52 protein-coding genes and 1 tRNA gene (2 of these 53 only partly in view) are annotated in these 56,294 nt (G+C 66.3%); 24 read left to right on the top strand and 29 right to left on the bottom strand.

Annotated features, from left to right (window positions below; genetic code table 11):
- Positions 1-112: the 3' portion of an EscE/YscE/SsaE family type III secretion system needle protein co-chaperone gene (locus AAID08_RS03380; RefSeq protein WP_054503454.1), read on the top strand. The gene continues 161 nt to the left of window position 1, outside the view; only the last 112 of its 273 coding nucleotides appear in the window; its start codon lies beyond the left edge, outside the window; its stop codon occupies positions 110-112.
- Positions 113-122: 10 nt separating this feature from the next.
- The gene (locus AAID08_RS03375; protein WP_054432779.1) at positions 123-389 is read left to right on the top strand and encodes an EscF/YscF/HrpA family type III secretion system needle major subunit; all 267 of its coding nucleotides are present in this window, start codon (positions 123-125) and stop codon (positions 387-389) included.
- A gap of 27 nt (positions 390-416) precedes the next feature.
- Here AAID08_RS03375 and AAID08_RS03370 read toward each other — a convergent pair whose 3' ends face one another.
- The gene (locus AAID08_RS03370) at positions 417-836 is read right to left on the bottom strand and encodes a CesT family type III secretion system chaperone (RefSeq protein ID WP_054503453.1); all 420 of its coding nucleotides are present in this window, start codon (positions 834-836) and stop codon (positions 417-419) included.
- Positions 837-1,014: 178 nt separating this feature from the next.
- Between AAID08_RS03370 and AAID08_RS03365 the strand changes: the two genes are divergently transcribed.
- A complete protein-coding gene (locus AAID08_RS03365) occupies positions 1,015-1,929 on the top strand; it encodes a hypothetical protein (protein ID WP_395757352.1) in 915 nt (304 codons plus the stop codon).
- Entirely contained in the window at positions 1,926-3,719 is a 1,794-nt protein-coding gene (locus tag AAID08_RS03360) for a patatin-like phospholipase family protein (protein WP_395757351.1), read from the top strand. The genes AAID08_RS03365 and AAID08_RS03360 overlap by 4 nt, the downstream gene beginning before the upstream one ends.
- A gap of 31 nt (positions 3,720-3,750) precedes the next feature.
- Here the strand turns inward: AAID08_RS03360 and AAID08_RS03355 are convergent, their stop codons facing one another.
- Positions 3,751-5,229 (bottom strand): glutamate-cysteine ligase family protein, encoded by a 1,479-nt coding sequence (locus AAID08_RS03355; protein ID WP_395757350.1) that lies wholly within the window; start codon positions 5,227-5,229, stop codon positions 3,751-3,753.
- A 158-nt stretch (positions 5,230-5,387) separates the two neighbouring features.
- Positions 5,388-6,293 carry a LysR substrate-binding domain-containing protein gene (locus tag AAID08_RS03350; RefSeq protein ID WP_054503449.1) on the bottom strand — a complete coding sequence of 302 codons (906 nt, stop codon included), beginning with the start codon at positions 6,291-6,293 and terminating at the stop codon, positions 5,388-5,390.
- A gap of 143 nt (positions 6,294-6,436) precedes the next feature.
- Between AAID08_RS03350 and AAID08_RS03345 the strand changes: the two genes are divergently transcribed.
- Positions 6,437-7,429 carry a Bug family tripartite tricarboxylate transporter substrate binding protein gene (locus AAID08_RS03345; protein WP_395757349.1) on the top strand — a complete coding sequence of 331 codons (993 nt, stop codon included), beginning with the start codon at positions 6,437-6,439 and terminating at the stop codon, positions 7,427-7,429.
- Positions 7,430-7,457: 28 nt separating this feature from the next.
- The gene (locus AAID08_RS03340; protein ID WP_116791505.1) at positions 7,458-8,723 is read left to right on the top strand and encodes a hypothetical protein; all 1,266 of its coding nucleotides are present in this window, start codon (positions 7,458-7,460) and stop codon (positions 8,721-8,723) included.
- Between the two features lie 94 nt (positions 8,724-8,817).
- Here AAID08_RS03340 and AAID08_RS03335 read toward each other — a convergent pair whose 3' ends face one another.
- A complete protein-coding gene (locus AAID08_RS03335; RefSeq protein WP_116791504.1) occupies positions 8,818-9,468 on the bottom strand; it encodes a DsbA family oxidoreductase in 651 nt (216 codons plus the stop codon).
- A gap of 114 nt (positions 9,469-9,582) precedes the next feature.
- Complete coding sequence (locus AAID08_RS03330; protein ID WP_116791503.1) at positions 9,583-10,548, bottom strand: GlxA family transcriptional regulator; 966 nt, start codon at positions 10,546-10,548, stop codon at positions 9,583-9,585.
- Positions 10,549-10,682: 134 nt separating this feature from the next.
- Between AAID08_RS03330 and AAID08_RS03325 the strand changes: the two genes are divergently transcribed.
- Complete coding sequence (locus AAID08_RS03325) at positions 10,683-11,402, top strand: GNAT family N-acetyltransferase (protein ID WP_395757348.1); 720 nt, start codon at positions 10,683-10,685, stop codon at positions 11,400-11,402.
- Positions 11,403-11,415: 13 nt separating this feature from the next.
- Here the strand turns inward: AAID08_RS03325 and AAID08_RS03320 are convergent, their stop codons facing one another.
- Entirely contained in the window at positions 11,416-12,072 is a 657-nt protein-coding gene (locus AAID08_RS03320) for a putative nucleotide-diphospho-sugar transferase (RefSeq protein ID WP_116791501.1), read from the bottom strand.
- A 531-nt stretch (positions 12,073-12,603) separates the two neighbouring features.
- Here AAID08_RS03320 and AAID08_RS03315 point away from each other — a divergent pair.
- Positions 12,604-13,323 (top strand): hypothetical protein, encoded by a 720-nt coding sequence (locus AAID08_RS03315; RefSeq protein ID WP_162876597.1) that lies wholly within the window; start codon positions 12,604-12,606, stop codon positions 13,321-13,323.
- Here AAID08_RS03315 and AAID08_RS03310 read toward each other — a convergent pair.
- Complete coding sequence (locus AAID08_RS03310; RefSeq protein WP_395757347.1) at positions 13,309-14,388, bottom strand: helix-turn-helix transcriptional regulator; 1,080 nt, start codon at positions 14,386-14,388, stop codon at positions 13,309-13,311. The two genes, AAID08_RS03315 and AAID08_RS03310, sit on opposite strands and share 15 nt — an antisense overlap.
- A 274-nt stretch (positions 14,389-14,662) precedes the next feature.
- Between AAID08_RS03310 and AAID08_RS03305 the strand changes: the two genes are divergently transcribed.
- The 3 genes from AAID08_RS03305 to AAID08_RS03295 all read left to right on the top strand — a co-directional run bounded on the left by AAID08_RS03305 (position 14,663) and on the right by AAID08_RS03295 (position 17,734).
- Positions 14,663-15,757 carry a chemotaxis protein gene (locus AAID08_RS03305; protein ID WP_395757346.1) on the top strand — a complete coding sequence of 365 codons (1,095 nt, stop codon included), beginning with the start codon at positions 14,663-14,665 and terminating at the stop codon, positions 15,755-15,757.
- 76 nt (positions 15,758-15,833) lie between these two features.
- The gene (locus AAID08_RS03300; protein WP_116791497.1) at positions 15,834-17,459 is read left to right on the top strand and encodes a hypothetical protein; all 1,626 of its coding nucleotides are present in this window, start codon (positions 15,834-15,836) and stop codon (positions 17,457-17,459) included.
- Positions 17,435-17,734, top strand: a complete 300-nt coding sequence (locus AAID08_RS03295; RefSeq protein WP_338075933.1) for a YkgJ family cysteine cluster protein — start codon at positions 17,435-17,437, stop codon at positions 17,732-17,734. The genes AAID08_RS03300 and AAID08_RS03295 overlap by 25 nt, the downstream gene beginning before the upstream one ends.
- Positions 17,735-17,779: 45 nt before the next feature.
- Here the strand turns inward: AAID08_RS03295 and AAID08_RS03290 are convergent.
- The 4 genes from AAID08_RS03290 to AAID08_RS03275 form a co-directional block, all read right to left on the bottom strand.
- Positions 17,780-17,870: transfer RNA gene (locus tag AAID08_RS03290), tRNA-Ser, on the bottom strand.
- Positions 17,871-18,039: 169 nt separating this feature from the next.
- On the bottom strand, positions 18,040-19,590 hold the full coding sequence (locus tag AAID08_RS03285) for a SpoVR family protein (RefSeq protein ID WP_116791495.1): 1,551 nt from the start codon (positions 19,588-19,590) through the stop codon (positions 18,040-18,042).
- Entirely contained in the window at positions 19,587-20,846 is a 1,260-nt protein-coding gene (locus AAID08_RS03280; RefSeq protein WP_054503441.1) for a YeaH/YhbH family protein, read from the bottom strand. The genes AAID08_RS03285 and AAID08_RS03280 overlap by 4 nt, the downstream gene beginning before the upstream one ends.
- A 12-nt stretch (positions 20,847-20,858) precedes the next feature.
- Positions 20,859-22,775, bottom strand: a complete 1,917-nt coding sequence (locus tag AAID08_RS03275) for a PrkA family serine protein kinase (protein ID WP_372415586.1) — start codon at positions 22,773-22,775, stop codon at positions 20,859-20,861.
- 844 nt (positions 22,776-23,619) lie between these two features.
- Here AAID08_RS03275 and AAID08_RS03270 point away from each other — a divergent pair.
- Both AAID08_RS03270 and AAID08_RS03265 read left to right on the top strand, forming a co-directional pair.
- Positions 23,620-24,843, top strand: coding sequence for a DUF3142 domain-containing protein (locus AAID08_RS03270; RefSeq protein ID WP_240806487.1), 1,224 nt, complete (start codon positions 23,620-23,622; stop codon positions 24,841-24,843).
- The gene (locus AAID08_RS03265) at positions 24,830-27,325 is read left to right on the top strand and encodes a hypothetical protein (RefSeq protein WP_395757345.1); all 2,496 of its coding nucleotides are present in this window, start codon (positions 24,830-24,832) and stop codon (positions 27,323-27,325) included. Before AAID08_RS03270 ends, AAID08_RS03265 begins: the two co-directional genes overlap by 14 nt.
- 18 nt (positions 27,326-27,343) lie before the next feature.
- Here the strand turns inward: AAID08_RS03265 and ribD are convergent, their stop codons facing one another.
- Positions 27,344-28,459, bottom strand: a complete 1,116-nt coding sequence (gene ribD, locus AAID08_RS03260; protein ID WP_238909544.1) for a bifunctional diaminohydroxyphosphoribosylaminopyrimidine deaminase/5-amino-6-(5-phosphoribosylamino)uracil reductase RibD — start codon at positions 28,457-28,459, stop codon at positions 27,344-27,346.
- Positions 28,460-28,699: 240 nt separating this feature from the next.
- Between ribD and AAID08_RS03255 the strand changes: the two genes are divergently transcribed.
- Both AAID08_RS03255 and AAID08_RS03250 read left to right on the top strand, forming a co-directional pair.
- The gene (locus AAID08_RS03255) at positions 28,700-29,269 is read left to right on the top strand and encodes a cysteine hydrolase family protein (RefSeq protein ID WP_395757344.1); all 570 of its coding nucleotides are present in this window, start codon (positions 28,700-28,702) and stop codon (positions 29,267-29,269) included.
- A gap of 12 nt (positions 29,270-29,281) precedes the next feature.
- On the top strand, positions 29,282-30,241 hold the full coding sequence (locus AAID08_RS03250; RefSeq protein WP_395757796.1) for a GlxA family transcriptional regulator: 960 nt from the start codon (positions 29,282-29,284) through the stop codon (positions 30,239-30,241).
- Positions 30,242-30,383: 142 nt separating this feature from the next.
- Here AAID08_RS03250 and nrdR read toward each other — a convergent pair whose 3' ends face one another.
- Together nrdR and glyA are read right to left on the bottom strand one after the other, a co-directional pair.
- Positions 30,384-30,863, bottom strand: coding sequence for a transcriptional regulator NrdR (nrdR, locus tag AAID08_RS03245; RefSeq protein WP_006392798.1), 480 nt, complete (start codon positions 30,861-30,863; stop codon positions 30,384-30,386).
- Positions 30,864-31,069: 206 nt separating this feature from the next.
- Complete coding sequence (gene glyA, locus AAID08_RS03240) at positions 31,070-32,320, bottom strand: serine hydroxymethyltransferase (protein WP_049071180.1); 1,251 nt, start codon at positions 32,318-32,320, stop codon at positions 31,070-31,072.
- Between the two features lie 205 nt (positions 32,321-32,525).
- Between glyA and AAID08_RS03235 the strand changes: the two genes are divergently transcribed.
- Positions 32,526-33,164, top strand: a complete 639-nt coding sequence (locus tag AAID08_RS03235) for a LysE family translocator (protein WP_395757343.1) — start codon at positions 32,526-32,528, stop codon at positions 33,162-33,164.
- 78 nt (positions 33,165-33,242) lie between these two features.
- Here the strand turns inward: AAID08_RS03235 and AAID08_RS03230 are convergent, their stop codons facing one another.
- Together AAID08_RS03230 and tyrS are read right to left on the bottom strand one after the other, a co-directional pair.
- Positions 33,243-33,899, bottom strand: coding sequence for a YbhB/YbcL family Raf kinase inhibitor-like protein (locus tag AAID08_RS03230; RefSeq protein WP_054416409.1), 657 nt, complete (start codon positions 33,897-33,899; stop codon positions 33,243-33,245).
- Positions 33,900-33,971: 72 nt separating this feature from the next.
- Positions 33,972-35,201, bottom strand: a complete 1,230-nt coding sequence (gene tyrS, locus AAID08_RS03225; RefSeq protein WP_049071178.1) for a tyrosine--tRNA ligase — start codon at positions 35,199-35,201, stop codon at positions 33,972-33,974.
- A gap of 259 nt (positions 35,202-35,460) precedes the next feature.
- On the opposite strand from tyrS, the gene AAID08_RS03220 reads away from it, so the two are divergent.
- Positions 35,461-36,873, top strand: coding sequence for a peptidoglycan DD-metalloendopeptidase family protein (locus AAID08_RS03220; protein ID WP_064526250.1), 1,413 nt, complete (start codon positions 35,461-35,463; stop codon positions 36,871-36,873).
- 79 nt (positions 36,874-36,952) lie between these two features.
- Positions 36,953-38,062 (top strand): anhydro-N-acetylmuramic acid kinase, encoded by a 1,110-nt coding sequence (locus AAID08_RS03215; protein WP_054503436.1) that lies wholly within the window; start codon positions 36,953-36,955, stop codon positions 38,060-38,062.
- A 105-nt stretch (positions 38,063-38,167) separates the two neighbouring features.
- Here the strand turns inward: AAID08_RS03215 and erpA are convergent, their stop codons facing one another.
- The 12 genes from erpA to pmbA all read right to left on the bottom strand — a co-directional run bounded on the left by erpA (position 38,168) and on the right by pmbA (position 49,607).
- Positions 38,168-38,539, bottom strand: a complete 372-nt coding sequence (erpA, locus tag AAID08_RS03210) for an iron-sulfur cluster insertion protein ErpA (protein WP_006388644.1) — start codon at positions 38,537-38,539, stop codon at positions 38,168-38,170.
- Positions 38,540-38,624: 85 nt separating this feature from the next.
- On the bottom strand, positions 38,625-39,365 hold the full coding sequence (locus tag AAID08_RS03205; RefSeq protein ID WP_054503543.1) for a DUF6776 family protein: 741 nt from the start codon (positions 39,363-39,365) through the stop codon (positions 38,625-38,627).
- Between the two features lie 41 nt (positions 39,366-39,406).
- A complete protein-coding gene (gene argC, locus AAID08_RS03200) occupies positions 39,407-40,471 on the bottom strand; it encodes an N-acetyl-gamma-glutamyl-phosphate reductase (RefSeq protein ID WP_054503435.1) in 1,065 nt (354 codons plus the stop codon).
- A gap of 188 nt (positions 40,472-40,659) precedes the next feature.
- Positions 40,660-41,052 (bottom strand): 30S ribosomal protein S9, encoded by a 393-nt coding sequence (rpsI, locus tag AAID08_RS03195; RefSeq protein WP_006388641.1) that lies wholly within the window; start codon positions 41,050-41,052, stop codon positions 40,660-40,662.
- Positions 41,053-41,061: 9 nt separating this feature from the next.
- A complete protein-coding gene (gene rplM, locus AAID08_RS03190; RefSeq protein ID WP_006217309.1) occupies positions 41,062-41,490 on the bottom strand; it encodes a 50S ribosomal protein L13 in 429 nt (142 codons plus the stop codon).
- Positions 41,491-41,877: 387 nt separating this feature from the next.
- A complete protein-coding gene (locus tag AAID08_RS03185) occupies positions 41,878-42,591 on the bottom strand; it encodes an ABC transporter ATP-binding protein (protein WP_006388640.1) in 714 nt (237 codons plus the stop codon).
- Complete coding sequence (locus tag AAID08_RS03180) at positions 42,588-43,376, bottom strand: ABC transporter ATP-binding protein (RefSeq protein WP_049071173.1); 789 nt, start codon at positions 43,374-43,376, stop codon at positions 42,588-42,590. Before AAID08_RS03180 ends, AAID08_RS03185 begins: the two co-directional genes overlap by 4 nt.
- The gene (locus tag AAID08_RS03175; protein WP_006388638.1) at positions 43,369-44,235 is read right to left on the bottom strand and encodes a branched-chain amino acid ABC transporter permease; all 867 of its coding nucleotides are present in this window, start codon (positions 44,233-44,235) and stop codon (positions 43,369-43,371) included. The genes AAID08_RS03180 and AAID08_RS03175 overlap by 8 nt, the downstream gene beginning before the upstream one ends.
- A 2-nt stretch (positions 44,236-44,237) precedes the next feature.
- Positions 44,238-45,119, bottom strand: coding sequence for a branched-chain amino acid ABC transporter permease (locus AAID08_RS03170; RefSeq protein WP_006388637.1), 882 nt, complete (start codon positions 45,117-45,119; stop codon positions 44,238-44,240).
- Positions 45,120-45,370: 251 nt separating this feature from the next.
- Positions 45,371-46,525 (bottom strand): ABC transporter substrate-binding protein, encoded by a 1,155-nt coding sequence (locus AAID08_RS03165; protein WP_049071171.1) that lies wholly within the window; start codon positions 46,523-46,525, stop codon positions 45,371-45,373.
- Between the two features lie 257 nt (positions 46,526-46,782).
- Positions 46,783-48,078 carry a twin-arginine translocation signal domain-containing protein gene (locus AAID08_RS03160; protein ID WP_395757342.1) on the bottom strand — a complete coding sequence of 432 codons (1,296 nt, stop codon included), beginning with the start codon at positions 48,076-48,078 and terminating at the stop codon, positions 46,783-46,785.
- A 164-nt stretch (positions 48,079-48,242) separates the two neighbouring features.
- Complete coding sequence (gene pmbA, locus AAID08_RS03155) at positions 48,243-49,607, bottom strand: metalloprotease PmbA (RefSeq protein WP_006388634.1); 1,365 nt, start codon at positions 49,605-49,607, stop codon at positions 48,243-48,245.
- 58 nt (positions 49,608-49,665) lie between these two features.
- Here pmbA and yjgA point away from each other — a divergent pair, with 58 nt between their 5' ends.
- The 6 genes from yjgA (at position 49,666) to AAID08_RS03125 (ending at position 54,577) form a co-directional block, all read left to right on the top strand.
- The gene (gene yjgA / locus AAID08_RS03150; RefSeq protein WP_020925259.1) at positions 49,666-50,214 is read left to right on the top strand and encodes a ribosome biogenesis factor YjgA; all 549 of its coding nucleotides are present in this window, start codon (positions 49,666-49,668) and stop codon (positions 50,212-50,214) included.
- Between the two features lie 15 nt (positions 50,215-50,229).
- Complete coding sequence (locus AAID08_RS03145; RefSeq protein WP_049071166.1) at positions 50,230-50,907, top strand: alpha/beta hydrolase; 678 nt, start codon at positions 50,230-50,232, stop codon at positions 50,905-50,907.
- Between the two features lie 311 nt (positions 50,908-51,218).
- Complete coding sequence (locus AAID08_RS03140) at positions 51,219-52,223, top strand: ABC transporter substrate-binding protein (protein WP_395757341.1); 1,005 nt, start codon at positions 51,219-51,221, stop codon at positions 52,221-52,223.
- A complete protein-coding gene (locus AAID08_RS03135; RefSeq protein WP_006388630.1) occupies positions 52,223-53,035 on the top strand; it encodes an ABC transporter ATP-binding protein in 813 nt (270 codons plus the stop codon). Before AAID08_RS03140 ends, AAID08_RS03135 begins: the two co-directional genes overlap by 1 nt.
- 3 nt (positions 53,036-53,038) lie before the next feature.
- Positions 53,039-53,875, top strand: a complete 837-nt coding sequence (locus AAID08_RS03130) for an ABC transporter permease (RefSeq protein WP_064526257.1) — start codon at positions 53,039-53,041, stop codon at positions 53,873-53,875.
- Positions 53,876-53,884: 9 nt separating this feature from the next.
- The gene (locus AAID08_RS03125; protein ID WP_395757340.1) at positions 53,885-54,577 is read left to right on the top strand and encodes an isochorismatase family protein; all 693 of its coding nucleotides are present in this window, start codon (positions 53,885-53,887) and stop codon (positions 54,575-54,577) included.
- Positions 54,578-54,624: 47 nt separating this feature from the next.
- On the opposite strand, the gene AAID08_RS03120 is transcribed toward AAID08_RS03125, so the two are convergent.
- Positions 54,625-56,294, bottom strand: partial view of a GNAT family N-acetyltransferase gene (locus AAID08_RS03120; RefSeq protein ID WP_395757339.1) — the 3' portion only. It continues 772 nt past the right edge of the window; 1,670 of the gene's 2,442 nt are visible here — the last part of the coding sequence; the start codon falls outside the window, past its right edge; it ends in the stop codon at positions 54,625-54,627.

The following is a 56,294-nucleotide window of genomic DNA, read 5'->3' as shown; positions in this document are numbered from 1 at the left end:
GGCGGTGGCACAGGCCGCCGCCGCCGCGCGCGAGGTGCTGGCCGCGCTGCAGCTTGACCCCCGGGATGCCGGCGCCGCGCCGTCCGCCCCTTTCTCCCCCCTTAATCGCTAGGAGACGCATCATGGCATTGAACGGATTGACCGGCTCGTCCGGCCTGAATTTCAACAGCGTGAACAGCACGATCTATGACAGCATCCGGTCGCAGGAAAGCAACCTGCAGACGACGCTGTCCAACCTGCGCACCAACGCCGACGGCAGCGTGTCGCAAGCAGATATGCTGAAGATGCAGCAACAGGTGCAGCAATGGACCATGCTGATCGAGATCCAGAGCACGATCACCAAGCAGATCGCGGACTCGCTCAAGGGCGTGATCCAGAAAGCCAGCTAAGCCGGCCCCGGCGCCCGCCACGCGGGTTCAGACCGATTGCATCATGAAGGCGGGATTGCGCCACGGCGCGTCAGCGCCCGGCTCGGCGCGCGCGGCGCGCTTCTCCCAGGCCTCGACCTGGTTGAGCAGCGCATCGATCGCGGCCAGCAGCGCATCCGCGCCGCATTGCTCGCGCGGCAGGCCCAACTGCAGGTGCATGCGGCCGTCAGGGGCCGCGCACGCCACCACGCCGCCGCCGGCCTGCAGGAAGTTGCCCTGTGCGGCAAGCAGCGCCAGCGCGCCGTCCATCCTGCCCCCGCCGACCGCGCACGACAACAGGATCTGGCCGCGCGCGCCATGCGCCATCAATTGCACCAGATGGCGACCATCGAATGCCAACTGACACAGGCCACCCTCCGCGGGCGCCAGCGCGGGAATGCCCAGCGCCTGGCCGAGTTCGGAAAGCACTTGGGCGAATTGAGGGTCTGACACGGTAACAGGGGGCCACGCGGGCGCGGCCGCTCGAAGCGCAAGATGGATGAGCCGACATTATGGCACCCGCGCCGCGCGAATCCCAGGCCCCGGCACGGAACCGGAAGGCATGGAGCTGTTACTCAGGGGGTGATTCCCACTTCGCGAGCTTCCCATGGCGCACAACTCCCTCTCCGACTTCGCGCGGGCCGCGGCCCAATACGCGCAGGCGCATGTCGATTCCAGCGACACCGAACAGCCCGCGCAATGGGCCGTCCCGCTGGACGACCATCATCAACTCGGCATGACGCGCAACGCGCAAGACGGCAGCGTGGTGCTCACCGCCTGGCGCCACGCCTTCAACGACGCGCCCGGCTTCGATGACCCGCAGGGCGAAGCGCTGCTGCGCCGCAGCTTCGATACGCGCCTGGGCGCCGGCCTGATCGGCGGCATCTCGCCGGAGTTGGGTCCGAGCCTGAGCCTGCCACTATATGCGGCCTGCGACACCCAGGCGTTGCACGACATCGCCGACGCGCTGCTGCGCGAACTCGACCGCCTGGCCCGTCCCGATCCCGACGCCACCCCGCCCGCGACGCTTCCGCGCGGCCCGCAAGGCGACGCGCGCCAGGCCGAGCGCGACCTGGCGCGGCTGGCGCAGGCCTGCGGACTGGACACGCTGCCCAGCGGCGCGCGCCAGTTCGATCTGCTGTTCGACGACCTACCCGGCCGCGTCACGCTGCATCCCGACAACCAGCGGCTGCTCACCGACTTCTTCGTGCACGACGCCGCCACGCTGCAGGGCAGCCTGCGCCGCGCCGTCATCAAGGGCGCGCTGCTCATCAACCAGAACGCGTTGCTCGGCCACGCCTACGTGATGGGCCTGGACAGCCGCCAGTTCGTGACCGGCACCGGCCGGATCGCGCTGCACCGGCTCGATGACGACACCTGGCCGCGCTGGCTGCAATACCAGGTGGCGCAAGCGCAGGACACGCGCGCCCTGGTGCGCGACCTGGCGCTGGAAGGCGCGCAGATCTCCTTTGGCATATCGGCCGGCGCCATGGGCGCCGCCGCACCGGGGGCACTCGCATGAACGGTATCTCCAGCGCCATCCAGAACAGCGCCGCGGCCTCCGTATGGCAACCACCGGCACAGGCGCCGACCTCGCTGCTGGGCCAGCTCAAGGGCCTGTTCGTCACGCCCGACACCGACGCCGCCCACGTCGACGCGGCCAAGCGCTCGTTCGAACAGTACTTCATGCAGGAGACCAGCGCGCTCGCCAACATGATGGGCCCCAAGGGCATCGAGAGCTTCGCCGGCGACGTGCAGACGCGCTTCGAGTCCATCGTCCAGCGCTCCTTCGACGCGCTGCCGCGCAGGCAGGACGGCTCGGTCGATGGCAAGGACTTCGCCAGCGCCATGAAATCCGCCGGCAAGTCCGCCGCCATGGCGCTGGACCGGCTGAAAGTGGATGCGGCCCGCTCGGAACTGATGTCCAACCTGCCGCAGGCCGACACCCGTCCGCAGATCATTCCCCGCGGCGACAAATACGTCGTCATCCGCCCCGCGCCGCAGCTCGAGAATATGGCGCTGCGCGGCGGCGGCGCCAAGGGCATCGGCTACAGCGCCGGCCTGGACCAGATGGAAAAGACCGGCATGCTGGCCGGCCTCAAGCACCTGTCGGGCTCGTCCGCCGGCGCCCTCACCGCCACCTGCCTGGCGGCGGGCCTGAGCGCCGCGCAGTTCGAGCAGGGGCCGGCCGACGCCCTGTTCCGCCCGGGCATGCTCGATGCGCTCAAGGGCGGCAGCGACCTGGCGCGCATCTATCCCGACCTGAAGATGGAAGGCGGCCTGGCGCCCGCCGTCGCTTCCTTGAAGGTGGTCGACCAGACCACCGCGCGCAGCGTGCACGACTACCTGACGACGCACTGGAACACCCATGCGTTCCAGGACAAGCTGGTCGCGCTCGCCGGCCAGGGCCAGCTGAGCGACCGCCAGCTCGAACGCCTCAGCCGCCTGCAGCAGCTCCCGGACTTCGAGCAGGAACACAAGGACAGCATGATCACGTTCGGCGACCTGAAGCTGCTGAACACGCTGGCGCCCGACAAGTTCAAGCAGCTGACGCTCACCGGTTGGAACAAGACCGACCAGGTCGAGGAATACTTCGACGCCGACAGCGCGCCGGACATGCCGATCGCCTATGCCGCGCGCATGTCGATGTCGTTCCCGATCGCGTTCAAGGCGGTGTCGGTGGAGACGGCCGACGGCGGCAAGAAGGTCTACGCCGATGGCGGCATCGGCAGCAACATGCCGTCCGAGGTCTTCACCCATCCGAAGGACGCGCAGGGCGTGCCCACCGCCCTGACCGGTGACTCGCTCGGCCAGACGCAGGCCCGCACCCTGCTGCTGACCTTCGACGAAAACGGCAAGGCCTACCAGATCATGCACGGCGGCCCGCCGCAGGCGCCGACGCCCGGCGTGCTGGGCAAGATCAAGTCGTTCTTCGTCAACCTGATCACCAGCCACCCCGACCAGGCCGGCGCCGATTTCGCCGACAAGCAGAAGATATGGACGGCCGGGCCGAACGCGCTGCCGGTGTTCCACGGCGGCATCAGCACGCTGACCTCGAACATCAGCGACGAGGTCCAGCACCAGGCCCACATGCTGTCGGCCTGGAAGTCGCTGGAGCAGATCGCGGTGCGCACGCATCAGGCCTACTCGATGGAATGCGACAGCCTGGCGGACCTGGCGGGCCTGTTGACCGACAGCGAAAAGCAGGCGCTGCGCACCGGCGCCGCGCCGGACGGCCTGCAACGGCAGTTGCTGGCGCTGCTGGACAACGTCCCGCCCCCCGGGCCGGGACTGATGCCGCAATTGGCCTGAACCGCGCCGGTCCGGCCGGGGACTCGCACGTTCAGAGCGGCACCACCGCCCTGGCCTCGCAGACCTTGGCCAGGCGGCGCGGATCGCCCTCGAGCTCGCGCCACAGGCGCAGCAGCCGGTCTGCGCCGCTGCTGCGCGCGTCCACCGCATAGCGCGCATAACCCAGCCAATGGCGTTCCCGCGGCGCCAGCCCGCCTTCGGCCACCGCCAGCACCTCGCCGGCCAGCGCATGCACCGCGGGATCGTGCAGCGCGTCGCGCATGGCGTCGGCGCGCATGGCCCGCAGCCGCAGCCAGCCCCAAGACCGCAGCAGATCCTCGGCTTGTGGCAGGTTGCGCATCAACCCCAATTGCAACGCGGACGGCGCCATCACCAGCGTCGCCGCGACCTCGCGCCCCGCCTCGCGCAGCAATTGCGCGTCGGCGAAGCCAGCGCCCGGCGCGCGGCCTTCGATATAGCCGCTGGCCCCCAGGCGCGCGTACAGCTCCTCGATGCCGCCGGGCCGGCGCCAGGCTTCGCGCAGCGCCTCCAGCGACGGCGGCGTCGCCAGCCGATAGCGCCACCGCGCATCGAGGAAATGCGCGAACTGCGAATACTCGAAATGCGCGCCCTGCGGCGCGATGGTGACGTCCTCGCCGGTGTCCGTGCGCAGGCCCGGCCAGCCATCCGACGCCAGGAACGCCGACAGGCAGGGCGAACCACGCAGGTACACGCCGGTGGCCGACTTGTAGCCTTCCTCCGTCGCCAGCGGCAGGCAGCGGCTGGCGGTGCCGGGCGCGAACATCCAGCGGAAATAATCGCCCAGGTCGACGAACGGCCGTTCGGGCAGGCGCTGCAAGTGGTGGTCGCCGGCATAGCGCGAATGGCGGAACATGCGATCCCACACCGTCAGCCGGTTCTCCTTCAGGCCGGTCGAGCGGCCGTTCTCCAGCGGACTATTGGCGAAGATCGCGATGCTGGCCGGCGCCAGCGCCAGCACCACATTGAGCGCGCGCGCCGCCTGGGTCACGTCCACCGACGTGCAGGGGCTGTTCTGGGCTTTCGCATCGATCCCCACGCGATGCAGCCATTCACGATGGCCCACCAGCTCGCGGTAGATCGGCCGAGGCACGTGCACCGTCGCGTACCACGACGGGTCCAGCGTGCAGTCCGGATGTTCCGACGCATTCAGCAGCACCGCGCCTTCCGCCTCCAGCGCGCGGCAGGCGTCGTGCAGCTCCCGCGTGGCGCGCCGCGCCAGCTCGGCCAGCCCGCCGTCGTCCTCGGACACCGGCGCGAACGCGGTCTCGAGCAGATTGAAGCCGTTGTCCAGGCCGCTCTCGCCGGCCGCCACCGACAAGCCCACGACGCGCTCGCCGATGCGCGACAGATCCGGCGCCTCGCCGCGCGCCGCCTTGATCGCGGCCAACGCCTCGAAGTAGCAGCCCACCGCATGGCTGGCGCCGGAATCGCGCCGCGCCACCGCCATTTCCATCTCCAGCCCCAGCGTGCGTCCCGCGCGCGGCGTCATCGCGCCGCTCCGGCGGCGCGCGGGCGGGGCCGGATACCCGGAACCCAAGGGATGGCGGCGAGCTTCAAGACTGTCTCCTTGTTCTTCTGGCGCAGGGCGCGCCGCATGCTGAGTAACACCGATGGCGCCGCCGTTCCCCGGCGGCCGCCGAGCTGGCCTCAGGCGGGCTCGGCCATATCGTGGAAGCGCCGCGTCAGGATGTCGACGAAGGCCTCGGTCACCACCGAAGGCGCAGTCTGCGCCGGATAGGCCATGCAGACGCGCACCGGCAGCTTCGGCGTGAACGGCCGTATCGCCAACTGCTGCGCGAAGACATCGGCGATATACGGATTGACGATCCCCAGGCCGGTGCCGGCCGCGGCCAGCGCGCAGATCGTCGATGAATAGGTGGTCTCGATTTCCGACACCGGCTGCACCTGGTGCGCCAGCATCGCGCCGCGCAACTGCAGGTAGACGTCGTCGTCGGCGTTCAGCACCAGCAGCCGGCGCTCGTTCAGGTCGGCGATGCCGATGGCCGGCAGCGCCGCCAGCGGATGGTCCGGCCGCATCACGCAGACCGCCGCGCTTTCGTGCAGGCTTTGCAGCGCCAGGTGCGCGCCGTCCAGCGGCACGGTCGTCACCACCACGTCGTAGGTGCCGTGCAGCAGCCCCTCGCGCAGATACTGGCTGCCCACGGTCTGCATGTTGATGTGCACGTCGGGATAGCGCTGCGCGAATTCCTCGACCGCCCCGGGCAGCATGCCCAGGCCCAGCGCCGGCGTGCAGGCCAGCCGCAACACCCCGCTGCCGCTGCGGCGCATGGCGGCCACGCGGTCCTCGATGCGCTCCAGGCCGACGAAGTGCCGCTTGACCGTATCGAACAGGTCCTTGGCCTCGCGCGTCGGCCGCAGGCGGCCGCGCTCCATGTCGAACAGTTTCAGGCCGCTGGCCTGCTGCGCCTGCGCCAGCAGGCGGCTCACCGACGGTTGCGTGGTGCGCAGCATCTGCGCCGCGCCGGTGGTGGTGCCGGCCAGCATTACCGCGTGGAAGGCTTCGATCTGACGGAAATTCAGCGGTCGGCTCATGGGGTCACAGGGTATAGCAAACTTGCATAGACTATGCCGAAAAAAGAATTTTTTCAAATACTTAGCGACTCCTACACTCGTGGCTCCTAAGGTGCCTCCCACCCGCATCCCGACCCAAAACCAACCGCTGTAGGGGAAATACCATGCGTTCAAGCCATCCCTGGCGCCGCCGCGTCCTGCAAGCCTTCTGCCTGACCCTGGCGAGCGCGGCCCTGCCGTTCGCCGCCCAGGCCCAGGGCAATTATCCGGACCGCCCGTTACGGATCATCGTGCCGTTCACCGCCGGCGGCAGCTCCGACATCCAGGGGCGGCTGCTGGCCAAGTACCTGGGCCAGCTCTACAACCAGCCGGTCGTGGTCGAGAACCGGCCCGGCGCCGGCGGCCACATCGGCGGCAAATTCGTCGCCGAATCCGACCCCGACGGCTACACCCTGCTGCTCGGCTCCATCGGCCTGCACGCCACCTACGGCGTCTACAAGCATCTGAACTACCGCCCGGCAGACGCCCTCAAGGTCATCACCATCGTCGCCGAAATGCCGCACGTGGTCGTGGCCAGTCCGACGCTCCAGGCCAACACCCTGGCCGAACTGACCGCCCAGGCCAAGGCCAGCCCCGACAACCTGCATTTCGGCTCGGCCGGCGTCGGCTCCTCGGTGCATATGGTAGGCGAACTCTACAAAATGGCCGCGCAGGCCCCGATCGCGCACATTCCCTATCGCGGCAGCTCCGCCGCCATCAACGACCTGATCGGCGGCCAGATCCAGCTACTGTTCGAAAACGTGCCCACCACCATCGGCTACATCCAGACCGGCAAGCTCAAGGCGCTGGCCATCACTGGCGCCAGGCGATCTCCCGCGCTGCCCGACGTCCCCACCGCCGCCGAGGCCGGCCTGCCCGGCCTGACCGTGACCTCCTGGACCACCCTGGCCGCCGGCAGGGACGTGCCCGACGCGCTGATCGACAAGCTCAGCGCCGACCTACGCCGCGTTTACGCCGACCCCGAGTTCCGCGCCGGCCTCGAGCACCTGGGCATGACGCCGGTGGGCAACAGTCCCGCCGAGGCGCGCGCCTTCGTCGAACGCGAACGCGCCCGCTGGAACAAGGTCATCGAGGCCGAGCACATCAGCGCTGGTTGAACCCATTTTTCATAGACAGACGAACCGCATGACCACTCCCGCCATCGCCTGCCGCCGCCTGGGCGGCCCGCCAGGCCATCACTTCTTCGGCTACTACAACAAGACCGTCTGGGATCGCGGCGGCCGCTACCTGCTGGCCAACCGCGTGCCCGTCAAGGATGCCCGGCTCACGCCCGAACTGCGCGCCGAGGTCGGCTACTTCGACCTGCACGACGGCGAGCGCTACCACGCCGTCGGCGCCACCACCGCCTGGAACTGGCAGATGGGCTGCCAGCTGCAGTGGCTGGATGGCCAGGCCGAGCCGCAGCTGATCTACAACTGCCGGCGCGACGACGATGGCGGCTTCTATCCCGGATTCCGCTCGGCGGTCCACAACCTCGTCACCGGCCAGACGCGCTACCTGCCGCTGCCGATCTACGTCGCCGCCCCCGACAGCCGCTACGCGCTGTGCGTGGACTACCGCCGGCTCTACATCACGCACCAGACCATCGGCTACAGCGAACACGGGCCCGCGCCGGTGGCCAACGCGCCGGCCGACGACGGCATCCACACGCTCGATCTGGACAGCGGCGCCCACCGCCTGCTGGTCAGCTACGCCGACCTGCGCAACTTCCATCCGCGCGCCTCGATGGAACGCGCCATCCACTGGGTCAGCCACATCGAGGTCAACCCCTCGTCGACGCGCATCCTGTTCCTGCATCGCTGGACCGAGCGCGTCGAGGACGAGACTTGCTTCCTGCACCGCCTCATCACCATGAACCCGGACGGCAGCGACATGCGCCTGCTGGAGTGTTCCGATCATCCGCTGCCGCAGCTGGCCGACGACTTCGACCCGGCCGCCGTCGGCACCTTCGACTACGAGAAATCGGAATACCAGATCTCGCATCCGCTCTGGCGCGACGACCGCTCGATCATCGTCTGGGGACCGCATGCCGGCCGCATCCACTACCACCTGTACGAAGATGCCGACGGCGGCCAGGTGCAAGTGGTGGGCGACGGCGTCCTCACCGAGAACGGCCACATGACGTTTTCACCGGTGGACAGCCGCTGGCTGCTGAGCGACACCTATCCCGATCCGCTCACCCACGAGCGCATCCTGTTCCTCTACGACATGCGCACCGGGCAGCGCCACGACCTCGGCAGCTTCTACGCCGATCCTTCGCTGTCCAAGGAAAACCGCTGTGACCTGCACCCGCGCTGGAGCCGTGACGGCACGCAGGTGTGCGTGGATTCAGTGCACGAAGGCGAACGCCAGATGTACGTGCTGGACGTCGCGCCGATCGTGAAAGCCTGAGCCGGCCGCCGCATGGAAAAGCCCGGGACGGCCGTCGCGCGGCAATGACGCGGCGGTCTCCCGGTCATGCAGACCGCGTCGTGCCGCCCATCGCTCACCCCTCGCGTGCCACCTGGCGCAGCGCCTGCTCGAACACGTCGGCCGGCTGGCCGCCGGACACCAGGTACTTGCCGTTCAGGATCACCGACGGCACCGAAGTGATGCCGCGGTCGCGCCATTCGGCCTCTTCCTTGCGCACCTCTTCGCTGTAGCGGCCCGAGGCCAGCACCGCGCGCGCCTGGGCCGCGTCCAGCCCGGCGTCCGCCGCCGCCTGCACCAGCACCTCGACGTCGCTGGTGTCCTGGTTGTCGTAGTGATAGGTCTCCAGCAGGCGTTTCTTCAGCGCCGTCTGGCTGCCCTGGCCCTCCAGGCCGGCCCAGTGCAGCAGGCGATGGGCATCGAAGGTATTGAACGAACGATTGTCGTCGCCCATGCGCATGCGCATCCCGACCGCCGCGGCGCGCTCGCTGATCACCTTGCGATTGGCCTGCACCTGCTCGCGGCTGTAGCCATACTTGGCCATCAGGCGCTCGATGGTGTTCTGCCCGCCCTTGGGCATGTCGGGATTCAGCTCGAACGGCCGGAAATGCAGCTCGACCTCGGCCTCGTCGCCCACCCGCTCGATCGCGGTCAACAGGCCGCCCAACCCGACCGCGCACCAGGGGCAGGCGACATCGGACACGAAATCAACAGTGATCTTGGACATGGAACTCTCCGGGAACAGAGAGCTAGCGTAGACCAAAGCGCGCTGGCGCGATCAAAAAACCCTGGATGCGCCAGGGCCGGCCCGAACGATGCTCAGCCGCGCATCGCGCACGCATCAGGCGCCCAGGTCGCGCCGCAGCTCCCGCACGCCCCGCCCGAGCTTCCTGCGCAACAGGCTGCGCAGCGTCGACGTGTCGGCATACCCTACCTGCGCGGCCACGCTGTCCAGGTCGCAGCCGTTGGCCACCAACTGACGCGCGCGCTGCACCCGCAGGTCCTGCACGAAGGCCAGCGGCGATTTGCCCAGCACCAGCTCGGTGCGCCGCTGCAGGGTTCTTGCGTGCACCCGCAACGCACCCGCCGCCTGCTGCAACGAAAACCCGCTGGACAGGTTCTCGCGCGCCCAGCGCTCGAAGCGCGCCACCAATGGATCCGCATGCGCCAGGAAGTCCGGGATGATGTACTGCGCCTGCGAGGAACGATTGTCGATCAGCAGGAAGCGCGCCACCGTCGCCGCCAGTTCCGGGCTGGCCTGCCGCATCAGCCACAGTGCCAAATCCAGGTGCCCCATCGCCGCCCCCGCCGTCACCATGCCATCGCCGGCAACGATCATGCGCGAGTCGTCCAGCCGCACGGCCGGATAACGCTCACGAAAGAGCGGCGCCAGCGACCACGTCGTGGTCGCGTCCCGCCCGTCGAGCAGGCCGCTGTCGGCCACCACGAAAGTGCCGATGCACGCCGCCGCCACGCCGATCCCCTGCGCGCGCCACGCCCGCAACTGCGCCTTGGCCCGGTTCACGTCGGGCCGCTCCAGCGCGGCCACCAGCTTGGGCGGCGTCTTGGCGTTCAGCGCCGGCACCACCACCCAATCCGGGCGCGCCACGCCGCCGGCCGGCTGCACCGCCATCGACAGTCCCAACGCGGTGCGAATGCGCTTGCCCACCCCCGCCACGGTCACCTCGAACGGCGCCGGCGCATCTGATTGCAGCGCCGCCAGTTCATTGGCGGTGTCGAACGTATCGAGCAGCGCCGTCAGGCCGGTATCGAACACCCCATCCAGGGCGAGAATGCACAGACGCATGTCGTAAATGGCTCAAATATTGTCATTTACGACTATAGATTGCCTCCCTTCCCGCTGTCTAGAATGCCTGCAGACCTGACCTGCCGGCCCTCCTCCAAGCGTGGTGGCCGGCCCCCCTGCAAGCGAGATCCGCCATGCCACACCCCGATCAATCCCGACTCGACAACCCGGCCTGGTTCGCCCTGGCCGAACGCCAGGCGCACCTGCGCCAGGGCGACGGCCTGGCCGCGCGCTACCAGCCCGACGTCGCGCCCTTCGCCGCCCTGCGCAACACCACGCGCGAAGCCTTCGCGGCGCTGGAACGGCTCATGGCCCCCGACCAGGCTGTCCTGGTGCAGACCCTGGCCGCTCTGCCGCCCGTCGACGGTCTGCGGTCGGAAACGTTGTTCTCGTTTTTCCAGATGGTCGATGAGGCCCCGGCCCCCGCGGTGGATGACGACGCGCTGCACGCCTTGCCGCTGCACGCCGGCGACGTCGCCGACATGATGGCGCTGGCGGCCGCCACGCGTCCCGGCCCGTTCGGGCTCCGCAACATCGAGACAGGCCGCTACCTCGGCGTGCGCCGCGCCGGCCGGCTGGTGGCCATGGCCGGCGAACGCATGCAGCTCGAGGGCTATGTCGAGATCAGCGCCGTCTGCGTCGATCCGGACTGCCGTGGCCAGGGCCTGGCCGTCCGCCTGATGAACCGCCTGCGGCGCGACATCCGACTGCGCGGGGACATCCCGTTCCTGCATGTGCGCGACGACAACACGACCGCCATCGCGCTCTATCAACGGCTGGGATTCCGCACGCGGCAGACGTTCCAGCTCCAGCGCGTCGCCGCGCCGGACATGGCTGGCTTGATGGGTCTTTGAAGGCCGCGCGCTGCTACCAGGCCTGCTTGCGCCCGAACAGGATCCGCTCCACCTCGCGCACCCGGTCGCGGCGGCGCCGGACGGCGCGCCCCACCCGGCCGAACGCGCGCTTGCGCTGCTTGGCCTCGCGGCTGGCCTGGAGGTGCTCGATGTACACCTCGGCGCAGGGCGCGTTGTCGGTCTTGTCGAAGATCCAGCAATAGGCCACCGGCAACACCGCCACCCGGAAACGCGGCGCGTCCGAGGCCGCATCCCGCGCGATCAGGCGCTCCAGTACCAACTGATCCCACTCATCGGGCGACGCGGCGCACGCCGCGGCCCATTCCTCCAGCAGCGCCAGCGCGGCCTGCGTGTGGTTGATGAACAGCGTTCCGCTCAGCAGGTGGCCGTCCGGCTCGTAATACGCCGCGATATCGCAATCGAGCGTGGCCAGCGCCGGCCACGGGTCGCGATGGAATACCGCGTCGACATCCACGTACAGCATCGGCCCGACGTGCTTCCTGCGCATGCCCAACAGCACGCCCGGCTTCAAGGACGCGTTGCGCACCCACGATCCGGCCGGCTCGATGGCTTGCGCGTCGACCGGCAAGCCCAGCCGTTCGGCCGACCGCAGCAGGCGGTTCTTTTCGGTTTCATAGATGCGGTCGGGCGTGAAGAACGCCACCGTCATTCCGGTCGCGACGCCCGGCGCCCGCGGCCCCGACGCGACGCCCTGCCCCGGAAAACTCGCCACCACCCGCCTGTGCTCCGGCGACCAGGCAGAAAACTTGCGTTGAAACCACTCGAACATGGTCAGCCTCACCCGTCAAAACTGGATAAAGCGGGCAAGCCGGTGGCGCGAACAGCAAAACGCACGCGCGGCACGCACGCACTCACGGTTCACGCGCACCAGCACGGGCTGCTCGGACTGCGCCCGGCGGGGCATGAAACGCAGGCCGAGTGTAGGAGTGGGTATCCCGGGCGTCGCCCTTGTTGCAATCGACGGAAACACCCATCGCGGCGTTGAAACATCCGCCTACGGCAACGCGCAATCGAGCTTTCGTCGCGCTTTCAATTTCACCCGAGACGAACCAACGGGCACACGCTTCCACGCGCCCCAAAGCCTTTAATGCACAACGGCCAGGGAAAGCGGGGTGTCTGGACAGCAATTGTCCAGACACACACTCAGACTGCCCTTTCATTATCTTGAGAGGAGTCACTCGTGCTAGTCGCCAAATCGCGTACGGATTACTGCAAAGCATCCATCTTCATTGAGGGTTGGGGAGTGCCCGACCAGGAAATAGCGGCACTCGCCGAACATCTCAACAGATTCTTGCCCGATTTCTATTGGCACGGCGGCGAAACTCCGATGGCGCAGGCCCTGACGGTGTTCCTGGTCGACATCGGCGCGCTGACAGGCAATCAGGAACATGCATTCTGGAATACGTTCGGACCGATACAAGCAATGGACGTCGCACATCAAGCGGGCCGTCCAGCGCTTGCCATTTGTCGCGGCCGCATCAGCAGCCTGCCGGCTAAACGCAAAGGCGTGTGGATATCCACCTCATCGTCCAGTTGGGAGAGCACACTGAGGACACTTGTCCGGGCACTGGCCGCACTGGCATGGACGCCGTGCGAAGGCTATCAAGATATCGATGGATGGAAAGCCGTGCGTGAGCTGACTATGCGTCACTTGCTGGCGGTGGTCATCTCCGGCGCCGACACTGCCGATTTTGGAACGCTGCTGCGCGATGCAACTGCCAACGCAATCATTCCTCCCGCCGCCCTCGTGGTTGCTGGCGTTACCAGTGATGCGCTCAGACGCACGCTAGTAGAGGCAGGCATACAGGACATTCCCCTTGCCACCACCTCGCCCATGACCTTGGATGGGGTCCAGCGCATCGACGGACTAATCGGTTTCGAATGGTCATTTGTCAGATGAAACAAGATTTCCCTGAAAATGCCCATTGGCATAGGATGCCGCGCTTGCTTCGACGATCTGCCGAAGCTCTTTGCGCAGCGTCACTGGCTTGATCAATATCACGTCGGGAGACAAGCTCAGAATGAATTGCTTGAACGTCAACGAAGGACGCACGATGGCAGTCAATTCAAAGCCATCGGTCGTCTCCTTGATTATCTGGTCTTCCGAAAAACGATAATGACGCAGTCGACTGCGGAAACGGTGTTCGCGCACCCTCAAGGTGATGCGCTGGGGAGGCTCGGGAAAAAAGAGCAGCGTGTGTTCTTGGCGCAAAAAACGCTCTAGGTCGAAATCGGGATCCGGGTCAGCAGGCACGTTGATGATCTGTGCACTGGCAATACGGTCGACGCGATGCAAATAACGCGTATAGCGGCCACTTCCTCTCGAGCGTCGGCAGGACACTAGATACAGCACGCCGCCTCGTTCTATCAGGGCAAGCGGCGATATCTGATAACTGCTGGACACCTCCGCCGGTAGCGCACCATTCTGATAACGAAGGATCAGTTTCTCGCTGCGATACAGCGCATCAGTCAGCGCCTGCATGATATCCGCATCCAGCGGTGGCGGAATAAGGGGGTATCCGGAATCAATAAGCGCGGCTTTACCCAACCAGGCGCGCCCCTGCAAATAGCGCGGATAGGTCGGATGGCTCTGCAACAGGTCGCGGCTGCGATTGCAGTGCTCACGCAAGATGCGCAGAGGTTCGGGAGGCAATAGATTGGCTGCGAACCGTTCCAACTGCAATAGCGCCACGGCCAACTCCACGCTCTTGATCTCAGCCTTGCTCGGCATGTTGCCAGGCAGACAGCACCAGCTACGCGCGCTGCCGCGGCCACGCGCGTCGATGTATCCCGCCTCGAACAACCGACGCAACGCTCGCTGAATAGTTTTTGCCACGGCCGCGGTATACCCATATCGAGGCCTCAGCTGTTCGTGTACCTGTTGAGAAAGCACCCAGCCACCCTGCTGCCACAACAAATCAAGGATGTCCCAGTCGAGTGGCACCAGTTTGCCGACTACGCTCACGACTGAGGACTGCGATGACGACCCAAAGGGAAGATGGACGCACTACGCCCGGACCTTTGCTTGTGACGGAACAAGATAATCACTCCCAATGCGTGCAAAAACTTGAATTATATAGTTTAATTTTGTCTGATTTAATTATAAATATCTGCACCTAGGTGGCTGGCATTGTGAGCTGTTCTATTCCTCCGACACCGCACAAGTATTATGCCCAGCAGCAAGCAGTCTCGACGCCGTAATTTTTGAATCCCTTTAACCATCAAAAGAGGTTGATACCTTGCCCCTTCCCCTTATCATCGGCGCCGCCGCCCTCGCCGCAGCCGGCTTCGGCGTCAAGAAAGGTTATGACGGTCATCAGAAGCACTCCGAAGCGGACGATATCGTCAAGCTGGCCAAAGAAACGTATGATGGCCAACGCCAGATTTTCGACAAACAAGAGAAAAATACCCAATCGGCACTGGAACAGTTGGGTACTCTGGAACTCGAAATCGGTCACAGTTTCAGCGAATTCAAGGCGCTTGCCGACTCGCTGATCAAGCAGATCAATGCGGGCACCCAAGACAAACTGAAGATCACCTTTCCAAAGCGGGATCTTCAAAAAATCGAGACCTACAGCTATTCGGCGGTAGGCGTTCTGGGAAGCATCGCCGGAGCAGGCGTTGCAGGAGCCGCTGCCGGGTTTGCGGTATACGGTGGGGTGATGGCCCTTGGCGCCGCATCTACGGGAACGGCGATTTCCTCATTGGCAGGCGCCGCTGCCACCAACGCCACCTTGGCCGCACTGGGTGGCGGTTCGCTGGCGGCCGGCGGCTTGGGCGTAGCTGGAGGAACGGCAATTCTAGGCGCGGCCGTCGCCGGTCCCGTCCTGGCAATAGCGGGCTGGGCCTACGACAGCCATGGCGAAGAGGCCCTGAAGAACGCACGGAAGGTGTCCAGCGAAGTGGAGGCTGCCGTTGCCAAGCTGAAACTGGCCGGCCGACATCTGGGCAGAACCGAACGATATGCCGAAAAACTGCGGTGGACGATCGGCTCCACTTACGCCCAATTCCAACGCTATTTCCAAGACCTCAAGGACGTCGGCATCTTCATCGAAAGCATCCGAGGCCGGGGCGTCGACGAGGATCGTGAAATGGAAAAACTAGGCCCGCGTGTACTCGAAATCGTGGAAAACGGCTATGCATTGGCTGCCATTCTCACCAATATCATCACGACCCCCCTCTTCAAACTCAACGAAACCTCTGGGCAGACGGCCGTGGATGAAAACGGTGTGCCACAACTGGCCAAGGACAAGAACGGCTTCACCGTCCTTAACGAGGAAAAAATTGACGAAGCGATCGATACAGCCAAGCAGCAGAGCGCTCAATTCTCCTGAACATCCACGCCTTGCCGGAACTGTACCCATCCAGGCGTCATGCCCGAGCATGACGTCTACTTGAAAAAAGAGAGTTATGCACGCAATCGCCAGCAAGTCACCATGGCTCGAAGATTTGGAAAAAACCGTAGTTCGGAGTTTGACTACGAGTTTTGGGTTGGATTTCCTTCTGTTGCAGGATCGGCACGGAGGCAACGTCGACACGATTAACAACGCACGGCAGGGCGTCTACGCTACCAGCAAAGAGCAAGACCGATATGAGCACCGGGAGCTTTACAATCCCGACAAATATCACAACGCCGACAACTATGCATCAAAAGGCGCGGCAGACGCCAAGCTGCAGGCATCCGGCAATTTGACTGATTCGTACACGCGGAAAACGATGCCCGCGAAGAAAGGCATCCGGGACCTGGATCACACAATATCGGCGAAATCTATCGACGACGATCCCGGCCGAGTGCTTGCTGAATTGTCTGGTCCCGAATTGGCGAATCATCGCACCAATCTGAACTCGACGCACAGAAGCGTCAACCGCTCAAAGAAAGCGCTATCCGTAACCGACTTTCTTGATCGCTTGCCTGGGCACATCGCCAACGAGCAGAACGCTCAGGAACGAGATAAGAAAAGGCTCGCCAATTTGCCAAGGAATACGCCCGAACAGTCACACAAAGCTCACCAACTGGAAGACCGGATCAAGCAGAGAGGCGCCAAGATCAGGGAACTGCAAGCGGTCGATCCCGCCGCAATGCGCAAAAAGGACCGAACAGCACGCAAACAGTACGAGGGCACGATCAGCCGCACTTACTACAGCAGCAGTAAATTCTGGGGTAACACTATCCAAGCCTCCGGCAGTGCGGGAGTGCAGGTAGGCACTCGCCAGATGTTGGGACTAATAGCGGCCGAGATCTGGTTCGAGTTGCGCGAGGCATTGCCTGCAATGATCAAAAAGCTGAGCCTGGACTTCTCCCTAGAGGTATTCCTAGATCATGTACGCGCCACGCTGGCTGCCTGTTGGACCCGCATCCAGCGGCAGTTCAAGGAATTTCTGACCGCATTCAAGGACGGCATGTTCGGAGGGATTCTGAGCAGTCTCACCACAACCTTGTTGAATATCTTCGCCACAACGGCCAAGAACGCAATCAAGGTCATTCGCGAAATGTGGACACAGCTGGTCTCAGCCATAAAGTTGTGGATGTTCAACCCCGATAAACTGTCCAGTGCGGAACTGGGCCAAGCCGTTCTTGGGCTATTGTCAGCAGGTGTAGCCGCCGCCATCGGCAGCTTGGTTTACGCGCAGTTGCTGCCTGTATTAGGTTTCCCCTTCGGCACCGAATTAGCCGCCTTTGCCGGCGCCTTGGTCACCAGCCTAGTGACCATGGGTCTGCACCACTTCCTCACGCATAGCAGCATGATGCGAAAGGTGTGGGAATTCCTTGACCGCAGCAGCCATGCCTTGACGTTACGGCAGTTTGAAGTGCTCAACGCTCAGCTTGACGAATATCTGACGGAGATCGCCCGTATCGACCTGAATATCGATACGGACGGGCTCGAGCTATTCGCTGCCGACCTGGGCGCGGCGCAAACGGAAGCCGCCAGAGGGGTCATCATTGCGCGAGCCGTCGAAAAAGAAGGCATCAGCCTGCCTTTCGAAATGGGTAATACCGCCAGTACGCGCCGGTGGCTGGCATCCCTGGCAAAGTGAATTATCCCTTCCCGTGCAACGGCTGCGGCCGTTGCTGCCAACACGTATCCGTAGCGCCACAAACCCGATACCTGGATCGAGGCGACGGAACGTGTCGTCACTTCAACGAGGCCCACGCTCACTGCACAATCTATGATAGAAGACCCGACATTTGCCGCATAGACGTTCAATACCGCTTGCATTTCGCCGCGAAGGTCAACTGGGATGACTTCGTCGAGCGCAACCTGCAGGTGTGTCACGCGCTGCAGCGAAAGGCAGCAGAGCCTCAGGCCTGAACGACAGAAAGCCGCCGGTGCATCACCGGCGGCTTTCTGAATTCTTGGCGGACAGAGGGGGATTCGAACCCCCGATACGCTTTTGACGTATACACGCTTTCCAGGCGTGCGCCTTCAACCACTCGGCCACCTGTCCTGATCTGGTACGCATTCCGAAAAATGCGAATCCGCGATTCTAGCAGATCGGCAAGAAAGCTGCATTGGCGGCGCGGCAAAAGAAAAAGGGGACGCGATTGCGTCCCCTTTTTACCACGAGCCTCCCGGCCTGCCGGGCGACGACGGCGCCGAGGCCGCCCGCCGCCCCCTCACGCGTTGGACGGATCCTGCTCGCGGTACGAGCCGACGGTGCCGTCCGGCTCGGTTTCCTCCAGCCTCACGCGAAAGCCCCACAGCCGCGCCAGGTGCTTCATCACCTGCTCGGCGTCCTCTGCCGCCAGCGGCCGGCCGCGGCTCTTCAGGTGGCGCAGCACCAGCGAGCGGTCGGTGTCGCGGTTGAAGCGCACCACCTGGATGTCCGGCACCTGGTTGTCGCGGTTGTGCTGCGCGGCCAGCAGGCGACGGATGTCGCGGTAGCCGTCGTCGTCGTGGATGGCGGCGACTTCCAGCTTGGGATTGGCCTGGTGGTCCGAGATCGCGAAGAAGCGGAACTCGCGGATCAGGCGCGGCGACAGGTACTGCGAGATGAAGGACTCGTCCTTGAAGTTGCGCATGGCGAAGTCCAGCGTCTTCAGCCAATCGCCTCCCGCGATGTCCGGGAACCAGCGGCGATCCTCGTCGGTGGGCTTTTCGCAGATGCGGCGGATATCCGACATCATCGCGAAGCCCAGCGCGTAAGGGTTGATGCCGCCGTAGCCGCGTTCGTCGAAGCCGCGCTGGCTGACCACGTTGGTGTGGCTCTGCAGGAACTCCATCATGAAGCCGTCGTTGACCAGTCCCTTCTCGTGCAGCCGGTTCAGGATGGTGTAGTGCCAGAACGTGGCCCAGCCTTCGTTCATCACCTTGGTCTGGGTCTGCGGATAGAAGTACTGGGCCACCTTGCGCACAATGCGCACCAGTTCCTTCTGCCACGGCGCCAGCTTGGGCGAATACTTCTCGATGAAGTACAGCAGGTTCTCTTCCGGCTCGGGCGGGAACACCGACGCGGCGACCCGCTCGTCCTTGTCGGCCTCCAGCCGCGGCAGCGTGCGCCAAAGGTCGTTGTATTGCAGCCGCGCGTGCTCCTGGCGCTCGGCCTGGCGCGCGGCCTCTTCCTTGTACGAGATCGGCGTCGGCCGCTTGTAGCGGTCCACGCCATGGTGCGACAGCGCGTGGCAGGAATCCAGCAGCGCCTCCACCGCGTCGATGCCGTAGCGGTCCTCGCAGTCCATCACGTACTTGCGGGCGAACACCAGATAGTCCAGCACGCCGTCGGCGTCGGTCCACTGGCGGAACAGGTAATTGCCCTTGAAGAACGAGTTATGGCCGTAGCAGGCGTGCGCGATCACCAGCGCCTGCATCGTCATGGAGTTCTCTTCCATGAGATACGCGATGCAGGGGTTGGAGTTGATCACGATCTCGTAGGCCAGGCCCTGCATGCCGCGCCGGTAGTACTGCTCGTTGCGGATGAACTCCTTGCCGTACGACCAGTGCGGATAGCCGATGGGCAGGCCCGCCGACGCGTACGCGTCCAGCATCTGCTCCGAGGTGATGACCTCGATCTGGTTCGGATAGGTGTCCAGCCCGTACTCGCGCGCGACCTGCGAGATCGCGTCGTCATAGGACTGGATCAGTTCGAACGTCCATTCGGAACCTTGCGACAACGGCCGGGGGCTGTCGGCCGATTCCGGCTCCACCAGTGCGCCCAGGATGGCATTCATGCGGTTTCCTTCTTGAACAGGTCATGGAACACGGGATAGATTTCCCCGCGATCGCAAATCCGCCGCATCACGAAATGCGGCGCCAGCTTCTGTTCATATTCCGCCCACAGGCTGCTCTTGCGCGCCTCCTGCGAGTCGGGAACCTCGATATAGGCAAAGTAGCGCGTGGCCGGCAGCAGGTGCTCGGCCAAAAAGCGCGCGCTCTTGCCCGCGTCGGCGCCGAACGAGTCGCCGTCGCTGGCCTGTGCCGCATACACGTTCCAGGCCGAGGGCGGATAGCGCTTCTCGACGATCTCGCGCATCAGCTCCAGCGCCGACAGCACGATGGTGCCGCCGCTCTTGGGATCGTAGAAGAAGGTCTGCTCGTCCACTTCCTCGGCATTGTCGGTATGGCGGATGAAGACCAGGTCGACATGCTCATACTTGCGCGACAGGAACAGGTACAGCAGCGTGAAGAAGCGCTTGGCCAGGTCCTTCTTGCCCTCGTCCATCGAGCCGGACACATCCATCAGGCAGAACATGACCGCGCGCGCCATCGGGATCGCGACCGACACGCGGTTGCGGTAGCGCAGGTCCAGGTCGTCCAGGAACGGCACGCGCGCCAGGCGCTCGCGGCAGTCCTCGACGTCCTGCTCCAGGGCCTTGATCTGGTCGGCGGGCGCGCCCGCCGCCTTGGCCTTGGCCAGGCGTTCTTCCGCGTCTTCCAGGTCGGCGCGCGCCTTCACGCTCAGCGCCACCCGCCGCGCCAGCGACGACTTCAGCGTGCGGCTGATGCTGAGCATGCTGGGCGAGCCGGTGGTGGTATAGCCGGCGCGTTGCCATTTCTTCTGGCTGACCTCGCCCAATTGGGTGCGCGCCAGGTGAGGCAGCTCCAGATCTTCGAAGAACAGATTGAGGAACTCGGCCCGCGACAGGCTGAAGGTGAACTGATCGACCGCCTCGCCCTCGCCGGGTTCGGAGCCGCCCTGGCCTTCTCCCCCCTGAGGCCGGTCGAACGTGTCGCCCTTGGCGAACTCGCGATTGCCCGGATGCACCATTTCCCGGTCGCCGCCCGCGCCGTGCCGGAAGGTCGGCTCGGAAATATCGCGGGCGGGCAGGTTGATCTCGCCGCCCTGATCCATGTCCTGGATCGAGCGGTCGCGGATCATCCCGTGGACCGCCTTGCGGATCTGGTCCTTGTAACGCCGCAGAAAGCGCTCCCGGTTAACGGCGCTCTTGTTGCGCCCGTTAAGACGGCGATCGATCAGTGAATTCATGATTCACCTCGCTCAGGAAGACTTCCTCACACGGAGATACCACTCGCACAGCAGCCTGACCTGCTTTTCCGTGTAGCCCTTCTCCACCATCCGATCCACGAAGCTCTGGTGCTTGGACTTGTCCTCGGCCGACGCCTTGGCGTTGAACGAGATCACCGGCAGCAGGTCTTCCGTGTTCGAGAACATCTTCTTCTCGATCACTTCGCGCAGCTTTTCATAGCTGGTCCAGGTCGGGTTGCGGCCGTTGTTGTTGGCGCGCGCCCGCAGCACGAAGTTCACGATCTCGTTGCGGAAGTCCTTCGGATTGGCGATGCCGGCCGGCTTCTCGATCTTCTCCAGTTCGTCGTTCAGGGCGCTGCGGTCGAAGCTCTCGCCGGTTTCCGGGTCGCGGAATTCCTCGTCCTGGATCCAGCAGTCGGCGAACGTGACGTAGCGGTCGAAGATGTTCTGCCCATACTCCGAATACGATTCCAGATACGCGGTCTGGATCTCCTTGCCGATGAACTCGGCGTAGCGCGGCGCCAGGAAGCCCTTGATGAACTCCAGGTAGCGCCGGCGGATTTCCTCCGGATAGTCTTCGCGCCCGATGCGCTGCTCCAGCACGTACATCAGGTGCACCGGATTGGCCGCCACCTCGGTCTGGTCGTAGTTGAAGACGCTGGACAGGATCTTGTACGCGAAGCGCGTCGAGACCCCGTTCATGCCTTCGTCGGTGCCGGCGTAGTCCTTGTACTCCTGCAACGCCTTGGCCTTCGGATCGACGTCCTTCAGGCTTTCGCCGTCGTAGACGCGCAGCTTCGAGTAGATGCTGGAATTCTCCGGCTCCTTCAGCCGGGTCAGCACCGAGAACTGCGCCATCATGTCCAGCGTCCCCGGCGCGCACGGCGCCGTCGACAGCGAGCTGTGATGCAGCAGCTTCTCGTAGATGCGGACTTCTTCCGACACCTGCAGGCAGTAAGGCACCTTGACGATATAGATACGGTCGAGGAAAGCCTCGTTGTGCTTGTTGTTGCGGAAGGTCTGCCATTCCGACTCGTTCGAGTGCGCCAGGATGCAACCGTTGAACGGGATCGCCGAGAAACCCTCGGTGCCCTTGAAGTTGCCTTCCTGCGTCGCCGTCAAGAGCGGATGCAGCATCTTGATCGGCGCCTTGAACATTTCCACGAACTCGAGCAGCCCCTGGTTGGCCAGGCACAGGCCGCCGGAATAGCTGTAGGCGTCCGGGTCATCCTGCGAATGGCGATCGAGCTTGCGGATGTCGACCTTGCCGACCAGCGACGAGATGTCCTGGTTGTTCTCGTCGCCCGGTTCGGTCTTGGCGATCGCCACCTGGCGCAGCACCGACGGGTTCAGGCGCACCACGCGGAACTGCGAGATGTCGCCGTCGAACTCCTTCAGGCGCTTGACCGCCCATGGCGACATGATGCCCGTGAGGTAGCGGCGCGGAATGCCGTATTCCTTTTCGAGCGTGTCGCCGAAGCGTTCCGGGTGGAACAGGCCCAGCGGCGACTCGTTCACCGGCGAGCCCTTGAGCGCGTAGATGGGGAAGCGCTCCATCAGCACCTTGAGGCGCTCGGCGATGGACGACTTGCCGCCGCCGACGGGCCCCAGCAGATAGAGGATTTGCTTGCGCTCTTCCAGTCCCTGCGCGGCGTGCTTGAAGAACGCCACGATCTGCCCGATGACGTCCTCCATGCCGTAGAACTCCTGGAACGCTGGATAGCGCCGGATGGTCCGGTTGGAAAACAAACGGGAAAGACGTGGGTCGTTGCGCGTATCCACGATTTCAGGTTCGCCAATCGCGGCCAGCATGCGCTCGGCCGGGCTGGCGTATGCCATCGGGTCGCGTCGGGCGAGATCCAGATACTCCTCGAGAGAGAGTTCTGATTCCTGTTCTCTTGCATACTGCGACTTGAAGCCTTCGACGATGTTTTGCACGGAAACCTCCTACAACACGCGAAAAAGCCATGACGTCCCTACGTGTCCCCATTGTGTGCCTCAGTGCTTCGGCGTGACTAGTCAATCTCGCTATTAGCAATTTCGGCACGGTCGTATGTTGCTTTCGCCACACATCGACCATGAGCACGATCGGGCCCCTTCCGTTTAGGCTGCACCCTTGAGACACAAGTTCCGTCAGGGATTGCAACCAACGTGAATAAGTTCACTCGTTCGCCTTCAGCATATCGCTGTAGAACGGGCGCATGACGCAGCCACGTACGAAATGGTCAGCAATGATTTGAAGGGATGAGATATCCCGGTGGATTCTTATGATCCGGCACACAAGGCCGGTGCGTCCGCTATGCGATGGCAGCGAACGGTCTGAACGGCGCAAGGCGACTGCGTTCAGCGACGTATCGGTCCGGTTTGTGAAAAGCGCCGGTACGCGACACTGGAATCCGTGGTGACGAGGGCGCGTGGCGGGTTATGGAGCAAGCCATGCGCGCGTAGCGCCAAGTCATGACCTAGCTTAAGCCGAATTGACGGTTTTGTGGCAATTCATTTGTGCTCACGCGGTAAAAAAAAGCTGTGGGATGCTTCGAGACAGACACGCAAGAATCGCTCCCAAACTTGCTGCCATCCCGCCACGAGCCGCGCGGGCAAACGCTATACGGCCGATGGTCCGCGGCTATCACGCGGTGGGTTGGCAGCCAGGCATCGAGAGTGCTAATACCCCTAGCGGCGTCAAGGATAGAATCACGCATCCGCGAAACCGCGCACGACACTGCCTTAAAACGCTTTCGATCCCATCATGCCGCCCCGCCCGCGCCCCCTCATGCAAGGGCTCCGCATCGTCCGCGCGCCGATGCGCTGGCGGCGTCTGGCGGCTGTGTGCGGCGTGCTATTGCTGGCCGCGTGTGAACGCGCCGTCCCACCCCTGCCCAACGACGCCTATGTCTGGCAACGGCAATGGACACCGGCGCTGGTCAGCGCGCTGGCCGAGGGCGCGGATGCCGTGCGGTCATGGCGAGTGCTGGCGGCCGAACTGCGCGCCGACGGCGCCTGGTTCGACGCGGCGCCCGATCTGGCCGCGCTGGCCGCGTCACAACGACCCGTGGTGCTGGTGTTGCGGCTGGATGGCCGCGTCAACGACTTGCCCGCCGCCGACATCGCCGATCGCGCCGCCGCCGCGCTGGCGGCATGGGGCCGGGCCGGCGTCACGCTGGCTGGCCTGGAAATCGATTACGACTGCGCCACGTCGAAGCTGCCGGACTATGCCGCCTTGCTGGCGAAGCTCAAGACCCGCCTCGGCGCCAGCCTGCCGTTATCGATCACCGCCCTGCCGACCTGGCTTGACAGTCCCGCGCTGCCCGCATTGCTGGCGGTGCCGGACGAAACCGTGCTGCAGGTCCACGCCGTGCAGAACCCCACGCAAGGCCTGTTCGACGCCAGGCGAGCCCGCGCCTGGCTCGATGCCTACGCCCGCCATGCCGGCAAACCCTGGCGCGTGGCGCTGCCTTCCTATGGCAGCCGCGTCGCCTGGGACGAACGAGGCAGGATCGCCGCGGTCGAAAGCGAACGCCCGGCGTTGATGCCGGGCGGCCGTTCGGCCGAACTGCTGGTCACGCCCGACGCGATGGCGGCCTTCGTCGCGACGCTCGACCACGATCGCCCGACGGGACTGAGCGGCATCGTCTGGTTCCGCCTGCCGACCCAGGCCGACACGCGAGCCTGGAGCCTGCCGACCTGGCGCGCCGTGCTGGCGCGCCAGCCGCTGACGCCGCAGCTCGAAGTGACCGCCGCCGCGCCCGCCGCCGGCGGCGCGCGCGACGTGCGCCTGGCCAACCGCGGCAACGCCGACACCGCGCTCCCGTTTACCGTGCGGCTCGACGCCACTTGCAACGCCGCCGACGGCATCAACGGCTACACCCTTGAATACGACCGCGAGGGCAGCTATCTTCGCCGCGCGCAGGACGGACTGCTGCGCGCCGGCGCCGAACGCGCCATTGGATGGATCCGCTGTGACTCCGCAACCCCGAGCTTCCATGTACAACCGTAAATCGCTTGCCGCCGCGCTGCTGCTGGCCTGCGCCGCCGGCGCCGGCATCGTCATCGCCTGCGGCCCGGACTTCCCGCCACAATTGCTGGACGACCGCGCCGGCACGCTGCAGGGCACGCCCGCCAACTCGTTCGCGTACGAGGCGGCGCGGCTGCTGCCGGCCACGGACACACTGCGGGCCAACGAATCACCCTTGCTGCCCGACGGCAGCTACCGCTCCAACGCCATTCCTGAAGCGTTCGACACGGCGTTGACGCCAGCGCAACGGGAACAGGCGCGGGCGATGCGCGCCCGTCCCGACGGCGACCAGGCCTATGCCGCCGGCGCAGGCCTGCCGGAAGCCGCGCGGCTCTACGCCGCCGCCGCGGTGGACTACCGCAGCGCCGCCCAGGCGCCGGATGAACCGCGCCTGGAACGCGCGCGCCAGCGCCTGCTGGCCATCCTGGCGCTGCCAGCGGAGCAGGCCGCGACCCGCCGCGTCTGGGCGGCCTATCTGCTGGCCGAAATCGGGGACATCGGAACCACGCCGGCGACGGATCACCCGGCGCGGGCCTATGCCCGGGTGCGCGAACTGGCGCGGCAAGGCGCGCCCGACCCCCTGGGCCTGGCCGTCGCCAGCTACGGCCAGGAAGCGCGCCTGTCATTGTCCGGCAGCCTCGGCCAATGCGCCTACGAAGACCTGTTCAACGCCTCGCCCTGCATGGATGCGATCGCGCCGCGCGACTTGCAGCAGGCCGTGCGCCTGTATGCCGCCCAGGCCGCGCGCGGTTCAGTCAGCGGCCGCGAATCGTTGCGCCTGATGGCCGACTGGGCGCTGGCCGCGCCGACGCGCGCCATCCGCCTGATCGAGGACCCGGTCGGCCAGCGCCTGCTGGTGGCGTACGGTCTGGCCCGACTGGGCGACATCGTCGACGGCAAACCCGACAGCGCGCGCGACCCCTTCGCCAACTTCGAGGCGACCGGCCGCCTGAGCCTGGCCGACGCCGCCGACGGCACGCCCAACGTCACGCCCAACCCCGCGCTGCAATCGCTGGTGGCCGCGCTGCAGACACAGGACCCGCGACGGATCGACAACGCCGACCGGGTCGCGGCGCTGGCCTACCGCGTCGGCCGCTACGACCTGGCGCAAGCCCTGGCCTCCCGGCTCGACACGGCGCTGGCCTGGTGGGTGCGCGCCAAGCTGGCGATCCGGCGCGGCGACAACGAACTGGCCGCCCAGGCCTACGCCCGCGCGGTCGACGCATTTCCGCGCGGCGACGGCAGCGTCGAGGCGGAGGCCGGCGCCCTGCTCAAAGGCGAACAGGGCGTGCTGTCGCTGTCGCGCGGCCAATACGTCGAAGCCCTGGACCAGTTGTACCGGGCCGCGGCGGCCGGCGATGGCGCCCCGCCGCCGGAAGAGGGCTGGCCGCTCTCGCCCTATTGGAACGACGCGGCCTACGTGGCCGAACGCGTGCTGACGACCGATGAGCTCAAGGCCTATGTCGACCGGCTGCCGCCGCCCCCGCCCGCGCCATCGCGGCCACCGGGCTTCAGCCGCTACACGACCGACCAGTTCTACGAATGGAGCCGGCTGAACCAGCCGCCCGTGCACGACCGCCTGCGCCAGTTGCTGGCACGGCGGCTGGTGCGCGAAAACCGGGTGGCCGAAGCCCTGCCCTACTTCCCCGCGGACTCCGATCCCCGCTTCGCCACGCTCGACTATGCCGATGGCAACTGGACGATCCGGGAATCCGATGTCCGCCAGCGCGCCGCGCAATACGGCGAAGCGCTGCGGGCCGCGGGCAACGCCTGGGGCCGCACCTCCCGCGCCGAGGCCTGGTACACCGCCGCCACCCTGGCGCGCCGCGACGGCATGCGCATCATGGGCTACGAACAGGGCCCCGACTACGCCGTCTATGAAGGCAACTATTCCGCCGGCGCCGGCCGCGATGCCAACCCCTGGTGGCGCGAGCCCCGCGCCGATGCCGGCATGCCGATGGAAACGTCGCAACAGCGGGCCGAGGCCGACCTGCCCGGCCCCTTCGTCACCCAGGAGGAACGCGCGCGCTATGCGGCCAGCGAGGCCCGGCCCAACGTGCGCTACCACTACCGCCAGATCGCCGCCGACTACGCGATGAAAGCCGCCGACGAACTGCCGACCCGCTCGCAGGCGTTCGCGGCGGTGCTGTGCCGAGGCGCCCGTTACGTCATCGACGACACGCCGGAACGGGCCACCGCCCTGTACCTGCGCTATGTCGACCAGGGCGCCCAGGTGCCCTTCAGCGCCACCTTCGGCCGCGAATGTCCGGAGCCGGACTTCCAGTCGGCCGCGCGCTTTCACTACATCCAGGCGTGGAAGGCCTGGGAGCGCGCGCGCCAGCAGCATCCGGGCATCCTGCTCGCTGGCGGCCTGCTGGCGCTGGCGGCGCTCGGCGCCGGGCTGTGGGCCTGGCGCAATGGCACGCCGACGGGCGGCGGCAAGCGGCGCCAGGACGGCCTTTGAATATCGACGCCCCCGCGGCTACCCGGCGGCGGGCAGTTCGACCCTGCGCAGCAGCCCGCGCCAATGCTCGGGCACCCGCGCCCGCACACGCAGGTCGGCCGCCACCCGCTCGGCTTCGATGAACTCGTAGCGCGGAGCTGCGTCCAGCCGTTCCAGCAAAGGCAGCTTGACCAGGCCCGCGGCGTCGCCCAGCAACATCGGCGCCATATAGATAAGCAGCTCGTCGATGCAGCCGGCCGCGACCAACGCGCCGCTCAGGCCGGCCCCCGCTTCGACGTGGACTTCGTTGAACTGCTGCGCGGCCAACCAGCGCATCATCGCCGGCAGGTCGACCCGGTCGGGCGTCTCGTCGGGCAGCGCCACCACCCGCACGTTGCGGGCCTCCAGCCGCGCCTGCTTGGCGGCGTCGGCGCGGGCCGTGAACACGATGACCTCGCCGCCGTCGAACAGCCGCGCGTCCTCGGGAATCTCGAAACGGCCGTCGACCACCGCCCGGCGCGGCTGGCGCGGCGTCTGGACGCTGCGCACGGTCAGTTGCGGATCATCCTTGAGCACGGTGCCGATGCCGGTCAGCACCACGCAACTACGGGCGCGCCAGTGATGGCCGTCGGCGCGCGCCTCGGGCCCGGTGATCCATTGCGACAGGCCGTTGCGCAACGCGCTGCGGCCGTCCAGCGACGTCGCCATCTTGAGCCAGGTCCAGGGCAACCCGCGACTCATGCGCGAGATGAAACCGGCATTCAGGGCCAGCGCCTCTTCGCGGCAAATGCCGGTGGTGACGGCGATGCCGGCCTCGCGCAGCCGCGCCAGCCCCTTGCCGTTGACCAGCGGATTGGGATCGCCGATCGCCACCACCACGCGCGCCGGCGCGGCCGCCAGCAGCGCGTCGACGCACGGCGGCGTGCGGCCGAAATGGCTGCACGGCTCCAGCGTGACATAGACGGTGGCCCCCGCCACCGATTCGCCGCGCGCCTGGGCATCGCGCAGGGCGCAGACTTCCGCGTGCGGGCCGCCGGGCGGCTGGGTCGCGCCTTCGCCCAGCACCCGGCCGTCACGCACGATGACGCAGCCCACCCGAGGGTTGGGCGCGGTCGAGTACATGACGGTCTGCGCCAGGGCCAGGGCGCGCCGCATCCAGGACAGGTCGTCGGATTCGCTGGGGTTCTTCATCATGCAGCGATTGTATGTCCGCGGCGGATCGCCGGCACGCCACGCCCGCCGTCGCGGGCCGGCGCGCTATGATGATTCAAGCGACCCGAAAGCCATGTCCGTTTTGGGCCGATGCTGGTCTCGGGACGGCCTCGCCCGGGAGCCGGGGCAGGACCACAATACGCCACGTACCTCCCGAAATTCCACGGCACGGAGCCCGCCGCCATGAAACAAGCATTGATCGTCATCGACGTCCAGAATTCCTTCCGCCAGCGTCCGTTTTGGGACGAATCGGAATACCCGGCATTCGTCTCGCAACTGCAGGGCCTGATCGATGCCGCCCGCGCCCGCGACATCCCGGTGCTGCAGGTGTTCCATATCAGCGCCGCCAACGACCCGGCCAACCCGTTCTCGCTGGCTTCCGGCCACGTCAAGACGCTCAAGGAACTGCGCATCGCCCCCGACGCCGTGTTCCACAAGACCGTGCATTCCTCGCTCTACGCCAAGGACGCCGACGGCGCCACGCTGCGGGACTGGCTGCGCAAGCACGCCATCGAAGGCATCATCGTCAGCGGCATCCGCACCGAACAGTGCTGCGAGACCACCACGCGCCACGCCAGCGATGACGGCTTCAAGGTGGTGTTCCCGACCGACGCCACGCTGACCTTCGCGATGCAGAGTCCGTCGGGCAAGCACTACACGCCGGCCGAGATCCGCGACGCAACCGAACTGGTGCTACAGGGCCGCTTCGCCCGCATCGCCCGCGCCGCCGACGTCTTCGCCGACGCGCAATAGGACGGCATGGCCATGATTCCCGTGCACTTCGTCCTGCCCCGGGGAATCGTGCTGCTCGACGTGGCCGGGCCGGCCGAGGCGTTCCGGGTCGCCAACAAGCTGTGCCCGGACGCCTTCGCCCAGCATTTCTGCGGCCCGTCCACCGAAGTCGAAAGCGGCATTCCCGGCCTGCACCTGGCCCGGATCCAGCCGCTGCCCGAGAAACTGCCGCCCGAGGCGCTGGTGATCGTGTCCGGCGTGGTCGGCAAGCACATCCGCCTGGATGAGCCCGAGGCCCGTCTGATCATCGACTGGCTGGCGCAGCGCCATCCGGCCGACGGCTTCACGCTGATGACGGTCTGCGCCGGCGCCCTGTTCGCCGCGGCGGCCGGCCTGACGCGTCAACGCGAATGCACTACCCACCATAGCTGCCTGGCGCAACTGGCCGACCTGGATCCCAGCGCCCGGGTGCACGACAACCGCATCTTCGTGGAGGACGGCAACCTGGTCAGCAGCGCCGGCATCACCGCCGGCATCGACCTGGCGCTGCACATGGTGTCGCGCCATTGCGGCCCGCGCGTGGCCAGCGAAGTGGCGCGCGACATGGTGGTGTACCAGCGCCGCGCCGGCACCGACTCGGCGCTGTCGCCCTGGCTTGAACACCGCAACCACATGCATCCGGGCGTGCACCGCGTGCAGGACGCGGTGGTGCGCAACCCGGCGGCGCCGTGGTCGGCGCAGTCGCTGGCCGAACAGGCCCACACCAGCCCGCGCCACCTGACGCGGCTGTTCCGCGAGCACGCAGGCTGCACGCCCATGGACTACCTGTATCAGATACGCGTGACGCTGGCGCGCGACATGCTGCGCGAAACGCGCTTGAATCTGGAGCTGGTGGCGGAGAAATCGGGCTTCGGCTCGGCCCAGCACCTGCGCCGCGTGTGGCGCCGGTTCCAGCCGCAGACGCCCAGCATGGCGCGGACGGTGGCGCCATAGCGCGCGCCGGGCGGCAGGGCGCCGGTAGCGCCACGGCGGCCGCCTACGGGTCAGGCCGCGTCGGGGTCGGCTGCGTCAGGTCGGCTGCGTCAGGCCGGGCCGCGACAAGCCGGGCTGCGACAGGCCGACCCGCGCGACGGCGTCATTCCTTGCGCAGCTTGCCGGGCAGCACCGGCCCCTGCATCTCGCGGATCGCCTCGACGAACTCGCCGATGTCCTCGAAGCTCTTGTAGACCGAGGCGAAGCGCACGTAGGCTACCTTGTCGAGCTTGCGCAGCTCGTTCATGACCAGCTCGCCGATGTGACCGGAAGCCACTTCGCGCAGGCCGCTGGCCAGCAGTTGTTCCTCGATGCGGGCCACGGCCGCGTCCACGTCCTCGGTGCTGACCGGGCGCTTGCGCAGCGCCAGGCTCAGGCTGGCGCGCAGCTTGGCGGGATCGTAGTCGCTGCGGCTGCCGTTGCGCTTGACCACGGAAGGCAGCGCCAGCTCCACCCGCTCATAAGTGGTGAAGCGCTTGTCACAGGACTGGCAACGGCGCCGGCGGCGGATCGCGTCGCCCTCTTCCGAGACACGGCTGTCGACGACCTGCGTTTCGGAGTTGCCGCAAAATGGACACCGCATGTGTGATCCCTGAAAACACGGAAAGCAATAATTCGCCGATATTGTAACGATGCGACAGTCTGTCCGCGTCGACTATGACAAATTCGTCCCTATTATTTTTGCCACGATGACCGCCGGCGCGCAAGCGCCATTGGCCTGAAAACAAAAGGACGGCCCCTCGCGGAGCCGTCCTTGTCAGCCACGGGCGGAAAAGATCCGCCGTCGCATTACTTCTTGCCGTACACCGGCAGGCGCGAGGTCAGTTCGTTGACCTTGGCGCGCACGGCGGCGATGTTGGCCTCGTCGCGCGGGTTGTCCAGCACGTCGGCGATCAGGTTGGCGGTCAGCTCGGCCTCGGCTTCGGTGAAGCCGCGGGTCGTCATGGCCGGGGTGCCCAGGCGGATGCCGCTGGTCACGAAGGGCTTTTCCGGATCGTTCGGGATGGCATTCTTGTTGACCGTGATGTGGGCCTGGCCCAGCACCGCTTCGGCTTCCTTGCCCGTGATGCCCTTGGAGCGCAGGTCCACCAGCATGACGTGGCTTTCGGTGCGGCCCGAAACGATGCGCAGGCCGCGCTTGACCAGCGTGTCGGCCAGCACCTTGGCGTTCTTGACCACTTGCTGCGCGTAGGTCTTGAATTCGGGTTCCAGCGCTTCCTTGAAGGCCACGGCCTTGCCGGCGATGACGTGCATCAGCGGACCGCCCTGGATGCCGGGGAAGATGGCCGAATTGACGGCCTTTTCGAACTCGGCCTTCATCATGATGACGCCGCCGCGCGGGCCGCGCAGCGACTTGTGCGTGGTCGAGGTGACGAAGTCGGCGTGCGGCACCGGGTTGGGGTAGGCGCCACCGGCCACCAGGCCGGCGTAGTGGGCGATGTCGACCATGAACAGCGCGCCGTTGTCGTGGGCGATGCGGGCCATGCGCTCGAAGTCGATGTGCAGGGCGTAGGCCGAGGCGCCGGCGACGATCAGCTTGGGCTTGTGTTCCTTGGCCAACTGCTCGACCTGGGCGTAGTTCAGGACTTCGTTTTCGTCCAGGCCGTACGAGATGAAGTTGTACAGCTTGCCCGAGGCGTTGACCGACGCGCCGTGCGTCAGGTGGCCGCCTTCGGCCAGGCTCATGCCCAGCACGGTGTCGCCCGGCTTCAGGACGGCCATGTACACGCCCTGGTTGGCCTGCGAACCCGAGTTGGGCTGCACGTTGGCGGCTTCGGCGCCGAAGATCTGCTTCAGGCGGTCGATGGCCAACTGCTCGACCACGTCGACGTATTCGCAACCGCCGTAGTAGCGCTTGCCCGGGTAGCCTTCGGCGTACTTGTTCGTGAGCTGCGTGCCCTGGGCTTCCATGACGGCCGGGCTGGCGTAGTTCTCCGAAGCGATCAGCTCGATGTGCTGTTCCTGGCGAACGTCTTCCTTCTGGATGGCGGCCCAGACGTCCGGGTCAGCCTTGGAGAGGGTGAGGTTGCGGTCAAACATGACGGGGGGTTCCTGAGGCGGTAAGAGAGGAGGAAACTGCGCCCGGGTGGGTAAACCCGGATAATGACGGATAGTTTACCGCGTCGCGCCGCTTCCCCTGTCGCCAAAATGCCCCGAATGGCGGCAAAATTCCCGCCAAGGGCGCGAAATTTCCGGCATTCCTCCTCGGCTGGAAAACGCACTCAACCCGACTTGAGAAACTTTCATGCAAACCCAGACTTTGGTCGCGTACACCCTGGCCGCCGCCGTCAGCGTCGTCACCCCCGGCCCCGCCAGCATCCTGGCCATGCGCAATGGCGCCGCCGGCGGCCTGCGCGCGGTGCTGCCCTCGTCGCTGGGCAACGTCACCGGCCTGTTCCTGCTCTCCGCCGCCGCCATGCTGGGCCTGGGCGTGGTGCTGCAATCGTCCGCCCTGCTGTTCGCCGCGCTCAAGATCGCCGGCGCCGCCTACCTGATCTACCTGGGCCTGCGCCATCTGCTGGGCCGCAGCAGCGTGGCCGGGCCGCCGCCCGACAGCGCCGGCCGCCCGCCGCGCGGCGCGCTGGCGCTGTACCTCGAAGCGACTTTCGTCGCCGGCCTGAATCCCAAGCCCATCCTGTTCTTCACGGCGCTGTTCCCGCAGTTCCTGAACGCGGCCGAACCGCTGCTGCCGCAGTTCTTCATCCTGACGGGCATCTTCATGGGCCTGTCGCTGCCCTCGCTGCTGGCCTACGGCCTGCTGGCGCGCCGCGCCCGCCGCCTGTTCCAGCAGCCGCGCGCGGTGCGCTGGATCAACCGGGCCGTGGGTTCGGTGTTCGTCGCCTTCGGCGTGGCATTGTTGCGCCTGAAACGCGCCGGCGTCTGAGGGCGCGGCGCATCCGACGGACATCTCGGAAATAAAAAAGGGCCGCATTGATGCGGCCCTTTTTGCTGATCGCGGCAATCAGGACGCCGAGGTCGCCCCGATCTGCTTGGGCGCCAGCTTCGGGTTGAGCGTATAGGTGCCCGTCAGCGACGCCTGCGCCAGCACGTGCTTCTGGATGGCGCGCAGCGCGTCCTCGCCGGTGAACGCACCCTGCAGGTTCAGCGTGTGGACGTCCAGCGCGTACAGCGTGAACACGTAACGGTGCACCAGCGCGTCGTTCCAGGGCGGGCACGGGCCGTCATAGCCGAAATAGTCGCCGCTCATGTCGTGGTCGTTGGCGAACCAGGACGAGTAAGAGTTGATGCCCTGGCGGGCATCCAGCGGCGCCAGCGGGCCGCCCTTGCCGCGCGGCGTGATGCCGCTGGAAAAGGCGCCTTCGTCGATTTCGCGCATGTCGGCCGCCAGGTCGACCAGCACCCAGTGGAAGAAATCCACGCGCGGCAGGTCGGCGGGGACTTCGCGTCCCTCCTGGTTGACGTCGTCGGGCTTGGAGGGAACGTCCGGATCGTGGCAGATCAAGGCGAACGACTGCGTACCCGCCGGGACGTCGTCCCAGGAAAACTGCGGGTTGTAGTTGTCAGCCAGCGCGACGTGCGATTGCGCATCGATCTTGCCGAAGGCGTAGCGCTCCGGAATCGACTCGTGATCGGAAAAAGACAAACTCGAAAGTTTCATGTCGTGCTCCTTGAAGTGCTGCGAAGGCATCCCAGCCTTGAACGTCCCTCCAGCGTATCAAAATCTTCGCGATTATGGGTTCAACTTAACACGCGCGAACTTGCGCTTGCCCACCTGGACGACGTAAGTCCCCGCAGGCAGTTGCAACGATTTGTCTTCGACCCGGTCGCCATTGACGCGCACCCCGCCCTGCTCGACGTTACGCTGGGCTTCGGAACCCGATGCCACCAGCCCCGCCTCGCGCAGCAGCTTGAGGATGCCGACCGGCGCGCCGCCGATGCTGACTTCGGGCATGTCTTCCGGAATCGCGCCGTCGCGGAAACGCGCCTCGAACGCGGCCAGCGCGTCGTCGGCCGCCTTGGCCGAGTGGAAACGGGCGATGATTTCCTGGGCCAGCATGACCTTGGCGTCGCGCGGATTGCGGCCGCCGTCGATCTCCTGGCGCAGCGCGGCGATGTCTTCCAGCGAGCGGAACGACAGCAGCTCGAAGTAACGCCACATCAGCGTGTCGGAAATCGACATCAGCTTGCCGAACATCGAATCGGGCGACTCCGAAATGCCGATGTAGTTGCCCTTGGACTTGGACATCTTCTCGACGCCGTCGGTGCCGACCAGCAGCGGCATCGTCAGGATGCACTGCGGCTCCTGTCCATACTCCTTCTGCAGTTCGCGGCCGACCAGCAGGTTGAACTTCTGATCGGTGCCCCCCAGCTCCAGATCGGACTTCAGCGCCACCGAGTCGTACCCCTGCATCAGCGGGTACAGGAATTCATGCACCGAGATCGGGATGCCGCCCTTGAAGCGCTTGGTGAAATCCTCGCGTTCCATCATGCGCGCCACGGTATAGCGCGACGCCAACTGGATCATGCCGCGCGCGCCCAGCGGGTCGCACCACTCGGAGTTGTAACGGATCTCGGTGCGGGCCGGATCCAGCACCAGGCTGGCCTGCGCATAGTAGGTCTTGGCGTTGGCCTCGATCTGCTCACGCGTCAGCGGCGGGCGGGTGCTGTTGCGGCCGCTGGGGTCGCCGATGGTCGAAGTGAAGTCGCCGATCAGGAAGATGACCTCGTGGCCCAGGTCCTGCAACTGGCGCATCTTGTTGAGCACCACGGTGTGCCCCAGATGGATGTCCGGCGCGGTCGGGTCCAGCCCCAGCTTGATCCGCAGCGGCACGCCGGTGGCGCGGCTGCGGGCCAGCTTGCGGGCGAATTCGGACTCGACCAGCAGCTCATCGCATCCGCGCTTGGCAATACGCAGATCGGCTTCGACTTCGGGGGTGATGGGGGCTTCAGAAGGTGACATTTTTAGGGGGGCCGCGACGGCTTCAGCCGATAAAAAGGTGTAAAAAGTGACGAAAACTATCGAAAATTCTAGCCGAATCAGCTAGGATACCGCCCTAATCATACGCAACTGTCATATATACGCAGTTGCGCGTCCGGTTACCACCCGTTGTTCACAAGATGCGCCCCGCGCCAGCCCTTGCCCCGGAAAACGTGGCGCGCGGGGGCCGTTCGTGTCACGCACCCTGCGAGCTCATGCCACCTGAGAGGGTATCTTCACGATGAATCGTGGCCTCCACGACCTGGCGAGTAGCATCAAGCGCAAAGTTGCTGCCGTGTTTGCGCCCGTCGAACCCAAGCCCCATCGCTCGGGCCTTTTCCGCCGCACTCTCCTCGTCACCGCCATGGGTCTGTTTGCTGGCGCCGCCGCCTTGGGCATGGTGCAGCAACCCGACCGCAGCGAAATCCCCCCCACCCGCGTCATCCAGAGCATCCTGCCGCTGACCACCGACCAGGTCGAAGTCAGCACGCCCAGCGCCGCGCCCTACATCAGCGAAACCCGCATCCGCGCGGGCGACACGCTGGCCGCGGTGCTGCAGCGCCTGGAACTGGATTCCCCGGACCTGCAGACCTTCCTCACCCACGACGCCAGCGCGCGCAGCATCTACAAGCTGTACCCGGGCCGTTCGGTGCAGGCCGCGACCGACGCGGAAGGCAACCTGATCTGGCTGCGCTACATCCACACCCCCGGCAACGAAGCGGACGGCCAGGTCGTCACCCGCATGCTGCACGTGGCGCGCACCGACAACGGCTACAAGGCCGAGGAAATCACCGAGAGCACCGATCGCCAGACCCGCGTCGCCGTGGGCACGATCCGCTCCTCGCTGTTCGGCGCCACCGATGCCGCCGGCATCCCCGATTCGGTCACCATGCAGATGGCCGACATCCTCAGCGCCAAGATCGACTTCCTGCGCGACCTGCGCCAGGGCGACCAGTTCCGCGTGGTCTACGAAGTGCGCTCGCACGACGGCCGCTACGCCGGCGCCGGCCGCGTGCTGGCCCTGGAGTTCATCAACGGCGGCAAGACCTACTCCGCCGTCTGGTTCAGCGCCGACAACAACAAGACCGGCTCGTACTACGACTTCGACGGCACCAGCCTGCGCGGCGCCTTCCTGCGCACCGCCCTGAAGTTCAGCCGCATCAGCTCGACGTTCGGCATGCGCATGCATCCGATCCACAAGACCTGGACCGGCCACAAGGGCGTGGACTACGCCGCGCCCTCGGGCACGCCGATCCACTCCACGGCCGACGGCACGGTGGAGTTCTCGGGCTGGCAGAACGGCTACGGCAACGTGGTCATCATCAAGCACCATGGCAAGTACTCGACGCTGTACGCGCACCAGAGCCGCATTGCCGAAGGCATCACCAAGGGCACCAAGATCTCGCAGGGCCAACTGATCGGCTACGTCGGCGCCACCGGCTGGGCCACCGGTCCGCACCTGCACTACGAGTTCCGCGTCGACAACCAGCCGATCGACCCGTTGTCGGTCGACCTGCCCGTCGCCCGCGCCCTGGAGCCCGCCGAGATCCGCGCCTTCAACCAGGCCGTGGCGCCGTACAAGCAGCAGATCCAACTGCTCACCGAATTCCAGCAGACCCTGCCCGACGCGCTGACCAACGTGGCCAGCCGCTGAGGCGGACCTGCATGACGCACCCGCAAGGCGGCCCGCGCATCTCGATGCCGGGCCGCTTTTTTTTCCAGGCAGCCCCGACATGACCGTACCCCCGCACTTCATCGGCCTGATGTCCGGCACCAGCGTGGACGGCGTCGACGGCGTCCTGGCGCGCCTGCGCGACGGCCAGCCACCGCAGTTGCTGGCCAGCGCGAGCCTGCCGATGCCGGCGGCGCTGCGCACCGAATTCCTGGCGTTGAACCAGGCCGGCGACGACGAGCTGGCCCGCGCCGCGCTCGCCGCCAACGAACTGGCGCGCCTGTATGCGCAGGTAAGCGTGAACCTGCTGGCCACCGCCGGCCTGCGGGCCCAGGACATCGCCGCCATCGGCGCCCATGGCCAGACGGTGCGCCACCGCCCCGACAGCGGCTATACCGTGCAATTGAACGCGCCCGCCCTGCTGGCGGAGCTGACCGGCATCGACGTGGTGGCCGACTTCCGCAGCCGCGACGTGGCCGCTGGCGGCCAGGGCGCGCCGCTGGTGCCGCCCTTTCACGCGGCCGTGTTCGGCGCGCCGCAAGGCCGCGCGGTGCTCAACCTGGGCGGCATCGCCAACGTCACGCTGCTGGCGCCCGGCCAGGCGCCGCGCGGCTTCGACACCGGCCCGGCCAACGTGTTCCTGGACGGCTGGTGCCAGCGGCACCTGGGCCGGCCCTACGATGCCGACGGCCGCTGGGCCGCCAGCGGGCAGGTGCTGGCGCCGCTGCTGGAACAACTGATCGCGAGCGAACCCTGGTTCGCGCTGCCGCCGCCCAAATCGACCGGCCGCGACCTCTTCAACATGCGCTGGCTGGACGATCGGCTGGCGGCCTATGACGGTCCCAAGCCGGCGCCGCAGGATGTGCAGGCGACATTGCAGCGTCTCACGGCGCGCACCGTCGCCAACGCCATCGACGCCGCCGGCGCGGACGTGCGCGAACTCTATGTATGCGGCGGCGGCGCCTGCAACCCGGGGCTGATGCGCGAATTGGCGTACTGCCTGCAGCGCCCGGTGCATGCCACCGACGCACTGGGCGTCCCGGCGCAGCAGGTCGAGGCGCTGGCCTTCGCCTGGCTGGCGCAGGCCTTCCTGGCGCGCCAGCCGGCCGGTCTGCCCAGTGTCACCGGCGCCCGCGGCCCGCGTATCCTGGGCGCGCTATATCCCGCCTGACACGCGGCCCGCGCCCAGCAAAAAGCCCTTCGGAAAACCGGAGGGCTTTTTTTTGTCGGCCGGACGCCCGGTTCGCGCCGTCATCCCGGCGCGAAGACGCGAGGCTTACACCGAGAACGACGAACCGCAGCCGCAGGTGGTGCTGGCGTTGGGATTGCGGATGACGAACTGGGCGCCTTCCAGGTCTTCCTTGTAGTCGATCTCGGCGCCGACCAGGTACTGGAAGCTCATGGGGTCGACCAACAGTTGCACGCCGGCCTTGTCGAGCACGGTGTCGTCTTCGTTGACGACTTCATCGAAGGTGAAACCGTACTGGAAACCCGAACAGCCGCCGCCCTGCACGAACACGCGCAGCTTCAGCTCGGGGTTGCCTTCCTCGGCCAGCAGGTCCTTGACCTTGGCGGCCGCCGAGTCGGTGAACACCAGGGGAGCAGGCGGGGCGGCCTGCAGGTCGACGGTTTCGGTCACTGCATTCATGATTCACTCCTGGCCGCTGGGGCCGTATTCCGATGAGCGGCTGCGCCGCTCGCATGTAGTCACTATAGCGCAGGCGCCGCCGGACTCAAAGTTCGAGCTTGACGCTGCGGGAGGCACGGACCACATCGCCCTCCAGGATGCTGATGGTGACGCTTTCGGGGACAAATCCCTCGGGCACGGCAAGGACGCCCTGGCTGCGCTGGTACTGGTCGAACTGCAACGCCAGCGACGCCGCCGTGGTGGTTTCGCCGCTGACCGGCACCGGGCCGCTCTCGGCCTTGACCTGCATCGGCGCCAGATCGACGGTGACGATTTCGCCCTTGAGCGTGCCGGTGGCCTGGAACCGCAGCGTACCGGTGAACTGGGCGCCGCCGTTGCGGCCGCTGCGCATCAGCAACACCTTGTAGCGCAGGCCGCCACCTTCGCGGTCGATCTGGGCGCCACGGATATCCACGGTGCCCTCCGGACCCGGCGGCAGCAGTTGCTCATAGAACGCCAGTTGGTCGCGCACCCGGCCGACCTCGGCCTGGGCCGCGTGCAACTGCGTCTCCAGCTCCTGGCGCGCCGAGCGCTCGATCACCAGTTCGCCATCCGCGGTATCGAGCTGGCCGCGGAGGTAGCGCAACTGCACCGACTGCTGGCGCATGGCTTCGTCGCGCGTCTCGACCTGGGCGGCGCTGAGCACCACGGCATCCACCGGCTGATAGACGCCGCGCGCGTAGTAATAGCCCGCCGCCCCGCCCGCCACGACACCGGCCAGCACGCCGGCAGCCAGCCGCAGGCCGAGGCGGGGGATTCGAGGCGTGTCGCGGGAGTCGTTGGACATGGAAAGCGGGCCGGCGGACTTGCCGCCGGCCCGGCGGCGCATCAGGGCAGGATCGCGACCTGGTCCAGACCGACGGTCTCGGGCAAGCCGAACATCAGGTTCATGTTCTGCACGGCCTGGCCGGCCGCGCCCTTCACCAGGTTGTCCTGCACCACCATGATGATGAGCTGGTCGCCGCCACCCGGACGCGACAGCGCGATGCGCAGGTTGTTGGAAGCGCGCACCGAGCGCGTCTCGGGCAGGCTGCCGGCCGGCATGACGTCGACGAACGGCTCGTCGGCGTAGCGCTGCTCGAACAGGGCCTGGAAGTCCGTGTCGCGCGCCTCGGGCTTGATGCGGGCGTAGATGGTCGAGTACATGCCACGGATCATCGGCACCAGGTGCGGCACGAAGGTCAGGCCGACCTTGCCGCCGGCGATCTTCTCGAGCTGGGCGACGATTTCGGGATGGTGGCGGTGGCCGGCCACGCCGTAGGCCTTGAAGTTGTCGGATGCCTCGGAGAACAGCGAGCCGACTTCGGCCTTGCGGCCGGCGCCGGACACACCCGACTTGCAGTCGGCGATCAGGGTCTGCGCATCGACCAGTTGCTTGCCGCCTTCGAGCAGCGGCGCCAGGCCCAGCAGCACGGTGGTCGGGTAGCAACCCGGGTTGCCGATGACGCGCGCCTTGGAGATGGCTTCGCGGTTCAGCTCGACCAGGCCGTACTGGGATTCAGCCAGGATGTCCGGGCAGGTATGGGGAATCTTGTACCAGCGTTCGAAGGTGGGCACGTCCTGCAGGCGGAAGTCGGCGGCCAGGTCGATGACCTTGGTGCCGGCGGCGATCAGTTCCTGGGCCTGGGCCATGGCCACGCCGTGGGGCGTGGCGAAGAACACCACGTCGCAGTCGGTCAGCGTGGCCTTTTCCGGCGCGGAGAAGGCGATCTGCACGCGGCCGCGCAGGTTCGGGTACATGTCGGCCACCGGCAGCCCGTCTTCCTTGCGGGACGTGATGGCGGTCAATTCCACATGGGGATGCTGCGACAGCAAGCGCAGCAGTTCGACGCCGGTGTAACCGGTGCCGCCGACGATACCAACCTTGATACGGGAGTTCGATGCTTGGGCCATGATGTGTGCTCTTCGTAGAACGAGGCTCGATTGTATCGCTCGGACAACCGGCCTTGCCGCCACGCCGGAAACCGCGCGGCGACCGATGTCCGACCGGACGAAGCCCGCGGAGTTCCGCGGGCCTGGGCGGGGCCTGGGCCCCGGGATGTAAAAAAAAGCCCGCACGAGGCGGGCTTTCTTCGCAGCGATTAACGCTTGCTGAACTGCTTGCGACGGCGCGCCTTGCGGAAGCCGACCTTCTTGCGTTCGACTTCGCGGGCATCGCGGGTCACGAAACCAGCTTGCGACAGCGCGGGCTTCAGGGTCGCGTCGTAGTCGATCAGGGCACGCGTGATGCCGTGACGGACTGCGCCGGCCTGGCCGGTTTCACCGCCGCCGTGCACGTTGACCTTGATGTCGAACGATTCCAGGTGGCCGGTCAGTTCCAGCGGCTGGCGCACGACCATGCGGCCGGTTTCACGGGCGAAGAACTCGTCGACGGGCTTGCCGTTGACGACGATCTTGCCGGTGCCCTTCTTGATGAAAACGCGAGCCACCGAAGTTTTGCGACGGCCGGTTCCGTAGTTCCAGTTACCGATCATGGCGTTTCCTTAGATATCCAGCGTCTTGGGCTGCTGGGCGGTGTGCGGGTGCTCGGCACCGGCATAGACCTTCAGCTTCTTGATCATGGCGTAGCCCAGAGGACCCTTGGGCAGCATGCCCTTGACGGCCTTCTGAATGGCGCGACCGGGAAAACGCTCTTGCATCTTCTCGAAGTTCGTTTCGCGGATACCGCCCGGGTACGTGGTGTGGCGGAAGTACTTCTTGTCCTTCGCCTTGGTACCGGTAACGACGATATCGGAAGCGTTGATGATGACGATGTAATCGCCGGTATCAACGTGCGGCGTGAATTCAGGTTTGTGCTTGCCACGCAGACGACGTGCGACTTCGCTGGCCACACGACCGAGGACTTTGCCCTTGGCGTCGATCACAAACCAGTCACGTTGGACTTCATGCGGCTTGGCCACAAAGGTCTTCATGATGGTTCCTAGATATGAAAAATGGTCTCTGACTGGACGATCCAGCCAGGCTTTTTCCCTCAACTAGACAATGGAGCCGGCATCTTTCCAGCAACTGGGTTTCAGTGCCAGATTTCAGCCGATCGGGTTTTAGCCCATCGGGTTTTAGCCCATCCGTGTCCCTATCGACGTCCCGCCTAAGCGTTATTACCCGCCCGTGCAATGGTCAAAATGAGGGAAAGCCTGAAATTCTACCACGGATGCTCAAAAAATGGGCAGCCGTGGCCGAATCCAGGCGAATGAACAGCCGTTCCCGGGGGAACGACTGTCGCATTTTTAAAAGGGACGCAATTGCGCGCTGCCAGTGACCCTGCCCGCGCGCTCCTGCTCCCGTCCGCGCCGCGCGGATCAGGCGCCCAGGTAGGCTTCCAGCACCCGCGGATGGCCGAGCAGGCCGCGGCCGGTGCCCGACAGCGCCATGGCGCCGTTCTCCAGCACATAGCCGTGCTGGGCGATCTTGAGCGCCTGGCGCACGTTCTGCTCGACCAGGAACAGGGTCAGGCCGTCGGCGTTGATGGCCCGCAGCGAGCGGAAGATTTCCTGCACCACGATCGGCGCCAGGCCCATCGACGGCTCGTCCAGCAGCAGCAAGCGCGGCTTGGCCATCAGGGCGCGGCCGATCGCCAGCATCTGCTGTTCGCCGCCGGAGAGGTTGCCGGCGATGCCGGTGATTCGCTCTTTCAGGCGCGGGAACAGGTTGAAGACGTATTCCAGGTCCGAGTCGATGTTCTTCAGGCCGCGGCGGTAGGCGCCCAGCTCGAGGTTCTCCAGCACGGTCATGGTGGTGAGGATGGCCCGGCCTTCCGGCACCTGGACGATGCCGCGCGCCACCAGTTGGTGCGGCGCCAGGTTGGTGACGTCCTCGCCTTCGAACAGGATCTTGCCGCGCGCCTTGGGCAGCAGGCCCGACAGCGCCAGCAGCGTGGTCGACTTGCCGGCGCCGTTGGCGCCGACCAGGGCGGTGATTTCCTTGGCTTCCAGGTCCAGGTCGATGCCGCGGACGGCTTCGATGTGGCCGTAGTTGACCTCGAGTCCGCGGACTTCCAGCATTGCGCTGCTCATTGTGCGGCCTCCGCGTTGTCGGTATCGTCGTCGTCCTCGCGGCCCAGGTAGGCCTCGATGACCTGCTCGTTGTTGCGGATCTCTTCAGGCCCGCCGCAAGCGATGATCTTGCCGAAGTTCAGCACCGCGATGCGTTCGCACAGCCCCATCACGAAGCGCATGTCGTGCTCGATCATGAGGATGGTGTAGCCGCGGTCGCGGATCGCCAGGATCTCGCGCATCAGCTCGGCGCGCTCGCCGGTGTTCATGCCAGCGACCGGCTCGTCCAGCAGCAGCAGCTTGGGCTCAGTGGCCAGCGCGCGCGCCAGCTCCAGGCGGCGCTGCTCGCCGTACGACAGGTTGTCGGCCAGGTCGTTGGCCTTGTGGTCCAGGCGCATCCACGTCAGCAGCTCGTGGGCGCGCTCGCGGGCGCGCTTTTCATGCTCGCGGTAGCCCGGCAGGCCCAGCAAGAGACTGGGAAAGCCGTAGTTCATGTGGCGGTAGGCGCCCACCACCACGTTTTCCAGCAGCGTCATCTCCTTGAAGAGACGGATGTTCTGGAAGGTGCGGGCGATGCCCATGCGGGTGATGGCATGCGGCTTGCGACGCAGCAGGCTCTCGCCATTGAAGGCGATGCCGCCACCGCTGGGCGGCAGCAGCCCGGTGATCAGGTTGAACACCGTGGTCTTGCCGGCGCCGTTGGGGCCGATCAGGCCGAAGATCGCGCCTTCGGGCACCGACAGGCTGACGTCATGCAGCACGTGCAGGCCGCCGAAGCTCTTGGAAACGGAGGTCAGCTCAAGCATGGCGCTTGCCTCCTTGACGCATCCAGCGCTTGAAGCGCGCCGGATCCCAGATGCCTTGCGGCAGGAACAGCACAATCACCACCAGGATCACTCCGTTGATGACCAGGCGGAAATCCGCGAAGCCGCGCAGCAGCTCGGGCAGCACGGTGATGATGAAGCTGCCCAGCACGGGGCCGGCCAGGCCGCCGATACCGCCCAGGATGGCCATCGTCAGGATTTCCACGCCACGGTCGAAGCCGTATTCGTTGGGGCCGATGAAGAAGGTCAGGTGCGCATTGAGCGCGCCGGCCAGGCCGGCGATCATGGCGCCCGCCACGAAGGCCAGCATCTTGTTGGCGCGCACGTCGATGCCCATCAGGCCGGCCGCGGTCTCGTCGCCGCGGATGGCCTCGAAGGCGCGTCCGATCTTGGAGGCGCGCACGCGCCACAGCACGAACAGCACGATGACGACCGCCAGGATGACGTGCCACCACTGCGTCAGTTGCGGAATGCCGTTCAGGCCCAGCGCGCCGCCGGTGATCGACTCGGTGTTCAGCACCGTCACCCGCACCACTTCGCCAAAGCCCAGTGTGGCCATGGCGAGGTAGACCCCTGACAGCCGCAAGGTCGGCAAGCCGATCAACGCCGCCACCAGGGCCGGCGCCGCCATGCCGCCGGCCAGCGCGACCGGGAACGAGACGTCGTAGTTCATGGTGAGCAACGCCGCCGCGTAGGCGCCGATGCCCATGAAGGCCGCATTGGCCATGGCCAGCATGCCGCAGGCAAGCGTCAGCCAGATGGAGAGGGCCAGCAGGGCGTTGGTGCCGAGCGTCAGCACCAGGTTGCCATAGATGGCCCAGAAGTTTTCGAATCCGCTCATACTCAAGCCTTGCGTTGAACCACTTTGCCGAACAGACCTTGCGGGCGCACCAGCAGGATCAGGAACAGCAGGCCGAATGCCACCGCGTCGCGCATGGTGGAGCCGATGTAGGCCACCGACAGCACTTCCGCGAAGCCCAGGAACAGCCCGCCCAGCATGGCGCCACGAATGTCGCCCATGCCGCCCAGGATGATGACCGCGATGCCCTTGTGCAGCATCGGCTGGCCCATCAGCGGGAACAGCGCGTTCGAGTACAGGCCGATCAGCACGCCCGCGACACCGCCCAAAGCGGCGGCGGCGAACGAGGTGGTGATGAAGAGCTTTTCGACGTTGATGCCCAGCAGCCAGGCGGCCTTGGGCGATTCGGCAATGGCGCGCAGGGCGCGGCCGAACTGCGTGCGACGCATCACGAACATCAGCAGGGCCATCAGCGCGAATGACAGGAAGATGATGCCCAGTTCGATCACGGTCAGGTGCAGGCCGGCGATCTCGATGACTTCCTCGGGCACGGTGCCGTGCGGGAAGCGCAGGTTGCTGGCGCCGAAGATGCCTTGCGCGCCATTGTTCAGGATGATGCCCACGCCGATCGTGGCGATCATGGGGATCAGGTGGGGAGCATTACGCTTGCGCAGCGGCTTGAGCACCAGGTAGTCGATGATGACCCCGGTGAAGCCGGCGACGAAAAATGCCACCATCAGCGCCGCCCACAGGGGCAGGCCGAAATGCTGCACCACGGAGAGCGCCGCGTAGGCCCCCACCATGAAGACGGCGCCATGCGCGAGGTTGATCACCCCGAGCACGCCGAATACCAGCGTGAAGCCCAGCGCGAACAGTGCGTAAACACAGCCCAGCGACAAGGCGTTAACGAATTGTTGTTCCAACATGATGGGACATATTCCAAATCAAAAAAAAGAGCCCCCACGCCGCGCCCCCCGCGTGGACTTGCCGCTCGCCAGGCTCGGCTTCGGGACCCGGGGCAGGCCTGTGTAAGGCCTTCCACGCCGCGCATTGCGTGGACCTGCCGCCCTGAGAGAGCCGTTCTATTCCTGGGGAGTCCTACGATAAAAAGCGCCTTGCGGACCGCGGCCAGCCGCGGTCCGCAAGGCGCATCCCCCCGCGCGGGGATGCGGATTGCTTACTTCTCGATGACGTACTTGCCGTCCTTGGTCACGCTGACGATCGGCGCCTGGTCGGCGTCGTAGCCGGCGGGCTTGCCGGCGCGGTCGGTGGCCTGGCGGAACTTGAAGGCGCCGGTGGCGCCGGTCCATTGCACCGAGGGCAGCGCGTCACGCAGGGCGGCGCGGTCCTTGGCCAGTTCGCCGGTGATCTTGGTGTTCTTCAGGGCCTGGGCGACGATGTACATGGCGTCGTACGACTGCGCGGCGAACTGGTCGGGCGCGCCGTTGAACTTGGCCTTGTAGGCGTCGATGAACTTGACGTTCTCGGGGGCCTTGTTCTCGATCGACCACGGGCTGCCGATCCACAGGTTGTTCGACGCGCCGCCGGGGGCCAGGTCGAAGATCTTGACCGAGTTCATGCCGTTGCCACCGATGACGGGCACGTTGATGCCCAGTTGGCGGGCCTGCACCATGATCGGGGCGCCTTCGGCCAGCAGCGCCGACAGCACGATGGCGTCGGGGTTGGTGCCCTTGATCTTGGTCAGTTGGGCCTTGAAGTCGACGTCGCCCTTGGCGAACGTTTCGGTCGTGGTGACCGGGATCTTCTGGTCTTCCAGGGCCTTCTTGAAGTTGTCGTAGCCGCTCTTGGTGAAGACGTCGTCGTTGCCGTACAGCACGGCCACGTTCTTCAGGCCGGTCTTGGCCTTGACGGTGGAGATGGTGGCGGGCAGCACGTCGGCTTCGGTGACCGAGTTGCGGAACACGTAGTTGCCGATGGAAGTGATGCCGTCGGCGGTGTTGGAGGTGCCGAAGGCGACCGTCTTGGCGGCCTGGGCGATCGGGTCGGCGGCCTGGGCCGAGTTCGACAGCGTCGGGCCGAACACCATCAGGACGTTGTCCTTGAAGATCAGCTTCTTGAAGACGTTGATGGCTTCTTCTTTCTTGCCCTGCTCGTCCTCGACCACCAGCACGATCTTGTTGCCATTGATCCCGCCCGCGGCGTTGATCTCGTCGGCCGCGAGCTGGAAGCCGTTGCGGATCGACGCGCCGTACTGGGCGGCGCCGCCGGACAGGGCTTCAGCCACGCCCAGCTTGAGGTCGGCCGCATGGGCAGCCGGGACGATGCCGGCGGCGATCAGCGCGGCCAGCAGCTTCTTGGTCTTGGATTGCATGGTTGATACCACCTTAAAGTCTGTCTCGGAATGTTGGTTATCCAGGCCAGGATGTTCCCGCCGGATTGACGTCCAATGGCGCCTGAAGGCGTCACGTTTGCGCGTCAAGACCCGGGATATTACTCCTTTGTATCAGGCCGAAACTCGAATGCCGTTCAACAAAAGGCGTAAAACCGCCCATTTTTTTGTAAAAAACACGGGGTTATCAGCGAAAACCCCACCTCCTACCGAATGCCATTCGGCACACGGACCTGCCATCAACTGCGGGCCGACAGCGCCACGCCCAGGTATTGGTCGTAGGCGCCGCGGGTCAGGCGGAACCAGGGCATCGCGCTATCGCGAAAACCCATGTAGTTGTCATGGATCGCCTTGAACTTCGGGTCTTTTTCGCTCAAGTCCTTGTAGACCTGCAGGGACGCCTCGAACGCGGCGTCCATGACCGAGCGCGGCAAGGCGCGCACCTGCGCGCCGGCCGCGACCAGTTGGGCCAGCGCGGCGGGATTGCGGGCGGCATAGGCCGCCGTGGTGCGCGCATGCGCGGCCAGGGCGGCGGCTTCGACCACCGCCTGGTAGTGCTTGGGCAGCTTGGCCCAGGCCTCTTCATTGATATAGAGAGACAACTGCTCGCTGGCGGCCCACCAACTGGGGCCGTAGTAGAACCTGGCAGCCTTGTTCAGGCCCAGCTTGCCATCGTCGTAGGCGCCGGCCCCGGCCACGGCGTCCGGCCCCGTCTTGGCGGCGGCCTCGGCGGGCTTGGCGCCATCGGCGGGCTTGGCGCCATCGGCGGGCTTGGCGCCATCGGCGGGCTTCGTCCCTTCGGCAGGCTTCGTCCCTTCGGCGGGCTTGGCCCCTTCGGCGGGCTTGGTCCCTTCGGCGGGCTTGGCCTCCTCCGCAGGTTTGGCCCCCTCCGCAGGTTTGGCGGCTTCGGCGCCCTTCCCGTCGCCGGCCTGCGCGGCCGCTCCGGCCTGCTGCGGCGCCACGCCCAGGTGCGCCAGCACCTGCGCCGCCAGGCCATCGACGCGCATGGTCAGGTCTTTCAGGTCGGTGGCGCGCTTGATCTCGCGGTTGGACCACAGGCCCATCTGCGAGCCGGTGTTGCCGAGGGGGAAGTTGAGGATCTTCTGCGGCTTGAACAGTTCGCGCGTCAGGCGCAAGCCGTCGCCTTCGAGCATCCAGGCATTCATCTGGCCCGCGTCGAGCCCGAACGGCACCGCCGAATCGAAGCAGAAGGCGGGGTTTTTGGCGAAATAGATGCCCGAAGAGACGTGAGCGCACTCGACCTTGGCGGCGCCGACCGCGTCCATCAGCTCCACCGCGGGCGCGATCTCGCCGTCGGCCAGTTGCTTGATGCTGAACTTGCCGCCGGTGGCCTCGGAGACGAACTTGCGGAAAATCTCGCCGGCGCCGAAGCGCAGGTCCAGCGCGGCCGGGAAGCCCGACGCCAGGCGCCAACTGATCGAGGGGGAATCCTGCGCCAGGGCGGGAGCGCTGACCGCCGCCCCCGCCGCCACGGCGCCCAGGCCGGCCTGCTTCAAGAATGAACGTCGTTGCATCTCTTTGCTCCTCTACAGCGATACCAGTTTGAGCAATACCCGCCGGATATTACACGGTGCCATCGCCGCTGACGGCTAGAGGAATTCCCGAGCGGTCAAGGATTGCAAAGAGTGGCCCGGCCAGGCCCCGCGCAGGCGGGCGCTGGCCGCGCTCGCACCCGGGATCAGGTGCCCGCGATCGCCATCTGCTCGATCAGGATCGAGCCGGTGGTCTTGGTGCCGCGCGAGATGGTGTCCGCGCCCACCGCGACGATCTGGCGGAACATGTCCGACAGGTTGCCGGCGATGGTGACTTCCTGCACCGCGTGCTGGATCTGGCCGTTCTCGACCCAATAGCCGAATGCGCCGCGCGAGTAGTCGCCGGTCACGTAGTTCACGCCCTGGCCGATCAGCTCGGTGACCAGGAAGCCCGTGCCCATCTTCTTGAGCATGGCTTCGAAGTCGTCGCCCCGGCGCGTCAGCGTGGAACTGAATACCAGGTTGTGCGAACCGCCCGCGTTGCCGGTGGTCTGCATGCCGAGCTTGCGCGCGGTGTAGGAGGACAGGAAGTAGCCTTCCAGCACGCCGGCCGACACCACGTTGCGCTTGCGGGTGCGCACGCCTTCGTCGTCAAACGGCGAGCTGCCCATGGCGCCGCGGATGTGCGGGTCTTCGGTCAGGTTGATGTGTTCCGGGAAGATCGGCTTGCCCAGGGCGTCGAGCAGGAAGCTGGCCTTGCGGTACAGCGCGCCGCCATTGGCGGCCTGCGTCAAGGCGCCGACCAGGCCGAGCGCCAGCGGCGCCTCGAACAGGACCGGGAACTTGCCGGTGCGGATGCGGCGCGCCGACAGGCGCGACAGCGTGCGCTCGGCGGCATAGCGGCCGACGGCCTCGGGCGTGGCCAGCTTGGCGGGGTCGCGCTCGGAGGTGTACCAGTAGTCGCGCTGCATGCCGTTGCCGCGCCCGGCGATGGGCGCCACCGACAGGCTGTGGCGCGAATACGGATAGCCGCCCAGGAAGCCACGGGTGTTGCCCATGACGAACTGGCCTTCGTAAGTGCCGACCGTGGCGCCGTCGGTATTGGTGATGCGGGCATCGACCTCGCGCGCGGCGCGCTCGGCGCGCAGGGCCAGTTCGGCGGCTTCCTCGGTGGAGACCGTCCAGGCGCGATGCAGGTCGAGGTCGGGGAATTCGGTGGCCAACTGGTCGGCGTCGGGCAGGCCGGCGGCCGGATCGGCGGCAGTGTGGCGGGCGATGTGCCAGGCGGCTTCGACCGTCTGGCGCAGCGCGGCTTCGGAAAAGTCGGAGGTCGAGGCGGAGCCGCGGCTCTGGCCGGCGTAGACCGTCAGGTCGAGCGAGCGGTCACGGGTCTGTTCGACGGTCTCGATGTCGTTCTTGCGCACCGACACCGACAGGCCCAGGCTTTCGGAGACTTCGGCCGCGGCATCCGAGGCGCCGATCTGTCGCGCGTAGGCCAGGGTTTGCTCGACGAGTTCGGAAAAACGCGCGTGATTGGCCGCCAGCGGCAAGGAGGAGGAGGATTTGACCATTGCTGTCCAATTTGCAGAGACGGTTATCATAGCCAAGTCTGTCATTGCGCAGTTTTCCATGAATTCCCACATCGAAGAAGAATCCTCCGACGGCTACGACGAGAACGGCTACGATCGTCCCAGCAAGTCCCAGGTCAAGCGTGAAATGCACGCCCTGCTGGACCTGGGCAAGCAACTGATCGAACTGTCCCCCGAACGCCTCAAGCAGTTGCCCCTGGCCGAACGCCTCTACGAAGCGATCCGCGAGGCGCAGCGCACCACCAGCCGCGAAGGCCGGCGCCGCCAGACCCACTTCGTGGGCAAGCTGATGCGCGACGCCCCCGCCGACGAGATCCGCGCCCAGCTCGATGTCTGGGAAAACGGCTCGCGCGAGGAAACCGCGGCCATGCACCGCCTGGAAACCCTGCGCGACCGGCTGCTCGACGACGACGACGCCCTGACCAAGCTGCTGAACGACAATCCGCAGGCGGATGTGCAGCAGCTACGCGCGGTGATCCGCGCCGCCCGCAAGGAGAAGGCAGCCAACGCCGTGCTGCTGCAAGGCCAGGAACCGCAGAAGAAGCACTATCGCGCCCTGTTCCAGGCCCTCAAGACCCTCACCCACTGATTGCGCCCGCCGTCCATGAACGCCCCCACCGACCTGCTCGATTGCATCGAGATCGAAACCGCCTCCAATCCCACGCACGCCGTGATCTGGCTGCACGGCCTGGGCGCCGACGGCAACGACTTCGCGCCCATCGTGCCGGAGCTGGACCTGCCGGCCGGCCTGGGCGTGCGCTTCGTCTTCCCCAATGCGCCGGTGCAACGCGTCACCATCAACAATGGCATGGCGATGCGCTCCTGGTACGACATCCTGGTGATGGACCTGGTGCGGGTGGAAGACGCCAAGGGCATCCGCGCCTCGGAAGCCGCGATCCACAAGCTGATCGCGCGCGAGAACGCGCGCGGCGTCCCGACCTCGAACATCGTGCTGGCGGGCTTCTCGCAGGGCTGCGCCATGACGCTGCACACGGGCCTGCGGCTGCAGGACAAGCTGGCCGGCATGATGGGCCTGTCGGGCTACCTGCCGCTGCTGGACAGCGCCGAGGCCGAGCGCGCCCCGGCCAACCAGCGCACCCCGATCTTCCTGGCCCACGGCCTGTATGACCCGGTGGTATCGCTGCCGCGCGCGGAGGCCTCGCGGGCCGAGCTGGAACGCCTGGGCTACGACGTGCGCTGGCACACCTACCCCATGCCGCACTCGGTCTGCGCCGAGGAAGTGGCGGACATCTCGCGCTTTCTGAACCAGGTGCTGGTGTAACGCGGGCGGCGCGCGGCGCCGCCTTCCCCCGGGGCCCGGATTCGCCGGGCCGTTCGCACGGGGATTCCCTGCTTTGTATACCAAGTGGTATTCCAGCCTCGAATTTTCCGGGGCGCGACTTCGCTCGTCCATAGAGAAAAACGCCAATACCAAAACGCTTGTCGCTCGCGATTGTTGAATATAGTATTCAATCCAAGCCGTATTGGCCCGATCGCAATCGCCTCGGGCTTCCCTGTTGTTGCAGTCGATCCATCCCATTGGCCGTGCCGCGCCGGGTTTCGGCGAGGCATATAGACGCAGGAGAAAGTCCCGTGAAGCCCTTGCCATTGCCTCGCCTGGCGGCGGCGCTGCTTGCCGCCGTCCTCGCCCCTTTCGCCAGCCACGGCGAAGCCCTCAATCCCCCGGTAAAGGTACGCTACGAAGAGGTGGTTCGCTCCATCCTCTACGTGCCCAAGTACGTCGCCCTGTCGCAGGGCTATTTCAAGGACGCCGGGCTGGACGTGTCCATGAAGACCTCGCAGGGCACCGACAAGGGCATGACCGCCCTGCTCTCGGGCAGCGCCGACATCGTGCTGATCGGCCCCGAAGCCTCGATCTACGTGCAGAACAGCGAATCGCCGGTCAAGCCGAAGATCTTCGCCGGCCTGACCGCCACCGACGGCTTCTTCCTGCTGGCGCGCAAGCCGGTCGAGAAATTCGACTGGAGCATGCTCAAGGGCAAGGAGGTGATCGGCTTCCGGCCCGGGTCGAACCCCATCGTGTTCCTGGAGACCGCGCTGCGCAAGCACGGCCTGGACCCGCAGAAGGACGTCAAGCTGCTCAACAACATCGGCATCCCGGCGCGCGCCGGCGCCTGGATGGCGGGCCAGGGCGAATACGGCATCTTCCTGGAGCCCGAGGCCGGCGAACTGGTGCGCAACGGCAAGGGCTACATCGTGGCCTCGGTCGGCCATGAGGTCGGCCAGGTGGACTACACGGTCTTCACCGCCACCGACAAGTACATCCGCGACAACCCCAAGGTGATCCAGGCCTGGACCAATGTGGTGGCGCGCGCCGAGAAATACGTCAAGGACACGCCGGCGGCCACGCTGGCGCCGCAGATCATGACCTACTTCCCCGGCATGGACGCGGCCGCGGTGACCGACGCGATCGAGCGCTACAAGCAGTACCAGATCTGGAAGACCACGCCGCTGGTGACGGCCGAGGCCATGAACCGGCTGCAGGACATGCTGGTCGCCAGCGCGGTAATGAAGGACGGCGCCCGGGTCAAATACGAGGATGTGGTGGTGGCGGACTTCGCCAGGAAGGTGCCGTGATGAGCGCCGTCGTCCACAACCTCAAGCCGGACCCGGCCACCGCCAAGATCGAACTGCGCGATGTCTGCCTGAGCTACTTCACGCCGGAAGGCGAGACCGAAGCGCTGTCGCAGGTGTCGTTCGCGCTGGCGCCCGGCGAATTCGTCAGCCTGATCGGCCAGAGCGGCTGTGGCAAGAGCACGCTGCTGTCGCTGATCGCCGGCCTGCACGCGCCGACCTCGGGCACCGTGATGATCGACGGCCAGGCGGTCACCGAACCCAATCCGCGCATCGGCTACATGCTGCAGCAGGACTACCTTTTCGAGTGGCGCACCATTCTCGACAACGTCATGCTGGGCGCCGAGATCCAGGGCCGGCGCGATGCGCGCAGCGAAGCGCGGGCCGTGCACCTGCTGGAAAAGTGCGGGCTGGGCGCGTTCCTGTCGCATACGCCGCGCCAGTTGTCGGGCGGCATGCGCCAGCGCGCGGCGCTGGCGCGCACGCTGGTGACCGAGCCCGACGTCATCCTGCTGGATGAGCCGTTCTCGGCGCTCGATTCGCAGACCCGGCTGGCGATCTCCGACGAGGTCGTCGACATCCTGCGGCGCGAGGGCAAGACGGTGGTGCTGGTGACCCACGACATCGGCGAGGCCATCGCCATGACCGACCGCGTCATCGTGCTGTCGCGCCGCCCCGGCCGGCTCAAGAGCCAGTACCGCATCCATTATGGCGACGGCGCGCGGCCGACGCCGTTCCAGGCCCGCTCGCGGCCGGAATTCAATGCCTACTTCAAGCAGCTCTGGGACGAGCTGGACGTCCATGTGGAGGGTTGAGCCGTGAACGCCCCGATCGCCAACACCGTGCCGCTGCGCGCCGTGCCCGCGCCCAGCCAGAAGTACCTGGACTACCTGCGGCGCGACCGCGCCCGCCGCCGCAACATCCGCATCGCCCAGGCGCTGCTGCTGGTGGTGTTCCTGTGCGCCTGGGAGATCCTGCCGCGCATGCACATCCTCAACCCGCTGCTGACCAGCTATCCGAGCGCGCTGTGGCCGACCTTCCTGGAGCTGTGGCGCCAGGGCAACCTGGCGCACCACATCGCCACCACGCTGTCGGCCACGCTGGTGGGCTTCACGCTCAGCATGGTGATCGGCATCATCGTGGCCGCCGCGCTGTGGTGGTCGGACTTCCTGTACAAGGTGCTCGATCCGTTCCTGGTGGTGGCCAACGCCATGCCCAAGATCGCCTTCGTGCCGATCTTCTACCTGTGGCTGGGGTCGGACTACGCGGTCTACGGCATGGCCGTGGCGATCGCGGTGTTCGTGACCATCATGGTGGTGTATGCGGGCTTTCGCGCCATCGACCTGAACAAGGTCAAGCTGGCCCGCACCTTCGGCGCCAGCCGCTGGCAGGTGCTGACCAAGGTGGTGCTGCCCGGCAGCGTGCCGACCCTGATCGCCGCGGTGAAGATGAACATCGGCCTGGCGCTGGTGGGCGTCATCGTCGGCGAATTCCAGTCGGCCGACTCGGGCCTGGGCTTTCTCATCATGAACGGCAGCCAGGTCTTCAAGCTGAACATCGTCATGACCGCCATCGCCATGCTGGCGCTGATCTCCAGCGTCATGTACCTGGTGGTGTACCGCATCGAAGCCGCCGTGGCGCGGCGCTACGGATAAGGAGCCGCCATGCAGATTCCGCAATGGGTGCAGGACCGCGTCATCGCCCGCCAGGGCTGCCTGCATCCCTACGACAGCCTGCCCGGCGCCCGCACCGCGGTGGTGGTGATCGACATGCAGCAGTACTTCACGCTGCCCGGGTACCTGGGCGAATGCGCCGCGGCGCGCGACATCATCGCGCCGGTCAACCGCCTGTGCGAAGCGGTGCGCGCGGCCGGCGGCACGGTGGTCTGGGTGCAGACCGCGTCCGACAACGCCGACGCCTTCTGGTCGCACCACCATGGCGTGATGTTGACGCCCGAGCGCAGCGCCCTGCGCCTGGAAACCCTGCGCCGCGATGCGCCGGGTTTCGCGCTGCATCCGGACCTGCGGCCGGCCGACAGCGACCTGCGCGTGACCAAGCGCTTCTACAGCGCCATGGCCACGGGCTCGTCGGAACTGGAGCCGCTGCTGCGCGGACGCGGCGTGGACACGCTGCTGATCGCCGGCACGGTCACCAACGTCTGTTGCGAATCGACGGCGCGCGACGCCATGATGCGCGACTTCCGCACCATCATGGTGGACGACGCGCTGGCCGCGGTGACGCCGGCCGAACACGAAAACGCCCTGCATGGCTGGCTGCTGTTCTTCGGCGACGTGCTGTCGGTGGATGAAGTGGCGACGCGGCTGCGGCCGGCGCAGGCCGCGCGCAAGACGGCCTGAAGCCGGCATGGCCGCGGCCGGGCGCGGGCACGCGCCGGCCGCGGCGCTCAGCGCAGGTTGAGCCAGACCCGCCGCATGGTCGGGTCTTCCGGATCCGGATCGTTGGTGAAGCCCAGGCTGGTCATCAGCGCCAGCATCGGCCGGTTGGTCGACAGCACCAGGCCGTCGATGTATTCCAGCCCCTGCTCGCGCGCCGCGTCGATCAGCGCGGTCATCAACTGGCGGCCCAGGCCGCGCCGCTGCCAGTCGTCGCCGATCACCAGCGCGTATTCCGCGCCGCGCCCGTCGGGGTTGCGCAGGTAGTGCGCAAACCCCACCAGCACTTCGTGCGGATGGCCGCGGTTGGCCGGGTTGGGCACCTGGGTGGCGGCCACCAGCGCCAGCTCGCGGTGGTAGTCCACCTGGGTGTAGCGCGACACCATGCGCGGGGTCAGCTCGCGCATCATCGACACGAAACGCATGTAGCGCGAGCGTTCCGACAGGCCGCGGATGAAATCCTGCAGCGGCTGGCCGTCCTCGGGGCGGATGGGCCGCAGCACCCACGGGATGCCATCGGCGAAACGGCGCACCTGCACCAGGCGCGCCGGGTACGGGTGAATCGCCATGTGCGGATAGCCGGCGGTCTGCGGCGTCTCGCAACCCGGCTTCTCGGCCAGCGTCATGCGCAGGCCTCCCGCGCGCAGATGGGTCTCGCCGGCATACAGCGGATCGATGTCGAGCGTTTCGATGTCCGGCAGCTCCGACACCATCTCCGAGACCAGCACCAGCGCCTGCTGCAAGGCCTCGGCGGCCAGGTGGCCGACGCGCGGCGCCAGCACCCGGCGCCACAGCCGGCTGCGCTCGATCATCTGGCGCGCCAGGAAGCCGTTGAGCGGCGGCAGGTCGATGCCGCGATCCGATTGCGACAGCACCGCGTCCGGGCCGCCGGCGCCGAAGCGGATGACCGGCCCGAACTGTGGATCGCGCCGCACCCGGATGGCCATGGGGCGGGATTCGGGCTCGGCCGCCGCCACGTCCAGCGGCATGTCGCGCAGCGGCACGTAGAACAGGGACAGCAGCGCGCGGACCTCGGACGTATTCAACTCGCGCCGGCAATCGGCCCGCACCCGCGCCAGGATTTCGCGCGCGGCGGCCAGGTCGGGCACGTGGGTGGCCGGCTCGGGCGGCTGGGTCTGCAGCAGCAACTGCTGGTTGTAATGATGCGTGGCCAGCACGCCGAAGGCGTCGGCGGCGGACTCGGGCGTACGGAACGCCGAGGTGCCGGCGTCGTCCAGCATGCGCCGCAACGGCCGCATGCCGGCGTCGCCCATGAAGCAGGTGACCACCGGTTTCTTGGCCTTGGGCGCGATCTGCGCCAGCTCGCGCGCCACCGCCGGCATGTCGGCCAGCGCGTCGGGCGCCAACAGCACCAGCACGCCGTCCACGCCCGCGTCATCCAGCACCACGTCGAGGATGGCGCGGATGCGTTCCGGCGTCAGCGGCACGTAGGTGATGACGGGATTGGCGCTGGCCGCGTCCGGCTCCAGCATCGCCGCCAGCGCGCGCTGCGTGGCCGGCGCCAGGTCGGCCCGCAGCACCGCGGCGTCGGGGCCGATCAGGTCCATGGCCAGTTGGGGAGGCCCGCTGCCGTTGGAGATCAGCGCCACGCGCCGGCCCTTGGGACGGCGCGTGTAGCCCAGCACCTTGACCGCCGAGAACAGTTGCACGAAGTAGCGCA

This window comes from Achromobacter sp. EB05 (assembly GCF_044232075.1).
Taxonomy (GTDB): domain Bacteria; phylum Pseudomonadota; class Gammaproteobacteria; order Burkholderiales; family Burkholderiaceae_B; genus Achromobacter; species Achromobacter dolens.
The sequence above is the reverse complement of the archived record's forward strand: the minus strand, read 5'-3'. Positions and strand labels throughout refer to the sequence as shown.

Excerpts from the sequence above, each read along its gene's own strand:
- AAID08_RS03375 (WP_054432779.1), top strand. The coding sequence starts at position 123 with ATGGCATTGAACGGATTGACCGGCTCGTCCGGCCTGAATTTCAACAGC.
- AAID08_RS03365 (WP_395757352.1), top strand. The coding sequence starts at position 1,015 with ATGGCGCACAACTCCCTCTCCGACTTCGCGCGGGCCGCGGCCCAATAC.
- AAID08_RS03360 (WP_395757351.1), top strand. The coding sequence starts at position 1,926 with ATGAACGGTATCTCCAGCGCCATCCAGAACAGCGCCGCGGCCTCCGTA.
- AAID08_RS03355 (WP_395757350.1), bottom strand. The coding sequence starts at position 5,229 with ATGACGCCGCGCGCGGGACGCACGCTGGGGCTGGAGATGGAAATGGCG.
- AAID08_RS03350 (WP_054503449.1), bottom strand. The coding sequence starts at position 6,293 with ATGAGCCGACCGCTGAATTTCCGTCAGATCGAAGCCTTCCACGCGGTA.
- AAID08_RS03345 (WP_395757349.1), top strand. The coding sequence starts at position 6,437 with ATGCGTTCAAGCCATCCCTGGCGCCGCCGCGTCCTGCAAGCCTTCTGC.
- AAID08_RS03340 (WP_116791505.1), top strand. The coding sequence starts at position 7,458 with ATGACCACTCCCGCCATCGCCTGCCGCCGCCTGGGCGGCCCGCCAGGC.
- AAID08_RS03335 (WP_116791504.1), bottom strand. The coding sequence starts at position 9,468 with ATGTCCAAGATCACTGTTGATTTCGTGTCCGATGTCGCCTGCCCCTGG.
- AAID08_RS03330 (WP_116791503.1), bottom strand. The coding sequence starts at position 10,548 with ATGCGTCTGTGCATTCTCGCCCTGGATGGGGTGTTCGATACCGGCCTG.
- AAID08_RS03325 (WP_395757348.1), top strand. The coding sequence starts at position 10,683 with ATGCCACACCCCGATCAATCCCGACTCGACAACCCGGCCTGGTTCGCC.
- AAID08_RS03320 (WP_116791501.1), bottom strand. The coding sequence starts at position 12,072 with ATGACGGTGGCGTTCTTCACGCCCGACCGCATCTATGAAACCGAAAAG.
- AAID08_RS03300 (WP_116791497.1), top strand. The coding sequence starts at position 15,834 with ATGCACGCAATCGCCAGCAAGTCACCATGGCTCGAAGATTTGGAAAAA.
- AAID08_RS03285 (WP_116791495.1), bottom strand. The coding sequence starts at position 19,590 with ATGAATGCCATCCTGGGCGCACTGGTGGAGCCGGAATCGGCCGACAGC.
- AAID08_RS03280 (WP_054503441.1), bottom strand. The coding sequence starts at position 20,846 with ATGAATTCACTGATCGATCGCCGTCTTAACGGGCGCAACAAGAGCGCC.
- AAID08_RS03270 (WP_240806487.1), top strand. The coding sequence starts at position 23,620 with ATGCAAGGGCTCCGCATCGTCCGCGCGCCGATGCGCTGGCGGCGTCTG.
- AAID08_RS03265 (WP_395757345.1), top strand. The coding sequence starts at position 24,830 with ATGTACAACCGTAAATCGCTTGCCGCCGCGCTGCTGCTGGCCTGCGCC.
- ribD (WP_238909544.1), bottom strand. The coding sequence starts at position 28,459 with ATGCGGCGCGCCCTGGCCCTGGCGCAGACCGTCATGTACTCGACCGCG.
- AAID08_RS03255 (WP_395757344.1), top strand. The coding sequence starts at position 28,700 with ATGAAACAAGCATTGATCGTCATCGACGTCCAGAATTCCTTCCGCCAG.
- AAID08_RS03250 (WP_395757796.1), top strand. The coding sequence starts at position 29,282 with ATGATTCCCGTGCACTTCGTCCTGCCCCGGGGAATCGTGCTGCTCGAC.
- nrdR (WP_006392798.1), bottom strand. The coding sequence starts at position 30,863 with ATGCGGTGTCCATTTTGCGGCAACTCCGAAACGCAGGTCGTCGACAGC.
- glyA (WP_049071180.1), bottom strand. The coding sequence starts at position 32,320 with ATGTTTGACCGCAACCTCACCCTCTCCAAGGCTGACCCGGACGTCTGG.
- AAID08_RS03235 (WP_395757343.1), top strand. The coding sequence starts at position 32,526 with ATGCAAACCCAGACTTTGGTCGCGTACACCCTGGCCGCCGCCGTCAGC.
- AAID08_RS03230 (WP_054416409.1), bottom strand. The coding sequence starts at position 33,899 with ATGAAACTTTCGAGTTTGTCTTTTTCCGATCACGAGTCGATTCCGGAG.
- tyrS (WP_049071178.1), bottom strand. The coding sequence starts at position 35,201 with ATGTCACCTTCTGAAGCCCCCATCACCCCCGAAGTCGAAGCCGATCTG.
- AAID08_RS03220 (WP_064526250.1), top strand. The coding sequence starts at position 35,461 with ATGAATCGTGGCCTCCACGACCTGGCGAGTAGCATCAAGCGCAAAGTT.
- AAID08_RS03215 (WP_054503436.1), top strand. The coding sequence starts at position 36,953 with ATGACCGTACCCCCGCACTTCATCGGCCTGATGTCCGGCACCAGCGTG.
- erpA (WP_006388644.1), bottom strand. The coding sequence starts at position 38,539 with ATGAATGCAGTGACCGAAACCGTCGACCTGCAGGCCGCCCCGCCTGCT.
- AAID08_RS03205 (WP_054503543.1), bottom strand. The coding sequence starts at position 39,365 with ATGTCCAACGACTCCCGCGACACGCCTCGAATCCCCCGCCTCGGCCTG.
- argC (WP_054503435.1), bottom strand. The coding sequence starts at position 40,471 with ATGGCCCAAGCATCGAACTCCCGTATCAAGGTTGGTATCGTCGGCGGC.
- rpsI (WP_006388641.1), bottom strand. The coding sequence starts at position 41,052 with ATGATCGGTAACTGGAACTACGGAACCGGCCGTCGCAAAACTTCGGTG.
- rplM (WP_006217309.1), bottom strand. The coding sequence starts at position 41,490 with ATGAAGACCTTTGTGGCCAAGCCGCATGAAGTCCAACGTGACTGGTTT.
- AAID08_RS03185 (WP_006388640.1), bottom strand. The coding sequence starts at position 42,591 with ATGAGCAGCGCAATGCTGGAAGTCCGCGGACTCGAGGTCAACTACGGC.
- AAID08_RS03180 (WP_049071173.1), bottom strand. The coding sequence starts at position 43,376 with ATGCTTGAGCTGACCTCCGTTTCCAAGAGCTTCGGCGGCCTGCACGTG.
- AAID08_RS03175 (WP_006388638.1), bottom strand. The coding sequence starts at position 44,235 with ATGAGCGGATTCGAAAACTTCTGGGCCATCTATGGCAACCTGGTGCTG.
- AAID08_RS03170 (WP_006388637.1), bottom strand. The coding sequence starts at position 45,119 with ATGTTGGAACAACAATTCGTTAACGCCTTGTCGCTGGGCTGTGTTTAC.
- AAID08_RS03165 (WP_049071171.1), bottom strand. The coding sequence starts at position 46,525 with ATGCAATCCAAGACCAAGAAGCTGCTGGCCGCGCTGATCGCCGCCGGC.
- AAID08_RS03160 (WP_395757342.1), bottom strand. The coding sequence starts at position 48,078 with ATGCAACGACGTTCATTCTTGAAGCAGGCCGGCCTGGGCGCCGTGGCG.
- pmbA (WP_006388634.1), bottom strand. The coding sequence starts at position 49,607 with ATGGTCAAATCCTCCTCCTCCTTGCCGCTGGCGGCCAATCACGCGCGT.
- yjgA (WP_020925259.1), top strand. The coding sequence starts at position 49,666 with ATGAATTCCCACATCGAAGAAGAATCCTCCGACGGCTACGACGAGAAC.
- AAID08_RS03145 (WP_049071166.1), top strand. The coding sequence starts at position 50,230 with ATGAACGCCCCCACCGACCTGCTCGATTGCATCGAGATCGAAACCGCC.
- AAID08_RS03135 (WP_006388630.1), top strand. The coding sequence starts at position 52,223 with ATGAGCGCCGTCGTCCACAACCTCAAGCCGGACCCGGCCACCGCCAAG.
- AAID08_RS03125 (WP_395757340.1), top strand. The coding sequence starts at position 53,885 with ATGCAGATTCCGCAATGGGTGCAGGACCGCGTCATCGCCCGCCAGGGC.